This window comes from Phocaeicola oris, from assembly GCF_021295095.1.
Taxonomy (GTDB): domain Bacteria; phylum Bacteroidota; class Bacteroidia; order Bacteroidales; family Bacteroidaceae; genus Phocaeicola; species Phocaeicola oris.
Map to the genome: position 1 here is coordinate 1 of NZ_JAJLQX010000008.1, position 57,671 is coordinate 57,671.

The 57,671-nt window shown below is 39.6% G+C and carries 53 protein-coding genes, 5 tRNA genes and 1 riboswitch (1 of these 59 running past the window's edge); of the genes, 28 read left to right on the forward strand and 30 right to left on the reverse strand.

The genetic code is table 11. The annotated features are described in order from the left end of the window. Positions 1-232, reverse strand: a 232-nt coding sequence (locus tag LO761_RS05385) for a transposase (protein WP_272817303.1), incomplete at its 3' end; no start/stop codon positions are given. Between the two features lie 321 nt (positions 233-553). On the opposite strand from LO761_RS05385, the gene LO761_RS05390 reads away from it, so the two are divergent. Continuing rightward, complete coding sequence (locus LO761_RS05390) at positions 554-1,465, forward strand: alpha/beta hydrolase (protein ID WP_272817304.1); 912 nt, start codon at positions 554-556, stop codon at positions 1,463-1,465. 65 nt (positions 1,466-1,530) lie between these two features. Here the strand turns inward: LO761_RS05390 and rpmA are convergent, their stop codons facing one another. Then, a complete protein-coding gene (gene rpmA, locus LO761_RS05395; protein WP_272817305.1) occupies positions 1,531-1,830 on the reverse strand; it encodes a 50S ribosomal protein L27 in 300 nt (99 codons plus the stop codon). A gap of 19 nt (positions 1,831-1,849) precedes the next feature. Then, entirely contained in the window at positions 1,850-2,167 is a 318-nt protein-coding gene (gene rplU, locus LO761_RS05400) for a 50S ribosomal protein L21 (RefSeq protein WP_272817306.1), read from the reverse strand. Positions 2,168-2,400: 233 nt separating this feature from the next. Between rplU and coaW the strand changes: the two genes are divergently transcribed. Beyond that, positions 2,401-3,267 carry a type II pantothenate kinase gene (gene coaW / locus LO761_RS05405; RefSeq protein ID WP_272817307.1) on the forward strand — a complete coding sequence of 289 codons (867 nt, stop codon included), beginning with the start codon at positions 2,401-2,403 and terminating at the stop codon, positions 3,265-3,267. Positions 3,268-3,326: 59 nt separating this feature from the next. On the opposite strand, the gene LO761_RS05410 is transcribed toward coaW, so the two are convergent. The 3 genes from LO761_RS05410 to LO761_RS05420 all read right to left on the reverse strand — a co-directional run bounded on the left by LO761_RS05410 (position 3,327) and on the right by LO761_RS05420 (position 4,417). After that, entirely contained in the window at positions 3,327-4,130 is an 804-nt protein-coding gene (locus LO761_RS05410; protein ID WP_272817308.1) for a 3-keto-disaccharide hydrolase, read from the reverse strand. Positions 4,131-4,235: 105 nt separating this feature from the next. Further along, positions 4,236-4,309, reverse strand: a tRNA-Asp gene (locus LO761_RS05415). A 34-nt stretch (positions 4,310-4,343) separates the two neighbouring features. Continuing rightward, a tRNA-Asp gene (locus tag LO761_RS05420) sits at positions 4,344-4,417 on the reverse strand. Between the two features lie 239 nt (positions 4,418-4,656). Between LO761_RS05420 and LO761_RS05425 the strand changes: the two genes are divergently transcribed. Continuing rightward, positions 4,657-5,241: a YqgE/AlgH family protein gene (locus LO761_RS05425; protein WP_272817309.1), complete on the forward strand. Its 585-nt coding sequence runs from the start codon at positions 4,657-4,659 to the stop codon at positions 5,239-5,241. On the opposite strand, the gene LO761_RS05430 is transcribed toward LO761_RS05425, so the two are convergent. Genes LO761_RS05430 through recR form a run of 3 tightly spaced genes read right to left on the reverse strand, consistent with a single transcriptional unit; the run spans position 5,238 to position 6,858 of the window. Continuing rightward, positions 5,238-5,777: a GNAT family N-acetyltransferase gene (locus LO761_RS05430; protein WP_272817310.1), complete on the reverse strand. Its 540-nt coding sequence runs from the start codon at positions 5,775-5,777 to the stop codon at positions 5,238-5,240. The genes LO761_RS05425 and LO761_RS05430 overlap by 4 nt on opposite strands. Beyond that, a complete protein-coding gene (locus LO761_RS05435) occupies positions 5,774-6,232 on the reverse strand; it encodes a hypothetical protein (RefSeq protein ID WP_272817311.1) in 459 nt (152 codons plus the stop codon). Before LO761_RS05435 ends, LO761_RS05430 begins: the two co-directional genes overlap by 4 nt. Positions 6,233-6,243: 11 nt before the next feature. Beyond that, the gene (gene recR, locus LO761_RS05440) at positions 6,244-6,858 is read right to left on the reverse strand and encodes a recombination mediator RecR (RefSeq protein WP_272817312.1); all 615 of its coding nucleotides are present in this window, start codon (positions 6,856-6,858) and stop codon (positions 6,244-6,246) included. Between the two features lie 86 nt (positions 6,859-6,944). Here recR and LO761_RS05445 point away from each other — a divergent pair, with 86 nt between their 5' ends. The 3 genes from LO761_RS05445 to LO761_RS05455 are packed head-to-tail and all read left to right on the forward strand — an operon-like array spanning position 6,945 to position 10,226. Then, entirely contained in the window at positions 6,945-8,411 is a 1,467-nt protein-coding gene (locus tag LO761_RS05445; protein WP_272817313.1) for a sodium:solute symporter, read from the forward strand. Continuing rightward, entirely contained in the window at positions 8,392-8,991 is a 600-nt protein-coding gene (gene yihA, locus LO761_RS05450; protein ID WP_272817314.1) for a ribosome biogenesis GTP-binding protein YihA/YsxC, read from the forward strand. Before LO761_RS05445 ends, yihA begins: the two co-directional genes overlap by 20 nt. Positions 8,992-8,996: 5 nt before the next feature. Then, a complete protein-coding gene (locus tag LO761_RS05455) occupies positions 8,997-10,226 on the forward strand; it encodes a uracil-xanthine permease family protein (RefSeq protein WP_272817315.1) in 1,230 nt (409 codons plus the stop codon). Between the two features lie 151 nt (positions 10,227-10,377). Here the strand turns inward: LO761_RS05455 and LO761_RS05460 are convergent, their stop codons facing one another. The 9 genes from LO761_RS05460 to LO761_RS05500 form a co-directional block, all read right to left on the reverse strand. Further along, on the reverse strand, positions 10,378-10,995 hold the full coding sequence (locus tag LO761_RS05460) for a hypothetical protein (protein WP_272817316.1): 618 nt from the start codon (positions 10,993-10,995) through the stop codon (positions 10,378-10,380). A gap of 755 nt (positions 10,996-11,750) precedes the next feature. Continuing rightward, the gene (locus tag LO761_RS05465; protein ID WP_272817317.1) at positions 11,751-12,416 is read right to left on the reverse strand and encodes a GDSL-type esterase/lipase family protein; all 666 of its coding nucleotides are present in this window, start codon (positions 12,414-12,416) and stop codon (positions 11,751-11,753) included. Next, a complete protein-coding gene (gene murQ, locus LO761_RS05470) occupies positions 12,413-13,243 on the reverse strand; it encodes an N-acetylmuramic acid 6-phosphate etherase (protein ID WP_272817318.1) in 831 nt (276 codons plus the stop codon). Before murQ ends, LO761_RS05465 begins: the two co-directional genes overlap by 4 nt. A 10-nt stretch (positions 13,244-13,253) precedes the next feature. Then, positions 13,254-14,528: an exo-beta-N-acetylmuramidase NamZ family protein gene (locus tag LO761_RS05475; protein ID WP_272817319.1), complete on the reverse strand. Its 1,275-nt coding sequence runs from the start codon at positions 14,526-14,528 to the stop codon at positions 13,254-13,256. A gap of 8 nt (positions 14,529-14,536) precedes the next feature. Continuing rightward, entirely contained in the window at positions 14,537-15,859 is a 1,323-nt protein-coding gene (locus LO761_RS05480) for an MFS transporter (RefSeq protein WP_272817320.1), read from the reverse strand. 1 nt (position 15,860) lies between these two features. Next, complete coding sequence (locus LO761_RS05485) at positions 15,861-18,851, reverse strand: golvesin C-terminal-like domain-containing protein (protein ID WP_272817321.1); 2,991 nt, start codon at positions 18,849-18,851, stop codon at positions 15,861-15,863. 86 nt (positions 18,852-18,937) lie between these two features. After that, the gene (locus LO761_RS05490) at positions 18,938-19,783 is read right to left on the reverse strand and encodes a hypothetical protein (protein ID WP_272817322.1); all 846 of its coding nucleotides are present in this window, start codon (positions 19,781-19,783) and stop codon (positions 18,938-18,940) included. Between the two features lie 807 nt (positions 19,784-20,590). Next, positions 20,591-21,199, reverse strand: a complete 609-nt coding sequence (locus tag LO761_RS05495) for a 30S ribosomal protein S16 (protein WP_272817323.1) — start codon at positions 21,197-21,199, stop codon at positions 20,591-20,593. A 101-nt stretch (positions 21,200-21,300) separates the two neighbouring features. Continuing rightward, positions 21,301-23,295, reverse strand: a complete 1,995-nt coding sequence (locus tag LO761_RS05500) for an OPT family oligopeptide transporter (RefSeq protein WP_272817324.1) — start codon at positions 23,293-23,295, stop codon at positions 21,301-21,303. Positions 23,296-23,416: 121 nt separating this feature from the next. On the opposite strand from LO761_RS05500, the gene LO761_RS05505 reads away from it, so the two are divergent. Both LO761_RS05505 and LO761_RS05510 read left to right on the forward strand, forming a co-directional pair. After that, the gene (locus tag LO761_RS05505; RefSeq protein WP_272817325.1) at positions 23,417-25,057 is read left to right on the forward strand and encodes an AMP-binding protein; all 1,641 of its coding nucleotides are present in this window, start codon (positions 23,417-23,419) and stop codon (positions 25,055-25,057) included. A gap of 129 nt (positions 25,058-25,186) precedes the next feature. Then, on the forward strand, positions 25,187-25,873 hold the full coding sequence (locus LO761_RS05510) for a queuosine precursor transporter (protein WP_272817326.1): 687 nt from the start codon (positions 25,187-25,189) through the stop codon (positions 25,871-25,873). 2 nt (positions 25,874-25,875) lie between these two features. Here the strand turns inward: LO761_RS05510 and LO761_RS05515 are convergent, their stop codons facing one another. From LO761_RS05515 to lon, 10 genes are all read right to left on the reverse strand, one after another. Further along, positions 25,876-28,131 carry an excinuclease ABC subunit UvrA gene (locus tag LO761_RS05515; RefSeq protein ID WP_272817374.1) on the reverse strand — a complete coding sequence of 752 codons (2,256 nt, stop codon included), beginning with the start codon at positions 28,129-28,131 and terminating at the stop codon, positions 25,876-25,878. Positions 28,132-28,176: 45 nt separating this feature from the next. Next, entirely contained in the window at positions 28,177-29,202 is a 1,026-nt protein-coding gene (locus LO761_RS05520; protein ID WP_272817327.1) for a threonine aldolase family protein, read from the reverse strand. A 610-nt stretch (positions 29,203-29,812) separates the two neighbouring features. Further along, positions 29,813-31,891, reverse strand: coding sequence for a TonB-dependent receptor plug domain-containing protein (locus LO761_RS05525; protein ID WP_272817328.1), 2,079 nt, complete (start codon positions 31,889-31,891; stop codon positions 29,813-29,815). A 102-nt stretch (positions 31,892-31,993) separates the two neighbouring features. Next, positions 31,994-33,061: a sirohydrochlorin cobaltochelatase gene (locus LO761_RS05530; protein ID WP_272817329.1), complete on the reverse strand. Its 1,068-nt coding sequence runs from the start codon at positions 33,059-33,061 to the stop codon at positions 31,994-31,996. Continuing rightward, positions 33,048-35,174 (reverse strand): TonB-dependent receptor plug domain-containing protein, encoded by a 2,127-nt coding sequence (locus LO761_RS05535; protein ID WP_272817330.1) that lies wholly within the window; start codon positions 35,172-35,174, stop codon positions 33,048-33,050. The genes LO761_RS05530 and LO761_RS05535 overlap by 14 nt, the downstream gene beginning before the upstream one ends. A 109-nt stretch (positions 35,175-35,283) precedes the next feature. Continuing rightward, a riboswitch (cobalamin riboswitch) is annotated at positions 35,284-35,473 on the reverse strand. Positions 35,474-35,693: 220 nt separating this feature from the next. After that, positions 35,694-35,767: transfer RNA gene (locus LO761_RS05540), tRNA-Arg, on the reverse strand. Between the two features lie 37 nt (positions 35,768-35,804). After that, positions 35,805-35,878, reverse strand: a tRNA-Arg gene (locus LO761_RS05545). Positions 35,879-35,979: 101 nt separating this feature from the next. Further along, positions 35,980-37,143: an LptF/LptG family permease gene (locus tag LO761_RS05550; RefSeq protein ID WP_272817375.1), complete on the reverse strand. Its 1,164-nt coding sequence runs from the start codon at positions 37,141-37,143 to the stop codon at positions 35,980-35,982. A 79-nt stretch (positions 37,144-37,222) separates the two neighbouring features. Continuing rightward, on the reverse strand, positions 37,223-38,353 hold the full coding sequence (gene tgt / locus LO761_RS05555) for a tRNA guanosine(34) transglycosylase Tgt (RefSeq protein ID WP_272817331.1): 1,131 nt from the start codon (positions 38,351-38,353) through the stop codon (positions 37,223-37,225). Further along, entirely contained in the window at positions 38,350-40,854 is a 2,505-nt protein-coding gene (gene lon, locus LO761_RS05560; RefSeq protein ID WP_272817332.1) for an endopeptidase La, read from the reverse strand. The genes tgt and lon overlap by 4 nt, the downstream gene beginning before the upstream one ends. Before the next feature lie 495 nt (positions 40,855-41,349). On the opposite strand from lon, the gene LO761_RS05565 reads away from it, so the two are divergent. Beyond that, positions 41,350-42,054: a tRNA1(Val) (adenine(37)-N6)-methyltransferase gene (locus tag LO761_RS05565; protein ID WP_272817333.1), complete on the forward strand. Its 705-nt coding sequence runs from the start codon at positions 41,350-41,352 to the stop codon at positions 42,052-42,054. Here LO761_RS05565 and LO761_RS05570 read toward each other — a convergent pair. Further along, on the reverse strand, positions 42,017-43,054 hold the full coding sequence (locus tag LO761_RS05570; RefSeq protein WP_272817334.1) for a diacylglycerol/lipid kinase family protein: 1,038 nt from the start codon (positions 43,052-43,054) through the stop codon (positions 42,017-42,019). The genes LO761_RS05565 and LO761_RS05570 overlap by 38 nt on opposite strands. Positions 43,055-43,294: 240 nt before the next feature. Here LO761_RS05570 and spt point away from each other — a divergent pair, with 240 nt between their 5' ends. The 4 genes from spt (at position 43,295) to LO761_RS05590 (ending at position 46,526) form a co-directional block, all read left to right on the forward strand. After that, a complete protein-coding gene (gene spt / locus LO761_RS05575; protein WP_272817335.1) occupies positions 43,295-44,482 on the forward strand; it encodes a serine palmitoyltransferase in 1,188 nt (395 codons plus the stop codon). Between the two features lie 146 nt (positions 44,483-44,628). Then, a complete protein-coding gene (locus tag LO761_RS05580) occupies positions 44,629-45,741 on the forward strand; it encodes a hypothetical protein (protein ID WP_272817336.1) in 1,113 nt (370 codons plus the stop codon). Positions 45,742-45,826: 85 nt separating this feature from the next. Beyond that, positions 45,827-45,901, forward strand: a tRNA-Pro gene (locus LO761_RS05585). Between the two features lie 127 nt (positions 45,902-46,028). Continuing rightward, positions 46,029-46,526 (forward strand): PqqD family protein, encoded by a 498-nt coding sequence (locus LO761_RS05590; protein WP_272817337.1) that lies wholly within the window; start codon positions 46,029-46,031, stop codon positions 46,524-46,526. A 221-nt stretch (positions 46,527-46,747) separates the two neighbouring features. Here LO761_RS05590 and LO761_RS05595 read toward each other — a convergent pair whose 3' ends face one another. Continuing rightward, a complete protein-coding gene (locus LO761_RS05595) occupies positions 46,748-47,161 on the reverse strand; it encodes a hypothetical protein (protein WP_272817338.1) in 414 nt (137 codons plus the stop codon). A 254-nt stretch (positions 47,162-47,415) separates the two neighbouring features. Between LO761_RS05595 and LO761_RS05600 the strand changes: the two genes are divergently transcribed. The 15 genes from LO761_RS05600 to LO761_RS05670 all read left to right on the forward strand — a co-directional run. Further along, positions 47,416-47,907: a helix-turn-helix domain-containing protein gene (locus LO761_RS05600; protein WP_270777061.1), complete on the forward strand. Its 492-nt coding sequence runs from the start codon at positions 47,416-47,418 to the stop codon at positions 47,905-47,907. 19 nt (positions 47,908-47,926) lie between these two features. Beyond that, a complete protein-coding gene (locus LO761_RS05605; RefSeq protein WP_272817339.1) occupies positions 47,927-48,214 on the forward strand; it encodes a hypothetical protein in 288 nt (95 codons plus the stop codon). Positions 48,215-48,374: 160 nt separating this feature from the next. Beyond that, a complete protein-coding gene (locus LO761_RS05610) occupies positions 48,375-49,904 on the forward strand; it encodes a DUF7833 domain-containing protein (protein ID WP_272817340.1) in 1,530 nt (509 codons plus the stop codon). Positions 49,905-49,942: 38 nt separating this feature from the next. Next, the gene (locus LO761_RS05615) at positions 49,943-50,968 is read left to right on the forward strand and encodes a toprim domain-containing protein (protein ID WP_272817341.1); all 1,026 of its coding nucleotides are present in this window, start codon (positions 49,943-49,945) and stop codon (positions 50,966-50,968) included. 187 nt (positions 50,969-51,155) lie between these two features. After that, on the forward strand, positions 51,156-51,596 hold the full coding sequence (locus tag LO761_RS05620) for a hypothetical protein (protein ID WP_272817342.1): 441 nt from the start codon (positions 51,156-51,158) through the stop codon (positions 51,594-51,596). 169 nt (positions 51,597-51,765) lie between these two features. Next, positions 51,766-52,344, forward strand: a complete 579-nt coding sequence (locus tag LO761_RS05625; protein ID WP_021590281.1) for a hypothetical protein — start codon at positions 51,766-51,768, stop codon at positions 52,342-52,344. Positions 52,345-52,355: 11 nt separating this feature from the next. Beyond that, positions 52,356-52,868 carry a hypothetical protein gene (locus LO761_RS05630; RefSeq protein WP_004345411.1) on the forward strand — a complete coding sequence of 171 codons (513 nt, stop codon included), beginning with the start codon at positions 52,356-52,358 and terminating at the stop codon, positions 52,866-52,868. A gap of 179 nt (positions 52,869-53,047) precedes the next feature. Beyond that, positions 53,048-53,278, forward strand: coding sequence for a hypothetical protein (locus LO761_RS05635; RefSeq protein ID WP_234396551.1), 231 nt, complete (start codon positions 53,048-53,050; stop codon positions 53,276-53,278). Positions 53,279-53,300: 22 nt separating this feature from the next. Next, on the forward strand, positions 53,301-53,903 hold the full coding sequence (locus tag LO761_RS05640; protein WP_004345409.1) for a MerR family transcriptional regulator: 603 nt from the start codon (positions 53,301-53,303) through the stop codon (positions 53,901-53,903). Continuing rightward, positions 53,900-54,214, forward strand: coding sequence for a hypothetical protein (locus tag LO761_RS05645; RefSeq protein ID WP_272817343.1), 315 nt, complete (start codon positions 53,900-53,902; stop codon positions 54,212-54,214). The genes LO761_RS05640 and LO761_RS05645 overlap by 4 nt, the downstream gene beginning before the upstream one ends. Then, positions 54,204-54,740, forward strand: a complete 537-nt coding sequence (locus tag LO761_RS05650) for a class I SAM-dependent methyltransferase (RefSeq protein WP_272817344.1) — start codon at positions 54,204-54,206, stop codon at positions 54,738-54,740. The genes LO761_RS05645 and LO761_RS05650 overlap by 11 nt, the downstream gene beginning before the upstream one ends. Before the next feature lie 51 nt (positions 54,741-54,791). After that, positions 54,792-55,133: a hypothetical protein gene (locus LO761_RS05655; RefSeq protein WP_004345406.1), complete on the forward strand. Its 342-nt coding sequence runs from the start codon at positions 54,792-54,794 to the stop codon at positions 55,131-55,133. Positions 55,134-55,136: 3 nt separating this feature from the next. Then, positions 55,137-56,732 (forward strand): DNA cytosine methyltransferase, encoded by a 1,596-nt coding sequence (locus LO761_RS05660; RefSeq protein WP_270777052.1) that lies wholly within the window; start codon positions 55,137-55,139, stop codon positions 56,730-56,732. A gap of 39 nt (positions 56,733-56,771) precedes the next feature. Then, positions 56,772-57,224 carry a hypothetical protein gene (locus LO761_RS05665; RefSeq protein WP_272817345.1) on the forward strand — a complete coding sequence of 151 codons (453 nt, stop codon included), beginning with the start codon at positions 56,772-56,774 and terminating at the stop codon, positions 57,222-57,224. 390 nt (positions 57,225-57,614) lie between these two features. Next, on the forward strand, positions 57,615-57,671 hold the 5' end (the start) of the coding sequence (locus LO761_RS05670; RefSeq protein ID WP_270777050.1) for a ParA family protein. The gene runs 723 nt beyond the window's last position; 57 of the gene's 780 nt are visible here — the first part of the coding sequence; it begins with the start codon at positions 57,615-57,617; the stop codon falls past the right edge of the window.

Sequence of the window (57,671 nt, forward strand, 5' to 3'; positions counted from 1 at the left end):
CCTGACGGTAGTCGTCTTTGCTACGGTTTGCCATATCGTTCTCGGATGGTTCTGCAGGCAAAGATACCGAATTTTCTTCTGTTTCGTATTGATGAAGCCATCTCAGAAACAAACTTCTATTACTAACCCCACACCTCTGAACGAACTTATATACGCTCAGACCAGACTCCTCATACTCGCGAAGAAGCTTTAATTTTTCTTCCTCACTGTAATGTTTGTACTTTTTACGCATAAGTTATACACATTTTTATGGTTATTAAATGTGTCTACTTATATCAGTATAAGTCATGAGTTAATGAACTGATGCGGATGAGTTGACGGGATTGTCTGATGAATTGCTCGTTTTTTTTATATGACTTTTCTTTTCTATAAAGCCATATTGGTTATTTCTCCTGATCAATCATAACGGACTCTTCATTGAATAAAAAGTTGCTATTTAGCACAGTAAAGATAATACAGAATAATGAATGGTTAAAAAGGGAGAATATTAATGAAAGTATAAAGAAATTTTTATTAGATTTGCGAATAGAGATGTTAACTTAAATGGAATGATATGAAAAAGTTATTGACGCTTGTAATGTTTCTGATGGGAACAATGAGTTTGTTTGCCCAGAATACGATTGATTCAAATGTAATCAGTCAGCAACGCATAATCGACAATGGTGGTACCGGTGATTATAAATCGGTCATGTTGGAGATAAAAGGTTTTGACGCTCATACCGTGTTCTGTCCTCAGAATTTATCTATGTTTAATTCAACTCATCCGCTTCCTGTGCTTGTATGGGGTAATGGAGCTTGTTCAAATTCACCGTGGGAACACTTCCGTTTTCTGAGTGAAATAGCTTCACATGGCTATTTAGTAGTAGCTACAGGTTTCTTCCCAAAAGATGATTCCCGTTATGAAGGGGAAATGTCTACTCCGGAACAGCAAATTCAGTCGATAGATTGGGCTGTTGCCCAGAATAGTAAAAAAGATAGCCCTTTCTATCAAAAGATAGATGTAACTGCTGTTTGTGTTTCAGGTATGTCGTGTGGAGGACTTCAGACATTATTCAATTGTGCCGACCCACGTATTACGGCTTATATGATTTGCAACAGCGGACTTTTTATAGATTCTTCTATTGCCATGCCGAATATGCCTATGCCGGGTAAGGATCAGTTGAAAAAGATTCATGCTCCTGTTATTTATATATTGGGTGGCAAAGAAGATATTGCTTACGAGAATGGGATGGATGATTTTCATCGTATCACCGATGTTCCGGCTTTTGCTGCCAATTATCCGGTAGGTCATGGAGGAACATATAGTCAAGAGTTTGGTGGTGAGTTTCGGTTTCCTGCTGTAGCTTGGCTCGATTGGCAATTGAAGAAAGATAAGAAAGCGGCGAAGATGTTTCAAGGAGCAAACTGCGGATTATCTCAACGCGACGGTTGGACGATAGAGAAGAATGATAAAATAGATCGATAGTGAATATAAAAAAAGAAAAGACTCTTCATAATGAATGAGCCTTTTCTTTTTGTTTTAATGATTTGTTATGCTTCTGCAGGAGCTTCTGCTTTTGAAACTTCTTCTTTTTGAAGAGCGGGGATAACAGAAACTGTTCTTTTATCCTCACGACCTCTTTTGAAGCATACGATTCCATCTACCAACGCGAAAAGAGTGTGGTCCCTACCCATTCCGATATTATTGCCAGGGAAATATGCAGTACCTCTCTGACGAACGATGATGTTACCTGCTTTGCAAGTCTGACCACCCCATATCTTTACGCCTAATCTCTTACTTGCTGATTCACGGCCGTTCTTAGAACTACCTACACCTTTCTTATGTGCCATTTTCTTTAAATTTTAATGATTAAGCAATAACTTGTTTGATAGTTAACTCAGTGAACTGTTGACGGTGACCGTTCAAACGACGATAACCTTTACGTCTTTTCTTCTTGAATACTATAACTTTATCACCCTTAACCAAAGAAGTATTCACTTCGCAAACAACTTTTGCGCCTTCTATGGTAGGAGTACCTACAGTTACTGTTCCATCTTTGTCAACCAACAAGACTTTGTCAAATTCAACAGTTTTGCCATTCTCTGCATCAGCAATGTGATGAACAAACAGCTTCTTGCCCTCTTCGGCTTTGAACTGTTGACCGTTAATTTCTACTATTACGTACATTTTTTATTTATTAAACGGTTTTCTCCGCAAGGTGAACCAATATGTTGATCTCTTACCCGAACCTCAACGGACTAAATCGGGTGCAAAAATACGAATATTATTTTATTCTTCAAAAGAAATTCTTTTCTTTTTCTGATAAATTACATCCTTTCTATTATAAGGCAACGCATTCTTTTTATATTGTAAGATAATCCTTATCTTTGCTTCATGTTATTAACCCTTGTTTTAAAATCATGGAAATAGTAATAGGTATTGATGTTGGCGGTAGTACCACCAAGATTATAGGAGTTGATAAAGATGGAATTAAGTTTCCGATGTTGGTGACAGCAGACGATCCGGTTACGTCTTTGTTTGGCGCATTTGGTAAATATTTATATGATAATAAAATTAGTCTTTCTGAGGTTAAGAAAGTGATGTTGACGGGTGTAGGCAGTCATTATGTAAATTCCAATTTATATGGTTTGCCTACTGCCCATGCCGATGAGTTTGAATCTGATGGCTTAGGAGCTCATTATGGTTCAAAGTTAAAAAATCTGATTGTTGTAAGCATGGGTACCGGTACTTCGCTGGTAAAAGTAGAAGGAGATGTCATCAAGCATATTGGTGGTGTCGGTATCGGAGGAGGTACTATTCAAGGTCTTTCGAATATGATTTTTAAGACCGGCGATATACATCGTATTTTGGAATTGGCAAGTAAAGGAAGGGTTGAGAATGTGGATCTTCAGATACGTGACATCAGTAATACCCCTCTTCCGGGATTACCTCTTTATGCTACAGCGTCAAGTTTGGGAAAGGCATCAGCGAATACCAGTGATGAAGATATGGCGGCAGGAATACTCCACATGGTATTGCTTAGTATAGGTCAGTCTGCTATTTTTTCTGCAATGAACACGTCTATTAAGGATTTTGTCATGATAGGAAATTTGGCAAAGATTCCGCAGATGAGGTCGGTCATTCCTATTCTTCAGGAACTTTATCATGTTCGTTTTCATATTCCTCAGTATGCCGAGTACAGAACGGCGTTAGGAGCAGCCTTGGTTGGCATGAAAGAAAAGGAGAGAGCTCAAATTAAAGAAAAAACAGAGATAAAAGAAAATTAAATAAGAAGGAGGATAATTCAATGAAATGTCCTCCTTTCTTTATATATAAAGATGTAGTTTTAATCTTTCAGCAATTCAGCCGGAATCTCTTTAATAGGTTGAATTTCAACACTCTTTATAAATAGTTCTCCACCTTCAGATTGCAGTTGTAGGCATCCTTCTGTTAAAGGAACTTCTTTTCCATTTTGCAGATAACTGATGTTACTTGTTCGAAGAGTTACTTTTCCATTGATAACATGAACAGATTGTTGTCCGACACAATAAATTTCGATGGTGTTCCATTGCCCTATTTCATTTTCTGCGTTCTGCTGTCCATGAATGATTCTACCGTTGGCTTCTTTTCCAAACTTTATATTCTCGGCACCCGATTGGTAAGTATAGGCATCATTGCTTTTTACGGATTCAACATTCAATAGAATATCTTCGCCAATCATAAACGCGTCACCCATGTTACCATGTTTCAGTTGGCATTCAATAGATGATTTCCAAGTGCCGAAGCCGGCTCCAAAAGGACCATGTCCATAATATAAGAAACCACAATTCAATTCTTTAGTTATTTTATCACCCCATTTCATCACTATCTTGGCATGGAAGTTTTTAAACGATTCCTTTGTAGATAAAGAACCGAAGACTTCTCCTGAGACGCGAATGACTTTTTGGTTGTCCATGTCTACTAAAGAGAAAACATTATCGGGAGTAGCATTGGCAGCCAAATCTTCATGTCCTTCGAATGCCGGACCGATAAAAGTCTCCCAATTATCTAAGTTCTGTCCGTTAAAGACCGGAGTCCAAGTTTCACTTTTACTGCACGACATCAATGTGACGCTAAGCATGCATACGATTGTAAAAAATGTTTTTTTCATGATTCCTTTAATTAGTTCTATTGCAAAGATAGAAAATAAATAAACTAAAATAAAAAGAGAGGAGGCATATAAACAAAAAAAGGAAACAAAATGTTTCCTTTTCTGCGGTGAGTACGGGACTCGAACCCGTGACCTCCTGCGTGACAGGCAGGCATTCTAACCAGCTGAACTAACTCACCATGAGCACAAAAATTGAAAGGAGAGAAGGAGAAGCGGTGAGTACGGGACTCGAACCCGTGACCTCCTGCGTGACAGGCAGGCATTCTAACCGGCTGAACTAACTCACCATTCAACCACAACTCCTTTATTGTTGCGGATGCAAAGGTACGTATTATTTTTATTCCTGCAAGTTTTTTATATATTTTTTTTCAGAGTTCAAATACGTTCAGAACACTTATAATATATTTTTTGCTGATAATGAGTGATTTTCGTTAAAATAATTTGAAGATTTTCTTGAAAATAATTTGTTTTCTCAAAATACATGATTATATTTAGGAATTAAAAAATCGGGAAATTAAATATGGATATGCAGATGTTTCAAGTTCAATCGAATAAGATTGTTCCTATGAAAGGAAATATTCTTATTTCTTCTCCTTTCCTTCACGATTTTCAATTTGCCAGATCAGTTATATTGCTTGTCGAGCATAGTGAAGAGGGAAGTGTAGGAATTGTTATGAACCAAAATTTTCGTACACATATTTTTTTAGATGATATTCTTCCCCATATCAGATCGAGGGAACGCATTCCTATTTATAAAGGCGGACCGGTTTGTGCCGATACTTTGTTTTATCTTCATTCCTTTAAAAACTTGCGAGGTGCTATTCCTTTGGGTGATGGATTATATTTGAATGGGGACTTTGATTTCATTAAACGATATATCCAGAGCGATGAACCCTTGAATGGCGTTATTCGTTTTTTTACCGGATATGCCGGTTGGGACAAAGGACAGTTAGAACATGAGATAGAAGATAATACATGGGTAGTAAGCCCAATAGGAAAAAAGGCATTGCTGGAGCCTCAGTCCAGAAAGTTTTGGAAAGAATGCCTGAATGGTTTGGGCGGAAAATATGCGCTTTGGGCTACTTATCCACTTTATCCGGTTCTTAATTAAGTTTTATTCTCGTATGGATTAATTTTCTGTACCATCTGTACAGTTCTATACGCGCCGTCATCAGCTCGTATCCAATCTATCAATTTTGCACACGGATTAAATCCACAGGCATTAAACAAGGAGTTGCTTTCTTCGTTCTTCTCATCTATATAAGCATAAAGCTGATGGATATATAAACGATGAAAACAATATTCTGAAAGCAGATGAAGCGCATTTTTTCCAATACCTTCATTTCGGTGTGAATCATCAACAACAATGCCTATTTCAGCTCTATTATGAAAAGGATCAAAGTTGTACACATCAATAATGCCCACTGCTTCCTTATTTTTTTCAATCATCAGGCGGAGTTGGCGGTCAATGAATAAATCGTTTAGCGACTGTTCAATATACTGCTTTAAAGCAAAGTGAGAATACGGACCGGTAGCAGAACCAAACTGCCAAAGTTCTGTTTGGTTTTCAAATTTGTACATAATATCCGTATCATTCAGGTCGGGAGCACGAAGGATAATGTCTTTATCTTGCAAATACGAATTCATTTTTCTTCATTTTTAATGATATCTAACTCTTTCAACATACGTTTTCGTGTCGGTATGCAAAAAAATGTAGATAGTAAAGCCATCAATCCACAGAATAATCCGGTAGTGTTCATTGTTAGGTAATAGAACGATAGATTAAGGATTGCTGCTACGAACAGCAAACTTAATCGAATCTCACTCCAACGCCGATAGCTTATAATAGCTTTTTCGGTGGATAGCAGTTTGATTCGCTTAATCAGGCTCTGATTGAACAGACGAAGACTTAGCGGAATAAATGTAAAGACCAGTAGAATGCCTATGGTTTGCAGAATGAAATCCATCCGCGGATTATCGGCTATGATCCCTACCGGTAATATATCCGTCTCATTCAATATTACAAGAAGTATGGTAAGTATCCATACGGTAAGAAATTCTATCTTTAAACTTTTTAGTGTCTTTTCAATCAATTTGTTCATATCAGTAAAATTTAGTTTCCGGTAAAGGGAGTACGGTTCACAATGGAACGGCCTAATGTGACTTCATCGGTATATTCCAATTCATCACCAACAGAGATACCTCTGGCAATTACACTCAGTTTTATATCATAGTCGGCCAACTTACGGTAAATGTAAAAGTTGGTTGTATCGCCTTCCATGGTGGAGCTTAATGCCATGATTACTTCTTTTACATCGCCCGATTTAACTCTGTCCACTAAGCTTTCTATTTGCAAATCGGATGGACCGATACCATCCATAGGGGAAATGACTCCCCCCAGTACGTGATATAATCCGTTGTATTGCTGAGTTGCTTCTACTGCCATCACGTCTTGGATGCTTTCTACTACACATACTGTTGAGTTATCGCGTGACGGATTAGAGCAGATTTGGCAAACATCAGTATCAGAAATGTTATGGCAAATCTTACAGTATTTTACATTATGTTTCAGATTAATAATGGAATAGCCAAATGCTTCCACGTCGGATGTGTCCTGTCGTAGCAGATGCAACACCAGACGTAATGCAGTTTTTCGTCCTATACCGGGTAGTTTGGTAAACTCATCAATTGCTTTTTGTAGTAATGCAGATGGATACTCTTGATTCATGGGTTCATTTGTACTTTTCTCACTATTTATGGGGCAAAGATACGGAAACTTATGGATTTTGATTATATTTGCTCAAAATTTTAAAAATGAGTCCTATATATATATTGCTGACTATTTTTGTTTATTTCAGCATTCTTCTTTTGGTTTCTCGTCTGACGGGTAAGCGTAGTGATAATGACGCGTTCTTTCGTGGAAACCGACAATCTCCTTGGTATATCGTAGCTTTCGGTATGGTGGGCGCCTCATTATCAGGTGTCACTTTTATTTCTGTTCCTGGAATGGTTCGTACTATAGATATGACTTACATGCAGACTTGTATAGGATTCTTCTTTGGATATTTGCTTATTGCTCATGTACTTTTACCTTTATATTACAGGCTGAATCTGACATCTATTTATACATATCTTGAAGGACGTCTCGGGAAATTCTCTTATAAGACGGGTGCTTCTTTCTTTTTGTTTTCCAAGATATTAGGAGCTGCAGTCCGCTTGTATCTTGTGTGTCTTATTTTGCAGCATTTTGTATTCGACAGTATGCATGTTCCGTTTGCGGTAACAGTAGTGGTTATTGTAGTTCTTATTTGGTTGTATACAAGGAAAAGTGGTATTCGAACTATTGTTTGGACTGATAGTTTTCAAACGTTCTGTCTATTAGCTACGTTGCTTCTTATATTGATTCAGGTATCAAGGAATCTGGATTTAGATTTCAATGGCATCGTTCAAGTTGTGAAAGATAATGAGCATAGTCGTATCTTTGTGTTTGACGATTGGCACTCCAAGCAGAATTTCTTTAAACAGTTCTTTAGTGGAATTTTTATAACGATTGTGATGACTGGTCTGGATCAAGATATGATGCAGAAAAATCTTTCATGTAAGAATTTGAAAGATGCACAGAAGAATATGTATTGGTACGGCATTTCATTTGTTCCTGTAAATTTCCTTTTCTTGGTATTAGGCATCCTATTGTTGGTAATCGGACCCAAGATGGGATTAGAACTTCCGGTTGCCGGAGATGATATTCTTCCGTTCTTTGCGGCAAACGGCTATTTGGGCTATCCGGTGCTGATTTTCTTTACCATTGGAATTATAGCAGCAGCTTTTTCGAGTGCCGATTCCGCATTGACTGCCTTGACAACGAGTTTTTGTGTTGATATTCTTGGAAATAAGAATCTGCCGGAAGAAGCAGCAGAGAAACAACGTAAGAGAGTTCACATAGGAATATCTGTTGTGTTTATTATCTGCATTCTTATATTCAAGGTGTTGAATAATAGAAGTGTGATTGATGCTATTTATGTGTTGGCTTCATATACCTACGGACCGCTGTTGGGACTTTTTGCTTTCGGATTATTTACTAAAGCATTCCCGAGGGATAAGTTTGTCCCTTATGTAGCTATTGCTTCACCTATTTTATGTATTACCATCAATTATCTTGTAACAAGGTATACAAGTTATCGCTTTGGTTATGAAATGTTGATGTTAAATGGATTATTGACTTTTATCGGACTTTATTGCTTAAGTATTAAAAATAAACAATATGGAAGTGCGCGTTGCTGAATTTATAGTTAGTAATACGGATTATAAATTGTGTCCTCAAGATGGACGACCGGAATATGCGTTTATCGGACGCTCTAATGTTGGAAAATCGAGTTTAATAAACATGCTGACCAATAATGGCAAGTTGGCCATGACATCTTCTACACCGGGGAAAACATTGCTTATCAATCATTTCTTGGTTAATAAGGAGTGGTATATAGTCGACCTTCCGGGGTATGGTTATGCTAAACGTTCCCAGAAAGATATAACGAAGATTCAACAGATTATATCGAATTATATTATGGGGAGGGAGCAGATGACGAACCTTTTTGTGCTGATTGATATCCGACATGAGCCACAGAAGATTGATATGGAGTTTCTTGAGTGGTTAGGAGAGAACGGTATCCCTTTTTCCATCATCTTTACGAAAGCTGATAAACTGGGTTTGAATAGAGGAAAAGAGAATGTAAAAGTTTATCTGGATCGGTTGAAAGAGCAATGGGAAGAACTTCCGCCTTATTTTGTCTCATCTTCTACAAATAAAATGGGGCGGGAGGAAATACTTGCCTATATTGACAAAATTAATAAAAGCCTTAAATAAATATTATGGATGTAGAAAATCTATCTCCTTTAAGAAAAGGAATTGTCGGAGTACAGTTTCTTTTCGTTGCTTTTGGATCTACCGTTTTGGTACCTTTGTTAGTTGGTCTTGACCCTGCAACAGCTTTGTTCTCTGCAGGAATCGGAACATTTATCTTCCATTTGGTTACGAAAGGGAAAGTGCCTATTTTTTTAGGTAGCAGTTTCGCCTTTATTGCGCCTATTATTGAAGCCTCCAAATTGTGGGGAATGTCGGGGACGCTTGCCGGAATCATTGGGGTGTCTCTTGTTTACTTTATTATGAGCGCGCTGGTGAAATGGCAAGGTAAGAAGTTATTAGACAGAGTATTTCCACCGGTTGTCATTGGTCCGGTGATTATTCTTATCGGATTGACATTATCAACCAGCGCAGTTAATATGGCAAAGGAAAACTGGTTACTTGCTTTTATTGCTCTTATTACTGCTATCTGTGTTCTTACTTTTACTAAGGGACTCATCAAGTTGGTTCCGGTGGTTTGTGGAATCATTGTGGGCTATATTGTTGCCTGTTTTATGGGGCTTGTCGATTTTTCAGCAGTGAAGGCGGCTCCGTGGATAGGGTTACCTAATGCATTGACTGATTTTCATTTACCACAGTTTCAGTGGGCACCGTTTATCTACATGATTCCGGTTGCAATTGCTCCGGTTATTGAACATATTGGCGATGTTTATGTGGTCAGCGCGGTAGCCGATAAAGATTTTGTGAAAAATCCCGGTTTGCATCGCACGTTATTGGGGGATGGTCTTGCATGCTTGGCCGCTTCTTTCTTTGGTGGTCCTCCCGTAACTACCTATTCCGAGGTGACCGGTGCTATGTCTATTACTAAAGTGACCAACCCTCAGGTGATTCGTATTGCAGCTTTAACGGCGGTGGTATTTTCTGTTGTAGGAAAGTTAAGCGCATTGCTTCAGTCTATTCCTCAGGCTGTTTTAGGTGGAATTATGCTATTGCTCTTTGGTACTATTGCCAGTGTCGGTATTCAAAATTTAATTCAGCACCATGTTGATTTAAATAAGACACGTAATATTATTATTGTATCAGTTACGCTGACAATGGGTATTGGTGGAGCTGTTTTAGGTTGGGGCAGTTTCTCCATTTCAGGTATTGGATTGTCGGCTATAGTCGGTGTCATACTGAATCTTATTCTTCCTCAGAATATTATTGAAGAGAATCAGGATAAAAAAGAAACTAAATGAGTTAAACTTTTATATCGAAGTTAAGGCTCCCTTCAACATAGAAAGGAGCCTTAATCATATAATTTTGCCATAATTATATTGGGGAGTCGGTATCGTATTTCTATTTGATCTATTTGTAATAAGTCTTTTTCTTATGATAACCGATTTTTCATTAGGTCATTTCTGTATTAGTGATATTTACTTTTACTATTTCTTCGATGAGGTCTTTTATTTCTTTAGTTTTCTTTTTATCATTGCCGGTTTCGAGTCGGATAGTATCTCTTCCAAAGCCTTTAACTTGCACATTCACCGTGTATTCATTATTTATTTCATCATATTCTACTGTTTCGCCCAGTACGTCTCGCCATTCGTAATCAAGTCCGTCAATCAGAATATGTTTTGCTTGATTGAACACTAAAATCAAATCGACAATTCCTCCGTAACGTTTATTGTTTAATTCAATACGTTCATCTTCTTTTCCGTATTTTTCCACTATTCGACTATATGCTTTTTCGTAGTCCTCACGTATCGTTTGCTGATGTCTTTGTTCATCTTCTTCCGAGGTGTTGCCTTTTTCCAGCATAGCCTGATATTTTTTTATTTCCTTTCCGAATCCCCATGACAAATAGAGGAACAGTGCCGTAATGACAATAAGCAGTATGTTAGTTGTCTGATAATTAGTAGGTAATGCGAATGTTATAAGTATAAACAGTACCAACCATACAGGCCATGCTAACTTCATCATCCATTTGTAGCGTACAATTTTCTTTTTAATTTCTTCTGTTTTCATCGTATGGTTATTTTCAGTTATTTCTTAATTTCTTTTTAAGTTTCATTGCTTTTAGTCCGAATAGGAATGAGATGACGATACATATAAATGTACCGAAGAGTAGCCACATATTCTCCTCAAAAAGAGTATTGCCTAAGATAAGGCATATAGCTCCTATTAGAAGGAATATTTGAGCTGTAATTATGCTTCTTTTAATGTTTTTCCTTAAGATTTTATTTTCCATCATATAATAATATTTGCGTAATAATGCAAATCTACTTTTTTATTTTCTTTTAATCAATAAATTAAAAAGGAATATTAGCTCCGGTTCGAGATAAAGAGATTTAAATTCCAATCGGTCATTAAAACGCAAAAGAGTTTCTTTTCAAAAAGAATTCTATTGACCGATTTGGGCTAAATAAAGGATGTTCGATGAATTTACAGCGATACGAACCGCGTATCATTGCTTTTTCTTAAATGGATATACTGCTCTTTGAGAATATCAGAGCTATATCAGCTATTGTCCCGATGCGTATGAATGTGAAAAGTGACGCTGATGAGTTGGTCAGTTCATGCTGATGAGTTGATCGATTCATGCGGATGAGTTGATCGGTTCATGCGGATGAGTTTGGCAAGTCATACGCATGGTCTAATAAATTCTTCTGATAAATATGGAAACTCAACTGTATCACCTTTCACGTTCTCATATTTGAAGCAGTAGCAGCTTATTATTGACTTGCCTGAGAGCTGTGTATCCATGTGCAGTTTGAGTTGTTTTATTGGAGGAATTGTTTTAGCCGTTTACACCAGATGGCATATCCGTTTTCATTGAGATGTAAACCGTCGATTGAAATCTCTTTCTTTAATGAATTAGAATCCTTTTCTTTAAAGTAATTGAACAGATTAATAAATTTGATATGACGTGATTTTGCCATCGCTTTCAGCTTCTTGTTAATTAAAGGAATATAATCTGTTTTGCCTGTCAATAGTCTATATTGGTGAAATGATTCGTTGATAGGTAAAAGGCTTTGGAGATAAAGCTTGGTGGTAGGAGTATCTTGTCGGATTTTATCAACGATAAGTGTAATAAGTCCAACGATGCTGTCTGCGGAAAGATTATGTGAAACGTCATTGACACCTATGAGAAGGAACAGTTTGCGTGGCTTTCCCGGAAGAATTTGATAGAGTCTGTCATATACCCCCATAGCTTCATCACCGATGATTCCACGATTTATGATATGCGGCTTCCCAATTCGAGCAGACCAATCGCCGGCAAACTCAGTCAGGCTATTCCCAAGCATGACTATATCTTGTTGCGTTATAGGGGCTTGTTGCGCAAATTCATTTATCCGTTCATAGTAATGTTCGGAATATTTGTGTTCCTGAGCGGATAGACTTAGGGCAGGAATGAGCATAAGAGCAAAAAGAATGAGTTGTTTCATTGGTCGTCCGATTGTTCTGTTCGGTATGCGGTAATTGCTTTATCAACCGATCCGTGCATTAGTAAAAGCGTATGAGCTTTTCCATAGTCTATGCCAAGTTCTTCAACCAGCATTCGGGTGCCACGGTCTACTAATTTCTGATTGGTCAATTGCATATTCACCATTTTGTTGCCTTTCACACGTCCAAGTTTAATCATGATGGCAGTTGAAATCATGTTGAGGATCATTTTTTGGCCTGTTCCTGACTTCATTCTTGAACTACCTGTAACATATTCCGGACCGACAATCATTTCAATGGGTATATCAACCTCGGCAGCCATGGGAGAATCGGGGTTACTGGTAATACAGCCGGTAAGAATTCCATGTTCATGTGCCTGATGCAGAGCTGCGATGACATACGGAGTGGTGCCCGAAGCAGCAATCCCTATCACAGTATCCTTGGTGTTCACATTATGATTCATTAATTCCTGCCATCCTTTTATTTCATTGTCTTCCGCATTTTCCACCGGATTGCGGAGTGCTGTGTCACCTCCGGCTATCAATCCGATGATCAGGGTAGGAGGTAATCCGAAAGTAGGGGGAATTTCTGATGCGTCGAGTACTCCCAAACGACCACTTGTTCCGGCTCCCATATAAAATACCCGACCGCCTTTCTTCATGCGTGGAATGATTAGCTCTACCAGCTTTTCAATTTGCGGAATAGCTTTTTGGACTGCTAAAGCTACTTTCCGATCTTCTGTATTGATATCGGTTAGTATCTCGCGTACCGACTTTTTCTCTAAGTCGTTATAAAGAGACGGTTCTTCACTTATTTTTTTAAAAGCCATGATTTGCTGATTAAATTTCTTTGTGATGAGTATGGTATTTCCATAGCTCACCTTTATATAAATGATATTTTCTTGATAATTTTCTGAAGGCTTCAACGTCCTTGTACCAATAAGCCTTTACATCCTCCCAGCGATAACGTGCCTGAAATCGACTTCGGATTTGTTTGGATCCACATACCATGTCAAACGTTCTGAAGGTTTGAGATGGCGCGAATTTGAATACAGCTTTATCCGGATACAAACGTGCGATTTCTTGCATAATAAGAAATTGGATATCGGTTAATGGCGCTTTATTGTAATTCATGATATGAACTTGTACCCCTTGCAATTGCTCTCCACTGCCGAAAGCGTAGAAAGGTTTGAAACAGATGGGGCGGAAAACAATGCCCGGTATGTTTAATTCGTTCATCGCTTTTGTCAGTTCATCAGCCTTGACCCATGAGGCGGCAAAAACTTGGAACGGAATGGTATAGCCAACGCCGATATTCATATAGTTTAACTCACCAAGTATGCCACTTATCGGATAGAAGAACGAAGTGATGGCCTGTGGAACATGAGGAGAGGGGGCTACCCATTGAAGCCCCGTATCTTCATAATTCATCTCACGCTTCCAATATTTCATCTTGACCACATGTAATTTACACGATTCCCCATCTTTTAGCATGTGTTCACCGTTCAGCATCATTGCCAGTTCACCGCAAGTCAGTCCATATATATAAGGTATCTTGAATTCGCTCACGAAAGATTTGCAGTCGTCCTCCACTATACAGCCTTCTATCTTTCTTCCTCCCAGCGGATTAGGACGGTCGAGTACTATGAATTCTTTGTTATTTTCCGCACAGGCTTCCATAGCCAGTCCCATGGTACTGATAAATGTGAATGATCTGCATCCATTATCTTGAATATCATATACTAAGACATCTATATCTTTCAACATGTCAGCCGTAGGCTTACGGTTTTTCCCGTAAAGCGAATAGATGGGAAGTCCGGTTTCCTTATCTTTTGAATCGGAAATCTTATCGCCGGCGTACATATTCCCACGGACGCCATGTTCTGGACCATAAAGCGCAACTAAATTTACATTCGGAGCCTCATGGAGAATATCAATGGTCGATTTCATAAAGTTGTCCACGCCGGTTGGATTAGTAATCAATCCTACGCGCTTACCTTCCAGAATCTCAAAATGATTCTCTTTCAAAACTTCAATGCCGGTTTTGATTCTTATACGTTGAGCCTCGATGTTATAGCTCATCAGAAGAAGTAAGATGGAGATGATTATTCTCATGTCATATTCTATTTCAATCCGTAATCGGTAGCAACTTTTCGTTTTACAAGGAAAGTGACGATAACCGTAGCTATACAGCAGGCGATGACCATCCAGAAGAAAGCCTTATATCCCAAATATTCCTGCAGATAACCGGCAAACATTCCCGGAATCATCATGCTAAGAGCCATGAATGCCGTACAGATGGCGTAATGTGCTGTTTTAAACTCGCCTTCGGAAAAATACATCATGTAGAGCATATAAGCAGTAAATCCGAATCCATAGCCAAACTGTTCAATGGCCACACAACCGGAGATGATAATCACGTTCGAAGGAATTGATGTGCTGAGATATACAAATGTCAGGCACGGGAGTGTCATGCATGCAGCCATCGGCCAAAGCGATTTCTTCAATCCCCAACGAGATGCGGCGATGCCTCCGAGAATTCCTCCAATTGTGAGTGAGATTACACCAATTGTTCCATAGATAATGCCTACTTCCGATGTCGACAGGTTTAATCCGCCGCTTTCAATCGATCCAAGCAGGAACGGATTTACCATCTTTAATAGGAAAGCTTCCGGTAATCGATAGAGCAGCATAAAGATGATGGCCAACCAAACACCCGGTTTCTTAAAATAAGTAGCAAATGTCCGGCCAAATTCTTGGATAATCTTTTTTGCCTTGTCACTTGTCTCTGAATTCAGGCGAGGAGCATCTTCGACAGGTTTGGGGATAAAGAACAGGTGATAGCATGTGATGATGGCAAACATAACAGCACAAACTGCCAGCGTGATTTGCCAAGCCATAGGAATATTATTCAGTCTTGTTTCCATTAATCCTGCGATGAATACCAGTACGCCTTGTCCGAATATAGACGAAAGACGATAGAATGTGCTGCGAATACCGACAAAGAACGATTGTTTCTGTTGATTGAGAGCTAACATGTAGAAACCATCGGCAGCTATATCGTGAGTAGCTGACGCAAAGGCGGTAATGATAAAAAGTATCAATGTAAAAGTAAACAGACTTATCGGCGTTTGAATAGATTGTATAATGTCTGTATCGGGATGTGGGATGGAAAAGGTGAGTAAAACGAATGCGATAGTCATTAAAGCTTGCATTGTGATAATCCACCAGCGCTTTGTCTTAATAATATCGACAAACGGACTCCACAATGGTTTAATAGTCCACGGCAGATACAATAAGCTGGTGAATAGAGCCATCTCCCCATTGGGAACTCCCATCTTGGTAAACATAGTTACCGATATGTTATTAACAATGAAATAAGGGATGCCTTCAGCAAAGTAAAGCGTAGGTATCCAGAACCATGGCGATATGTTTTTCTTTTTCATTTTAATTTGCACTAAAGAAATTTAATATATTGTGCATTAGTATATTACGATTTTCAATTTCACGTATCGATTCAAATGGAATTCCCCAAACAACAGTTTTATATGTTCCTTGATATGCGATACCGGCTCCAAGATTATTCTCACTGTAACGGAGAACGACTTTTGAATTCTTATCGGTAGGAGTTATGGCATCCGGAGCTTCTACAATATACGATTGATTGTTTAGCGTATTATAATAAGTAAAGGTTCCATTAAATAGGTTATAACCTGATTTCTCCGCTTTCACTTGTCCGTTATGAGCTGCATTACTCTTCTCTAATTTATATTTCAATACATTCTGAGTGAACTGCATATCAGTCATAGAGGGTTGAATGTTGCGGTTGTTCCATAAGTCGCTGGCAACAAATGCTCCGGAGACGAAGATATTTCCACCTTGTGCGACATAGTTGGTAACAGCAGCCTGAAGTCCTTTATCGAAAGTAGCGAATTCTATGGGATAGACATTACCCCGTCCCATTTTTGTACGATATTGTTTACCGAGAATTAAATCAACTATTTTATAATTGTTTAGAGATACATGCTTATTGCTGACAGCTTCATTACTACAAGAAATAAAAGAGTAACCGGCTTTCAGTATGGAGGATCCGTGCAGAGCAGGGTAGTCGAACGTATTGCCGGCAATTACTTTTGTTTCATAATCGCTTTCACTGTTTCCGAAGCCGGTATTATCATTCGAGATAAATTCTGAAGTACGGTCGAAGTCATTCATCTTTCCTGTATAACTGATATCTTTTAAATAAGGAACTCCATGATCTTCATGATCAAGGAATCCGGCATGATTGGGATCGTTGGGATCAACAAAGTCGGCCGGTGCACTGATACGATCGAATCCGTTAACAATCAGTACGGTGCCTTTGCTGTTTGCTGCTTTTCCTACAGAAAGAACCTCTGATGGGAAACTTTCGCCTCCTTTATTTACCGCAGTTACTTTAAAACTGCAGATCATATTTTTTGGAATGGAAATCTTATAGGTATTAGTTCCAACGAGCGTGCCATTATCGAATGCTCCGTTACTCAATCGTTTATAAACGATGTATTGTTCCGGTTTGGCTGTCGGTTCCAACGGATCATTTACCGGTTGCCAGCGCAGTTCGACTTCCGTTTCACCCGACATAAAGATTTCAAAGTTGTCCACAGGGAGAGGTTGAACTACATATTTTTGATGATATTGCCAGCAAAGGAACTGAAGCATACCTTTATATATAGCGCGACTGACGGTAAAGCGGAAACGCGGATCCAATCCGTAGCGCATGTCTGCGAAGTTTTGATGCGAAAGTAATTCAAATAACATGGTTGGAACGTATGGGAATCGGGCTTCATGATATGTTTTGTTCCACATCTCGCGTCGGCTCCATAACGGTTCATAAGTCTTTCGGATATCGTTTACCACTTGTGTTTGAATAATATCTACTAAGTCATGTCCCAGATAGCGGTCTGCGCCATTCTCATACTTACCTCCCCATGACGAGGTTTGATAGATTCCAAGTGAGCCAATGATAGAATCATTATCGGTCAGTCCGGCATCGGAATGCAAAGCGAAAGCCATATTAATAGGAATATGCAATCCGTCTTGTTTATGTAGAACAGAGGATCCTCCGGCCAGATAGTTTACCCAATGTCCGCGCGACTTGAAGTCGTCGGAGTAGTCATTATCTCCTTGCGATTCGGAGTAAATGCTGTCGGGAGCACCAGCCCACTGTAACCAGTATCGGGATCCTTCGCAAAAGCGGGGGTAACCACTTGTGATGTAGTCGGCAGTTTTTTTACTTTTAGATCGACGGGCTATGTTTCCTACACCACCGCCTATCTTAACAGCATCGGCGGTTACAACAGTTCCGGGCGTGGAAGATATATTTGAAAGGATAATCTTTGTCCTATCGCTTTTCCCCTGATCAAAGTGGAACGTGCCAAGGTAAATCCATGTACCTCCACCCATTTGCTGGTTTACCTTAAATTGTGTTATGCCACCTTTGTGGTATATAGAATATAAAGCATCTTTCGAACTGTTTGGTACTGTTTTATATGCTACATATACGGCATATTCACCTTCTTTGGGTATGTGTGGTGTCCATATAGCTTTACTTTCTTTTCCTCCTGAGACCGTTTGAACCTGACGATAGGTTCCTTCATGGAACGGATTTTCGAACTCTATATATAGATCTCGTTTATGAGCGAACCCATCCTCTGCGCCTGTTTTCCATTTCTCTGTTCCGGATGTTTCGGTATAAGTGGAATTTTTATCTACACCCTCGTCGTTATCTATAATTACTTCAACAGTATTCACATCACGTTCCCGGGGAAGTAGTACGTTGGCTCCCGCGTTCTCCAGCATCGGAATAAGGAATGGAAGAACATAGCTCTGTGTGTATAAGTCCTCTACTGTTTCAAAGAGTCGTCCTCGTTGCCATTCCCAACATTGTTTTCGTTGATTGAAGTAGCGTCCGTGACTTTGCCAAATAGCTAAATGACGGTTGCGAAGTCCTAAGGTTGGTTGGTATGCTTTTGAAATATTTGTGACAAGCGGAGTAGTGGGAGCAGGGGCGAAGAGTTTGTTCTCTGCTATTTTCTTTGTTCGGAAAGGGATAGGGATCAGACTCTCTATCGTACGTTTGTTTGTTATGATAGTAACATTATATCCGGCATATTTTGTGGGAAGCAGTTCTTTCACCCCATGATAAATTTCGGCTACATTCTTTTCACGAAAAGGAATATACGCGCAGTTGTCATCGGCCGTAATGATAACTTTTTTACCGATTACTCTGGCTGATTTTATTTTTATCGGATGTTTTAAAGCAATTTCCCGTGTACCAATCTTGGTGAGATAGTCGCTTATATTTAATTGTACTGCTTTTGATATTTGTTGTGCCTCAGCCTGATGTGGCAGGCAAAAGAATATAAAGAGAAAAGAGAAAATATATATATTTAACTTCATAAATATTCCTTTATATATTTAATTGTTCAGATGAACAAAAATACATATTATTTTTATGTATGCCAAGTCTTTTTCTTCCTTTGTTTTTACTTTTCAGGATGATTTTGATGATATTTCACGAGTCCCTCATCGGGAGATTCTGTAATGCTGTCGATGGTATATCCTTCTTCTTTGGCAACTTCTTGTATTTGTTTGGCATATATCATGGCTTCTTTTCCTGTTATTCGGATAGGGACAGAGAGGTTTTTATATTGAATGATATCACGGCGGAAGAAATTACGTATATTATTCTTTATTAAATTAATAACATATTCATTATCCATGTGGTCATTCAGAAACGCAGCTATAGATATCATTGAATAAGTTGGATTCGGGCGGGAATAAATTTCTTGGAAAATGTCTTTATAAGTGATACCGAATTTTTCAATGAACTCTGTTGTCAAGTCTTTGGGAGCCCAACCTTTTATCAGGTCGGAGATAAACATGCGTCCCAATACGACACTACTTCCGTCATCACCTAAAATAAATCCGCCGTGAAGAACGTATTTATCTATTATTTTTCCATCATAATAGCCGGAAAAGGACGTAGTGTCAATAATACAGATAATGCCTTTTTTATCTTGGAAAAGGCCGCGTGCAGCACCCAGTAAATTACTTTCTACATGAATCGGAGTTTTGAAATGGGCTACAAGCGCGTCTCCTAAAAGTTTTTTACATTCTCTTTCATGGCAATCCTCTCCATAAAAATAAACATGTTTGAACTTTTTTTCAAAAAAGATTTTAGGCAGTTTGAGCCTAATACTTCTACTTATTTCCCTTCGTGTTTGTACGAAAGGATTTATTCCGTCTGTGTTTGCATGATAAAGTGTAGCTGTATCATCTACTGCAGACCAACTTGTCTTTGCGACGCCACCATCAGCTATTAGTATCATATTTAAGTTTAATTTAAGTAATATTTTTAGTGTTAATTCTCAAATATATATAAAAATTTTACATTAACCTAATCTTTTTCTTAAAATTTTTAATAAAAATGTTGTTTCTTCAAGATATACTAAGAAATTGATATGTAATATATTATTGTTTTATTGCTTTTACGGGATATGATAAAGTGAAAATATATACTCGGATAATATTTTCTTTCATGTGAACTGACACCATAGAGAGATCTTGAATTTTTATATCATTTATTCCTAAAAGTTACACTTATTTGTATTCCATTCTTTCAACCGTTATTGTTGAAATTCCCATTGATTATATCCATTTCTTTTTATTTTTTCTTCATCATTTGGAATTTTTATGAGGATAAATTTACGAAAATATGTGAAAATTTAAGTGCATCACGTGCGTGATTCACATGTCTCACGCATGTGATGCATCTGTCTCACGCACGTGATGCATATACACCACGAGCGTGAACCACTTGAATTGTCAATAAAATCAGATAATCTATTATGTGGAAATTCTTATAGTTTCAGCAAGATTTAGTTTATTTGTCCTATCATTTGAAGTAATGATTGTTCGCGGATTTATTGTTTCCCGTGTTAATTGCTATGATTTCACAATTCTGTAACTGTTATCTCTGATGTATTCGTTAGTTAAGTCAAGTGTTTTATACTCATGGATTATTTGGATGATTCAATCATGCGTTGCATTCATTAGCCTGATGATGCTTTACTTTTACGGACATAAAAAAATCCCCCGCAGGACGGAGGATTTCTTTTAGTTTTGTAACGCTTGTATTAAGCCTCAGCCTTTGGAGCTTCCTCAGCAGGGGCAGCTTCTTCTGCTTTTGCTTCTTCAACGGGAGCAGCTTTTGCGGCTTCCTCGGCAGCTTTAGCACCTTCTTCTGCGGCCTTAGCAGCTTCAGCCTCTGCTTTTGCTTTCTCTTCAGCAGCCTTTTTCTCAGCAACCTTTTCGGCAATAGTCTCGTTTACTTTCTTTTCTGCTTCTAAGCGTGCTTTTGCAACAGCATTCTTTTCAGCATTAACTTTGTTCTTCAAAGTTTGCAGATTATTTTGCTTGTTGTTTTTCCAAGCTTCGAAACGAGCGTTAGCTGTAGCCTCATCGAATGCACCTTTAGCAACACCTCCGAGTAAGTGTTTTTTCATATAAACACCTTCTCTTGAAAGGATGTTACGAACAGTGTCTGAAGGCTGTGCGCCAACCATTACCCAATAAAGGGCACGTTCGAAATTCAAATCTACTGTGGCAGGATTGGTATTTGGATTATAAGTACCAATTTTCTCAGTAAATCGACCATCACGTGGAGTTCTTACGTCTGTAATAACAATAGAGTAGAATGCATATTTTTTGCGTCCACCTCTTTGTAATCTAATTCTTGTTGCCATTTAAATAAATGTTTTAATAATTAAAAGAATGATTTGAATTTTATGCTGATAACTCGTATTAGCGGGCACAAAGTTACTGCTTTTATTTGATTACCCAAAGATTAACGGTTATTTTTTATTTTCATACTGCTTCTAATCAGCCATGTTATCAGAAGAATGTAGGCGATGAACGAGATTACTTCACTCCATGAGTTGCTCTGCCATTCTGCGTGATAGAAGTCGATGCCGGCGAACTTCAATCCGGCACTGACTACACCAAGCAAAGCTCCGCCTGCAATGAATCCGCTGGCGAGGAGTGTTCCTTTCTCATTCCGGGTTTTATTCACTTCTTGATCTTTATCGCGACTTGATACATACCACTGAACAGCTCCGCCAACCAGCAGCGGAAGGTTGAGATTCAACGGAATGAACATGCCCAATGCGAATGGCAGTGCAGGTACTTTCAACAGTGTAAGAACAACAGCCATAACAGCACCTATGCCATATAATAACCAAGGAGCGCCCACACCGTTCATCAGTGGATCGATGACAGCAGCCATGGCATTTGCCTGTGGAGCAACTAATGCACCCGATGTGAATCCGTATGTTTTGTCAAGAATCATGATGACTCCGCCTACTGTAGCTGCGGAAACCAGTGTTCCCAAGAACTTCCAAGTCTCTTGTTTGGCAGGGGTTGTACCAATCCAGTAGCCTATTTTCAAATCGGTAATGAATCCACCGGCCATTGATAGCGCAGTGCAAACAACACCTCCCATGACTAAAGCGGCAATCATTCCCGATGTGCCTTTTAATCCCACAGCAACCATAATTACAGATGCAAGAATCAAAGTCATCAGCGTCATACCTGATACAGGGTTTGTTCCAACAATGGCAATGGCATTTGCGGCAACTGTGGTGAAAAGGAATGAGATAACAGCTACCAGCAAAATGGCTACAATAGTATGAAGAATATTTCTGTGCATCACATCGAAGTAGAAGAACAGAAGAACAAGTAATAGCGTAAAGATGGCTCCGAATGCGATAATTGTCATTGGCAGGTCTTTCTGTGTGCGTGGCACAATTTTTTCTGCCTTCTTTCCTCCCATCTCTTTGGCTGCCAGCTTTACTGCTCCCTTAATAATTTTCCACGACTTCACGATACCAATGATTCCTGCCATGGCAATACCTCCGATGCCGATACTCTTGGCATACTCAGCGAATATTTGTTCCGGGCTCATTTCACTGATTGTTTGTGTGATAGCCGGATTCCACATATTTAGTACCTGATCACCAAAAAACAGATTCATTCCGGGAACTATAATTAGCCATACCAACAGAGATCCGGCACAGATGATAGCTGCATATTTCAGTCCGATGATATACCCCAAACCAAGTACGGCTGCGCCGGTATTTATCTTTAATACAACTTTTGCTTTATCAGCTAACATAACACCCCAATCGCATACACGGGTGGTAAAGTTTTCGTTCCACCATCCGAAAGCTGCCACGATAAAGTCGTACAAACCACCAATTAGTCCGGCAATGAGCAGAGGTTTGGCTTGTCCGCCTTTCTTTTCTCCGGAGACCAATACCTGTGTACTGGCTGTTGCTTCAGGGAAAGGATATTTTCCATGATTATCTTTCACAAAGTATTTACGGAATGGTATAAGAAACAGAATACCTAATATACCGCCAAGGAGTGAGCTGATGAACATTTCCATAAAGCTGACGGTCATTTCCGGATACTTAGCTTTTAGGATGTATAGAGCAGGGAGCGTAAAGATAGCTCCGGCTACAATTACTCCTGAACAGGCACCGATACTTTGGATAATAACATTCTCGCCCAGTGCATTTTTGCGTTTTGTGGCACTTGATAGTCCGATAGCTATAATGGTAATAGGAATAGCAGCTTCGAAAACCTGACCGACTTTTAGTCCGAGATATGCGGCGGCGGCCGAAAACAAGACAGCCATTAGTACTCCCCAAGTTACCGACCAAGTGTTCACTTCCGGATATATCTTGTCGGGCTTAAGTATCGGTTCATACTCTTCGCCCTGCTTTAATGGGCGGAACGCATTCTCAGGTAGTCCGACCTGCTTTTCTTGATATTCTTTCATTTTATATCGATTTAATAGTTATGTTTTTTATCAAACTTCCAAAAGTACAGAAAATAATTAGTTTGTCTGACGTTTTTATGGAAAATTATGCGTATAATTACATCGAAATAAATATTTAGGTATGGGAAAGAGTTTTTTGGCATTAATAGAACAGAGTATTAAGCAGAATTGGGATGTTGATGCACTGAGCGATATTGAAGGAAGCACGTTGAAGTATAAAGATGTAGCCAAAGGTATAGCAGAACTGCACATCTTTTTCGATAAGGCAGGAGTGAAAGCCGGCGATAAGATAGCTCTTTGTGGTAAAAACAGTTCCAATTGGGGTGTTATCTTTCTGGCTACACTGACGTATGGTGCTGTCTGTGTTCCTATTTTGAGCGATTTTAAGGCTGATAATATACATAATATCGTTAATCATTCCGACTCTATCGTTTTGTTCGTGGATGAAAGTATTTGGGAGAATTTAGACGAAGGATCCATGCAGAAGCTGAAAGCAGTGCTTCAGATTAGCGATTATGCAGTATTGGTTGACCGTCTTTCTACGCTTCATACTCTTAGAAATAATATGGAAGATTTGTTTATCCGGAAGTTTGTTGAGTTTAATCCTGATGTCATTTCCTATCATGTTGACGCCCCTGATGAATTAGCATACATCAGTTATACTTCAGGGACAACGAGTTTTTCAAAAGGAGTGATGATTCCATATCGGAGTTTGTGGTCGAATATCCGCTTTGCCCAAGATAATATGCCCATCAAGCAAGGAGATAATCATGTTTGTATGTTGCCTATGGCTCATGCTTTCGGCTTATTGTTTTCTTTTCTATTTGAGTTTGCAAATGGGTGTCATACTTATTTCCTTTCCCGTCCGAATCCGAAGATCATATTCAAGGCATATAAAGAATTGCGCCCTACACTCATTATTACTGTCCCATTGGTAATCGAAAAGATTGTGAGAAAGAATATATTTCCTGTTTTTTCCGGAGCAAAGATGACGTTGCTTATGCTTATTCCTGCCTTGCGTCGTTTTGCTTATCAGAAGATACGTGAGAAGCTCTTTCAACTTTTTGGTGGTAATTTTATTGAATTGGTGATAGGTGGTGCTGCTTTGTCTCCTGATGTGGAGGATTTTCTGAAGAAAATAAACTTCCCCTTTACTGTTGGGTATGGTATGACAGAATGCGGCCCGCTTATTAGCTATGCATCTTCTACGACTTTCAAGGCTCATTCGTGTGGACATCCGGTTGATAGATTGAAAGTGAAGATTGTTTCAGATGATGTGGAGCATGCTCCGGGGGAAGTGTTAGTGAAGGGAGATAATGTTACGTTAGGCTACTATAAAGGTGATATGGATAACGCGAAGTCTTTTGATGCTGACGGTTGGTTTCACACAGGTGATATAGCAATTATGGATAAAGAGGAGAATATATACCTGAAAGGACGTTGCAAAACTATGTTGCTCGGATCAAATGGACAGAATATTTATCCTGAGGAAATAGAGGATCAGTTGAATCACTTGCCGTATGTTGTAGAAAGCTTGGTTGTTCAACGTGATGGAAAACTGGTGGCATTGGTTCACCCCAATTATAATGAAGGGGTGGTGAACGGTCTTTCAATAGAGCAGGTGAATAAATTAGTTGAAGATAGCAGAGTGGTGTTGAATAAGAAACTTCCTCATTACAGTCAGATTGCTAATTTTCAAATCTACCCTGAAGAGTTTGATAAAACCCCGAAGCGTTCCATTAAACGGTTTTTATATAATTGATTCATAATAGATATTGGTATAAAGTAACCAAAATAATAGATTCCTGAATATAAATTTCTGAAATTTATTGTATCTTTGCGGTCGCTAACAATAGGAGTGCTTGGTAACCTCCTTTAATAAAACAAGAAAATGAATTACTTAAAGCAACGTGTGAGTGTGCTATTTTTGCTTTTTAGCATTCTCTTTTGTGTTTGTCTTATTACAGCAAACGTTCTTGAAACAAAGCAAATTGCATTCGGTCCGCTTAATTTCACAGGTGGCTTATTGGTTTTCCCGGTTAGTTATATTATTAACGATTGTGTATGTGAGGTTTGGGGGTATCGTCGTGCCCGTTTGCTTATATGGGTCGGATTTCTGATGAACTTTCTATTTGTTCTCTTCGGGGCTGTTGTCGATGTCATTCCGGGAGCGCCTTATTGGAATAATGAACAAGGCTTTCATGCTGTCTTCGGATTGGCTCCGCGTATTGCTGCTGCTTCGTTTATCGCTTTCATTGTAGGTTCATTTGTCAATGCTTATGTTATGAGTAAGATGAAGATTTCATCAAAGGGAAAGAATTTTTCTGCACGAGCCATACTTAGTACCGTGTATGGCGAGTCATGCGACTCTATTATATTCTTTCCATTAGCGTTTATTGGAGTGATTCCAATAGGACAGTTGCCTTCGATGATTATATCTCAAGTGATTTTAAAGACATTGTACGAGATTATAGTGCTGCCTATTACTATCCGTATAGTGCATGCTACCAAACGCATAGAGGGTGATGATGTTTACGACGAAGGTATCAGCTATAATATCTTTAAGTTGAACAATTGATTTTAAGTCAACTCTGCTTGCAGATAGGGACGTGTCATGGACTGTTGGCAATTCAGCAGTCCTTTTACTTCACCTGAATAGAGTAGTTCTCCACCCATTCTGCCTCCGGCAGGACCAATTTCTATTACGTAGTCTGAAGCTTTCAGTACTTCTAAGCTATGTTCAATGAGGAAGATACTATTACCATTGTCTACCATTGAATCGAACAGCTCAATAATATGATTGATATCCTTCACGTGTAGACCATCAGTAGGCTCATCGAGTATATAGATACTTTTTTTCGTATCAAGGAATGACGCAAGTTTTACTCGTTGAAGCTCTCCACCTGACAGAGTAGACAAAGCTTGGTTCAAATGCAGATAACCTACGCCAACTTTCTGCAAGGGGAGCAGTTTCTTGGCTATGGAGGTATCTTTAAAGTAATCAATGGCTTTATTGACTGACAGATCCATTACCTGAGCAATATTTAGCCCGTTTACTTCATAGCTAAGTGCTTCATCATTATACCGTAATCCTCCACAAGCCTCACAAACTGTTTCTATCGGGTCCATAAATGCCATGTTTGATACGATGATTCCTTTGCCACCGCAAACAGGACAACCGCCTTTACCATTGAAAGTAAACATTGAGAACTCGGCTCCTGTTTCTTTTGCGAACAATTTACGAATATCATTGGCAGCTTCTGTGTAGGTACCCGGAGTAGAACGTAAGCTGATTCCTATATTCCGTTGGCTGATATATACTACTTCTCCCGGATATTGATTTCTGAAGCATTGCATCAGGGATGTCTTTCCCGATCCTGCGACACCGACGATACTTGTCATCACTCCTAAAGGGACTTTTACCGTCAGATTCTTCAGGTTGTGCAAGTTTGCGTTCTTAATGATGAACCAGTCTTTCGGAGTTCTTGGACGTAACTTTAAATTGCGTTTTTGAGATAGTAGCAGACCTGTTTGTGTACCACTTTTCATCAGTCCGGCATAGCTACCTTCGTATATGATTTTACCGCCTTCAGCACCTGATCCCGGTCCCATATCCACGATATGATCTGCAATACTTATCATATCTTTATGGTGCTCTACCAGCAGAACGGTATTACCGTTATCACGTAACTTGCGTACAGAGTTTATTAGTAGTCGGATATCATGATTGTGGAGTCCTACACTTGGTTCATCAAGCACGTAAAGTACATCAGACAGTGATGAGTTGATGTATTTGGCTATCTTGCATCGTTGGGCTTCTCCTCCGGATAATGAATCCATTTCCCGACCAAGTGTTAAGTATCCGAGACCAATCTCCTGCATAGCCATCAGCCTTCTGCATAGTGCCTCTTTCATATCTACTGCTTTTGGGTCATCTATTGTTTTCAACCATTCAAGCATTTCCGGAATATCCATTTTTGTCACATCATCAATGCTCTTTCCATTAATCTTGCACGATAGTACCAACGGGTTCAGTCGTGCTCCAAGACAATCAGGGCAGACTTTTGTAGTGATGAGCGGATCGACAGCTTTCTTATGAAGTTTTCCTTCTTCCGAATTAATAATACTTCGGTACATGCGTGGAATCAATCCTTCATATTTAGCTGTTTTAGGCCAGTTGGATGGTGGGTTCTTTAGTTTTATGACCGGAGAGTAGAGGAACAGCTCTAATTCTTCCGGCGAATAATCTTTTATCTTTTTATTCAAATCGAACAGTCCACTGTGTGCATATCGTATCCAACGCCATTCATGCGGTTGAAAGGTCAGGTAGTGAATGACATCCGAATCGTTTAAACATTTATCAAAGTCCACCAGTTTATGAATATCCAGTTCGCGGATTTCTCCTAATCCGTCGCAACGTGTGCAACGTCCATTTGGATGGTTGAAAGAGAAGATCTCGGAATAGCCTGCAAAAGGTTTCCCGACGCGCGAGAACAGGAGTCGAAGCAATGAATAAATGTCTGTATATGTCCCCACTGTGGAACGAGAATTCTGAACGGGTTTTTTCTGGTCGATAACAATACTGACAGGGAGATTTTCAATGCGTTCTACATGCGGACGCCCGTATTTCGGAAGGTAATGTTGAATAAAACTGGGAAAGGTTTCGTTCAGCTCACGCCGTGAGCATGCGGTAATGGTATCTACTACCAGTGATGACTTGCCGGAACCTGACACTCCGGTAAATACGGTAATCTTTTTCTTAGGAATATCTAAGGATATGTTCTTCAGATTATTTTCCTTAGCTCCAACTATATGAATGAAATCCTGATCTGACACCATATTGAATGAATGATGAAGAATAAAGAATTGATAATAAAACTGTTAAAGAAGTTGTTCCAATTGGTTTATATCTTCCTCGGTGGTAGCCCAACTGGTAACAAATCGGCAGACAAGCTGCTCTGCGTTAATACGTTCCCATATTTCGAACGCGACATTCTGTCTCAACTTATCGTATTGAGTCTGATTTAGAAGAACAAATTGCTGATTCGTGGGTGAGTCGACAGCCATCTTATAACCTCTTTTAATGAAGAGCTTTTTTAGTTGATTCGCCATCTCTATTGCGTGGCGCGATATGTTGAAATATAGGTTGTCTGTGAACAAAGTATCAAACTGAATGCCGAGTAGACGTCCTTTGGCCATCAGTGCTCCATGCTGCTTTACAGTAGTGAAAAAATGTTTAGGAGCGCACATGTTAGTGAATACCACTGCTTCTCCACAAAATGCCCCTACTTTTGTTCCACCTATGTAAAATACGTCACAATGTGTAGCCAGATAGTGAATGCTTACATCATTGCTGTCGGACATTAATCCATAGCCCAAGCGAGCTCCATCGACAAAAAGCGGAAGCTCATACTTCATACATACTTGATAGATTTTATCCAATTCTTGCTTGGTGTAAAGGGTTCCCAACTCGGTTGGAAAAGTAATATATACCATTCCCGGCTGTACACAGTGCGGATTAGTTTCATCGGCAAAGAAACGTTTCATATATGCATCAATGGAGGCTGCGTCTAACTTACCTTCTTTACCTTTTAAAGGGAGTACTTTATGTCCTGAAGCTTCTATGGCACCCGACTCATGAATGGTGATATGTCCGGAGTCAACAGAGATAACCCCCTCGTAATTACGAAGTAACGAATCAATCACCGTAGCATTGGTTTGCGTACCACCAATAAGGAAGTAGATATCCGCTTCCGGTATCCCGATAGCTTTCTTTATTTTCTCTTTTGCCGATTCTGTAAAGGGATCGAACCCGTAACCTGATGTACGAGTATTATTCGTTTCCATCAAACTTTTCAAAATCAATGGATGAGCTCCATTATTATAGTCGCATTCAAATGATATCATGGGCATATTTGCATTTTATAACGGTGCAAATATACAGAAATTTATTTATATCTATTTTTGTTCGAGCGTGGTTCGATGAAATATTAACGGCTACCAATTTTATGATTAACTCAAGTTATTTTACCTTGCATTTTTGTATTGTGGTTTACTTTATGTGACTTTTTAGACTAATTGCGTTTTGTACACCATCGACAGAATGAATTTGTTAAGCCTGACTCTTAGATGAAAAGGGTCGTATAACATGTTTAAAAGGTGTTTTTGTTTTTTCGTCGGATGTATTAAATATTTCATAAAGAGATTTAGAAAAGTGATGCGTATGATTTATTCGTTTCACTTCTGTGAGGCGATTGTTTCACTTCTGTGAGGCGATTGTTTCACTTCTGTGAGGCGATTGTTTCACTTCTGTGAGGCGATTGTTTCACTTCTGTGAGGCGATTGTTTCACTTCTGTGAAACGATAAATTCTTCTGATGAATATGGCAATTTATATAGTTCACTTTTCCTACTCTTATATATCGGAATAATAGATGTTATGATTCTTTTCTAAAAAGTTATGTATTCATCTTGCGTTACTTAGGTTATTGCCTGTTGTTAAACGAGTATAAATCTGCTTAGTGAAAACGTAATCTTAAACCTATTGTTAACATTCTTCCCGGAGAAAAAAGAGCATAGCGGCGAGTACTGCTGCCTATGCGGTGATCGGTCTTGTCGAAAATATTATCAATGCCGATACTTGGTTCCACAGACATCCAACTCAGATAATTGAAAGTATGGGTAGTGTTCAGATTCATAATACCATAGCCGGGAGCATCCTCATATAACGGATAATAAGTTTTACTCTGGAACCTTCCGTTTAAATTAATATTTAGCGTGTACTTATTCCATAAATGATTATAATTAGCAGCCAATGTCAAGGCATTTTTGATTGAACGGTCGAGTACAGTCCAACTATCTCCACTCTTTGTTTTTCCATTGGTATATGAATAGTTGGCATTGAAGTAGATTCCATCGAACACATTGGCAGAGAAATTGACTTGCAAGCCTTTCACCAGTCCCTTGTCACTGTTCATATACGAAGTATAGCGTGTTAGCTTCTTGGCATCTGATTCTGTCATTTCCGGAAATTCTGCTACTAAAGATTTACGTGTAGCGTCGTCACTGATGCTTGTTGCTTCTTTCACAACCATGTCGTCGATGGTATTTATGAATCCCGTTACAGAAAGGGTAAATACATCGGTGTGATATTCTGCGTTTATTGAATAGTAATTGCTTTTCTCCGGTTTCAGGTTCTTGTTTCCGAAGATGATTTGAGGATTTCCTCTGTAAGTGCTGAAGTAATGGTAATAAAGTTCGTCCATTCCCGGAGCGCGGAATCCGGTAGACCAAGTGGCACGCAGATTAAAATGCTTTGGAGAATACATTAACGCGACCTTTGGAGTGAATCGGTTGCCAAATATCTCATGATGATTATAACGTGCTCCCAATGTAGCTTTCAAGTTCTTTATGATAACCAATTCGTGTTGCGCGTATCCGGCTAAAGTATAAATATGATTGTTTACAGAACCGGAAGAAGAATTTAAGAAGTCGTTACTCCAATAAGCCCCCAAAATAGTGGTACTGTTTTTCGTAAATCCAAATATGCCTTTCAATTCATTTTCATAATGCTGTTGTTTTTTCGATTGGATATAATCTCCAATCTGATAGGTTTTTGTTATTACATCGTATTCTTTTCCATAGCGGTAGTTATCGCTGGTAAAGTCATATTGCAATGAGTTTCGTTTATTAAATTTATAGATTCCTCCAACATTGAATCGAAGTGATTTATGCCGCATTTCGTAATCTGAGCCTCCGCTTATTTCCGTACTTGTTTCCGGTCGGTCGGTTAGTCGCTTTGATATTTCCATTTCTCCATGCCATGCCCACTGATTCGTCGGTGAGTAAGAAAAACGCTGACTGAATATGTTTGAATGATAACCGGTAAATAGTGGAGCTATTGTTTTTTGTGTTTCCGTAGTAGAATCTTTTATATATTCTAAATCATTATTAGAATAGCTGTGAGCTTCATCGTGTGTAAATGAGGTGTATGATCCAAATCCGTGTTTTATAATATCTGCGTTTACAGACTGCGTGAACTTTCCTTTTCCTGAAATATGAGTATCTGATGTTGCCGCAATCATTTCTTCTGTAGGCTGATCGGTGATAATGTTGATTACACCTCCTATTGCGTCCGATCCATAGAGAGAGGAAGCAGCTCCGTCGAGAACTTCAATTCTTCGTATACGGGCTATGTTAATGCGGTTGATATCTATGTTATTTGATATATCTCCAATCAGTTTCTTTCCATTGATTAGTATTAAGATATATTTATTTCCTAATCCGTTTAATCGTAGGAAAGATCCCATGGAGTTAGGAGACATGGATACTTGTGGCATCATCTTTGTAATAGCGTCGGAGAAGTTGGAAATTCCTTGTTCATTCATTTCTTGTTTAGATAGAACATGTACAGGTGTAGCAGTCGACTTTAGTCTTTGATGGTGACCGCTTCCGGTTACCACAATCGGACTCAAATCAAAGATGCGGTTTGTTATGTCAAAAGTATCTTTTTTAGACACATGTACTTGGGCAAATATATTTCCTTGAAGTATGGTTAAACAGCAAATTGTCAATATTGCTTTCCTTCTTTTTTTCATGCACAAATTAATAATAGAAAAAGCTTTCCGCCTAATAGCGGAAAGCTACCTGATAAATAGTATGTTATGAAAGTATTCAATAATGTATCCTTTCGGATTTGATTATTCCGGATTCTTAGAATGATAGAAATCAAGAGGTTCACCGTTGATGGCATTTGTTGTATGCTGCATCCAAAGAGCGCGTACATCTTCAACTTCCAATAAACCTTTGACTATACAAGTATTATTGTCACAAGTATAACCTGCGGTATTAAAGAAAGACTTCCAACTTACTTCTTCATCGTTTTCATTTAAGTTTTTGGGAGCGTCGGAATCTCCGGCCATATCATTGTGAGCATGGTCTCCGGCGATAGACATTAACGGATGCAAATAAACAGTTCCATTGGTAACTCCGTTAGCTTTCATTCTTGCATATACGTCATTCTTATAATTGTCCGGCATGTCTACAGTTCCGACATAGTAATTAGAATTGATTTTTTGCAGTGCTTCTTCCAATTGAGAATAACGTATGTTAGCTTTATAAGTATCATACGTATCAGGGTTTCCATGTCCCATAAGTGCTACAGTGCCTTTAGACGCGTATGAACTGAGATTTTTATCAAGAGCATTAGCAAGATTATTTACGTCTGTCTCAGCGTCTTGCATTAAAGGAGTTCCAAGATAAAGCTTTACATGCGACAGATAAGTATCATCCAAGTCTGCGCTGTTATTGTTAGCGAAATCTTTGATATAGTTGATTACACGTGTGTATTCCTCACCAGGGATTACCTGTAATGATTGAACGACAATGGTGTTATATTGAACACGCCCAAAACCTTCTAACCAGTAATTAGGAGAGTAGAAGTTACGTGACGCAACGTGTTCACCGGCTGCTGCTCGATTAATGCAGATAGCCGAGGAGAACGACAAGAAAACGTCATATTCTGGGAATTTAGCTTTATAAGCTTCCACAGTTGAGTCGAACGCGTCGAAAGCCTGCTGCCAAGTACTGCCGAATGCAACCAAAAGTAAAGCCTTATCATGCTTCTTTTCTGATTTAATAGTATTGTCTACTGCAGATTGGTAACGATTGTAGTTTGAATCGGTATCATCATTACTACATGACGTAAAAGAGATTGTTGTTGTTACCATGGCAATAAATGCCAATAAAATAAATTTAATTTTCTTCATTGTAATTATTGTTTAAATTTGGTTTATAGTTATTTGATATTTTTTTCCCTTGTGAGAATTTGATTGTAAAAGCCGCGTATATGGTTGTGCCGGGCGTCGTCGTTCCTAAGTGCAAACCATGATAAGTTTTATCTATATAGTTAAAGATATTGTCGATACCGGCTTCAAGACGGTAAGTCATTTTTTTACTTCGACCGAAATCGTGGGTAGTTGAGAGTCTCCAAATCTGATATCCTTTTCCATTTCCGTTTATTTGATAATATCGTTTTGAAGACATCTTTCCGTACATGCCGATTCCTATGTGATAATAAGGTTTGAGCTGATGTCCCCAAGTAATATAACAATTGGCTTTGTGATGTGCCATACCATCAATGACCACATTTTGCAGTATATCTTTGGTTGTATTATAGACTTGTGCTTTTGTGTCAAGATAGCTATAACCGCCTCCAATTGTTAATTCTTTAGTTATATTATAATTGAGATTCACGTCTACGCCAAAAGTTTTGGCACTTTCCAAATTTTTGTATTGACGTACTTTAACAGGATCATATTCTATAAGATATTCTGCCGGAGCTTCACCCTTTGGAATGGTTACTAAAGCAATCATGTTATCAACATTATTATAATAAGATGTTACCGATATGGATAACTGATTTATTCTATATTCTCCACTAAGTGAGTAATAGGTTGATGTTTGCGGTTTTAGATTTTTATTTCCTAAATATAAATAGGTACCCGACATTTCTCGTATATAACGATAATATAGTTCCTTTGGAGTAGGGGTTTTGAAGCCTTCACTCCATGTTGTTCTGATTCTGAAATCTCCTAAACTCAACATGGCTGATATCTTTGGAGTAGCTTTGAATCCAAATGCTTCGTTATTGTTCAACCTTAATCCTGCTGTGATATTCAATGGTTGAAACCAGTTAAATTCATCCTGAAAGTAAAGTGCTTCGGTGGTATCGTGAGCTTTACCTTTGATAACGCGCATAGGGGCGTGCAGCCAATCATACCTCCACTCGAATCCGGCAATTAATCTGTTCATGTATGGCAGATTGAATACTCCTTTTAATTCTACCATGGTACGTTCTTGGTTGCTCTGCAAATTCTTTTGTCCGGAAAAATAAGGATAATAATGATCTAAAACGCCCTTAACGTATCTATCTTCTAATGTAGTATCCGTATAATTGTAGAAGTATGCATGTTTGTCCCAACTGGTGTTGAGTGTGACATAATCTATCTTATTCAGTTTCCATTTACCTCCGGCACTGACCGATCCGTTATGATATTCTAAATCGTATGTCTTAACATCGGTGGCCGCATACTTTCCACTCGGTCGATAGATGCGTTTCCAATAGGTACTTCCTTCGGTATAGATTTCTATATTCTTGTTGATCTCATAACCTATGCGTTCGGATATTTGCCAGTTGGTATGTCGGTTCACGGTTTTGTTTTTGGAATCTGTGATAAGGAATTCTGTTTGTTTTGGGTCTTCTATGGAAGTGTTTTGCCAACCATCGGAATGTTGTAATTGAAAGTTTGTATATAAGCTCCATTTCCCAGAACGGAAACCTATTCCATTGTGTTGACGAATATCTCCATAGCTTCCTGTACGTGTGGTATTTTCGAGTAACAAACCTTCTTCATGTTTTTTGGTAATAATATTAATGACTCCGGCAATAGCATCACTTCCATAGAGGGCAGAAGAGGCACCTTTGACTATTTCTATTTGCTCAATGTTTTGTGGGTCAATCAAGTCTAAATCGTTCTGTCCACCTACATCTCCATGTATTCGTTTTCCATTGATAAGAATTAAGATGTAGTTATTGCCTAATCCATTCATCTGTATCTGACTACCCATGTCATCTTTATTAAAATCAATGGAGGATGTTAAACCTGATAACACATCTGAGATGCTTTTCCCTGCATAGTTTTTTAATATCTTATGGCTGATAACCTCTGTTTGTACAGGGACGTCTTTTAATAGATGCTGTGTTCCGGTTCCTGTAATAACGATTTCCGGAATGGAATCTGTTAGGTCTGCATTGACTTGCGCTGAAACTGAACAGAAAACAAACAAAGACAATGCACAAAATAATAACTTATGCTTCATACTTTTAATATTCCAAATAAAAAAGTGCTGAAGTTATTATGTTGGCACATAAATATATAAATGGGTTGTAATTCCATTTTTTATAGCCGTCACTTCAACTCCTGGAAGCACTATATTGTGAATCTTAGTAGGTTTTCTGGCTTTTCTCGATTTGCTTCGTCTTCCCAAGCGTTGCTCAGTGACTGTAGTAAGCGAATCTTTTCAGAGAATTACAGCTGCAGGAACAGCTCCGGTTTTTCACCGGATTCCCTTACATCAAAACGGATAAATGTTTGATTCCTAAAATTCTTTGCAAAGTTACAATAAATATTTAAGTATAATATGCTTTGATAGAATTATTTTTTACCATTCTTTTTTCAATCTCAATAAAATAGATGAAAAATAGAAGAATCTGCTTGGGTTAAAGAAAGCATTGATCGGATTCGGGATAATGGAAGTCTTATCATCAGCCGAAGTAAAGATACAGGATGTTACATAGTAATAATAAAGCCAACTGAGATAACTCAATTGGCTTTCGTGTGATTCTGTAGGGATTCAAACCCTAAACCTTCTGATCCGTAGTCAGATGCTCTATTCAATTGAGCTACAGAACCGTACCATAATTAAAATTATTCAAAAGCATTCAAAAAGTGATTCTGTAGGGATTCAAACCCTAAACCTTCTGATCCGTAGTCAGATGCTCTATTCAATTGAGCTACAGAACCAATATACTTGCTTTCTTATTTAACGGGTGCAAAGATACCTTCCTTTTTTTGACTTTCCAAATCTTTTTGGATGATTTTTTTGATCAAAATGGCGCAGGTGATTATTTGGGTGCTTTTTTATAGCAATAAATGGCAATGAATGTGTATAATGCATTTGGAATCCAAACGGCCAGAATAGGAGGTAGGTTGCCATTGATAGCAAACGTGGAGGAAATGGTTTGGAACAGAATATATGAGAAACTCAGTGCTAATCCGATGCCTAAATAAAGTCCCATGCCACCTTTTACTTTTCGTGAAGAAAGAGACACTCCGATAGTAGTTAAAATGAATGCCGCAAACGACATAGCAATGCGTTGGTGATATTCAATCTCAAATTCTTTGATATTGGCAAAACCTCGTTCTTTTTGTTTCCGAATGTATTCATGCAACTGCGGACTCGTCAGGGTTTGTTGCTGATTATTCTTAATCAGGAAGTCGGAAGGCTCCATTGGAACAATGGTATCCATTTTTTGTCCTGTGGTAATCTTTTCGCGCATACCTTCCATTTCGCGAATCATATAATCCTTTATTGTCCATTTATGAACGGCTGTTGTGTCGTAAGTAATGCTTCGGGCAGTAAGATGTGATACCAGTTTTTTATCCTTAAACTTATCGAGTGAGAAACGATATCCTGTCTTATTGAAGTCTTCGTAACGCTCCATATAAGCAATCACTCCACCGGCTACTTCCAGTTGAACATTCCGTACGTAATCTACTTTCTTTCTCTTATTCTTGTATTGCACTTCAAAGTCCAGTCGCTTAACATTACCTTTAGGAATGATATAGGCACCTAATCCGTAGGTTAATAATGCAATTAATGCTGATGAAATCATATACGGTCGGAGCATACGTTTGAAACTCATTCCGGTAGAGAACATCGCAATAATCTCGGAATTCTCTGCTAACTTGGATGTAAAGAAAATGACTGCAATAAAAACAAACAGCGGACTGAACAGGTTGGAGAAGTAAGGGATAAAGTTGATATAATAATCAAAAATAATTGCTTTAATAGGTGCTTGGTTGTTGATGAATCTGTCGATATTCTCGTTAATGTCGAATACGACGGCAATAGAGATAATTAAAGCGATAGCAAAGAAATAAGTGCCAAGAAACTTCTTTATAATGTATATATCAAGACGTCTCAACCAATGGCTTGGGCGAAGCCAGGAACGGGTCGGCTTGAAATCTTCCTTATGCACCTTAATCCAGACAGGTAATCTTTTCATTCTGTCGATAGCAGCCTTTGCCTCTTCGACAGTTGAAGTCCAAGCATTTGTTATTTTTTTCAATACCTCCATCGTATCTTTACAATCTGGTAGAAAGCCGTTTAACCATGCTTGGTTTCCATGCGGCATAATCTCCTTCTATAATATGTTTTCTTGCTTCGCGCACTAACCAAAGATAGAATGCCAAGTTATGTATCGAAGCAATTTGCATTGCCAACAATTCCTGAGCGTGGAACAGGTGACGCAAATAAGCTTTCGTGTATGCTGTATCCACATAAGAATCTCCTTCTTCATCAATAGGAGAAAAGTCATCAGCCCATTTCAGGTTCTTCATATTCATAATGCCGTTTTTAGTAAAGAGCATCCCGTTTCGTCCGTTGCGAGTAGGCATCACACAGTCGAACATATCCACTCCTCTTTCTATTCCTTCCAGAATATTCACCGGCGTTCCCACTCCCATTAAATAACGTGGCTTGTTTTTCGGAAGAATCGCATTGGTCAGTTCAATCATCTCGTACATCTTTTCTACAGGTTCACCAACGGCTAAACCGCCGATAGCATTGCCATCAGCATTTTTCGAGGCGATATATTCCGCCGACAAACGGCGTAAGTCGGGATATACACATCCTTGGACAATGGGGAAGAGTGCTTGTTTATATCCGTATTTCGGTTCTGTCGCGTTAAAGCGAGCAATGCAACGATCGAGCCAACGATGCGTGCGCTCAACCGATTCCTTCGCGTACTTATATTCGGCTGTACCCGGACAGCATTCATCGAAGGCCATAATGATATCGGCTCCGATGGTACGTTCTATATCCATTACTCTTTCCGGAGTAAACATGTGCCGGGAACCATCTATGTGCGACTGGAATTCAACGCCTTCTTCTTTCATCTTTCGAATTCCGGTGAGCGAAAAAACTTGAAAACCACCGCTGTCTGTCAGCATAGGACGGTCGAATCCGTTGAACTTATGCAGGCCTCCTGCTTTCTCCAGAATATTTAATCCCGGACGCAGATAAAGATGATAGGTATTACCTAAAATAATCTGGGCCTTGATATCGTCTTTAAGTTCTCGCAGATGTATCGCTTTTACCGATCCGGCTGTTCCAACAGGCATAAAGATAGGTGTTTCTATCTGTCCATGGTCGGTAGTAATCAGTCCTGCCCGGGCATTCGACTTTGGGTCTGTATATTGCAGTTCAAAAGTCATTTCTTTGTTTCTTCTTTTTCTTTCGCTTTGTCGTCATCCATAATTTTTTGGAAGTCGACGGCATCATTTACTTTCTCATCTGAGAGAGCGAGTTTCCAAACCTCTTTTATATCGGTTACATAGTGGAAAGTCAATCCTTCAAGATACATTGGATTGATTTCCAAGATATCCTTTCGATTGTTCTCGCACAATATAATTTCTTTGATACCGGCACGTTTAGCTGCCAGAATCTTCTCTTTAATTCCTCCAACAGGCAGTACCTTACCTCTTAAAGTAATTTCTCCGGTCATAGCTAAATTCGGCTTAACTTTCCGTTGAGTCAGGGCAGAGGCCAATGATGTTGCCATGGTTATACCTGCCGACGGACCGTCTTTTGGAATAGCTCCTTCGGGGACATGGATATGAATGTTGAAATTTTCAAATATACCGTCCGGAAGATTAAGTAGTTGGGCATGAGCTTTTATGTATTCCAGAGCTAACATGGCCGACTCTTTCATTACATCTCCTAAGTTACCTGTCAATGTCAGGCGACTGCCTTTGCCTTTGCTGACGCTGGTTTCAATAAACAGTATTTCACCTCCCACTGATGTCCAAGCTAATCCCGTAACTACACCGGCATAATCATTGCCTTGGTATTTGTCTCGGCTGTATTCCGAAAGACCAAGTAAGTTCTTTACATCGTCAGGCTTGATGGTTCGTATTTCAGAAGAACCGTTTCGAGCAATACTTAATGCAATCTTACGAATTATTTTATTGATTTTCTTTTCCAGTTCGCGTACGCCACTCTCACGAGTATAGTTCTCTATGATATATTCCAATGCAGGCTTAGTGAACTTCACATCTTGTTTCTTCATGCCATTAGCTTCCAACTCTTTAGGAATCAAATGGCGACGTGCTATCTCTATCTTTTCCTCTGTAATGTAACCACTTACTTCAATTAATTCCATACGGTCGAGCAGTGGGGGAGGTATTGTACTCAGCGTGTTTGCTGTAGCTATGAAGAGAACATGTGAAAGATCATAATCCAAATCGATATAGTTATCGTGGAATGTATTATTCTGTTCAGGGTCAAGCACTTCGAGTAAAGCGGAGCTTGGGTCTCCATGTGCGTCACTGCTCAGTTTGTCAATCTCGTCGAGAATGATAACCGGATTCGAAGACCCGGCTTTTGTCAAACTTTTGATGATTCGTCCCGGCATGGCACCGATATAAGTCTTTCGGTGTCCGCGAATTTCGGCTTCATCGTGCACACCTCCCAATGACATACGAATATATTTACGCTTTAAGGCAGAAGCAATGGATTTGCCTAATGAGGTTTTTCCTACACCGGGAGGGCCGTAAAGACAGATAATGGGTGATTTCATATCACCTTTCAGTTGCAATACTGCCAAATGTTCAAGGATACGTTCCTTTACTTTTTCCAGCCCGTAATGATCCTTGTTCAGAATTCGTTCTGCATTGTTGATATTTAGATTGTCAGTGGTGTATTGGTTCCAAGGCAAATCGAGCAGTGTCTGCAGATAAGTTAGCTGGACATTATAATCAGGCGATTGTTGGTTAATACGTTCCAACTTAGAGACTTCTTTATTGAATACGTCGGCAACCGCTTCATTCCACTTTTTCTTTTTGGCTTTATCACGCAGTTCGTTTACCTCGTCTTCCGATCCGTTGCCCAACTCATTTTGTATGTTCTTTATTTGCTGTTGCAAGAAATACTCTTTCTGTTGACGGTCGATATCCTCGCGGGTACGCATTTGAATATTTTGCTTGATATCGGCCAATTTGATTTCCCTGTTCAGAATTTGAACCAGTCGGTACATACGTTCTTTTAGGGAGTTCAGCCTTAGCAATTGTATTTTCTCTTTGACTTCGAATGGGAAGTTTGAACAAACAAAGTTGACTAATATCTCGGCTTCGTTTAAATTTTTAATGGCAAAGACGGTATCCGGGCTTAACTTTTCCGATTTTTCTATGAATTTCGTTGTCAGTTCGCGACAAGTATCTGTCAATGCTTGGAACTCGTCCGAATTATTGCCATTCGAATTGTTTTCGGGAACAGATGAAACTCTGCCCATCAGATAAGGAAATTCGGAGGTGATTTTATCCAGACTCACTTTCGGACCATTCGACTGAAGAATAACGGTGTTGTTTCCACCGGGCATCTCGAAGATTCTCAGGATTTTAGCCATGACTCCAATATTATACAAGTCATTGAATCCCGGTTCTTCTGTATCTGCGTGTAGCTGACAAACAACTGCGATAGGCTGTTTGTTTTTATATGCTGCGTTAATTAACTTCTGTGTGGTCGGACGACCAACGGTAATGGGCATAACGACTGATGGGAACATAACCATATTACGCAATGGCATGACAGGAATATCTTTTTCCAATTCCAACACTGAAATCATTTCCGGGTCGGTTTGAATTTCAGTCAACATGGAAATATCATCATCATTTTCGTCCCTCAACATAAAGTTGTTTGCTTTTTTTCTTGTGCTCATAAAAATCTGATTCCTCAATTACATTTGACTCTTTAGTCCAAAATGGGCTACAAAGTTAATCAAATCAATTGGTATTTTCTTGATTGTTCTGATAAATAATTCCTATAACTCCAAATAAATCCTAATCGTAGCCGATTGATAGAATTATAATGGCATAGAATGCTTATCCGTAAAGCCTGTTTATTGATAAAACAGATGTGTTATTTGAAAAGTATGTCTGTTGGTCAGAATAAAACAATAAACCCAATAAGATGACGTTGTATCTTGATGCTTATCAATGTGTGAAGTGATCCGCATGAACCGTCCAACTCATGCGCATGAACTGATCAACTCATCCGCATGAGTTTAGCAAATGATCCGCATGAACTGAGCAACTCATCCGCATCACTTTTCCCAGTCATAAGATCATTAAATGTTTTAATGGGTAAGGCATACTGATATTTTGCGTTATCGGGAGAATAATGTATTTTTGGGACGTAAAAATAACGTGGTTGAATGTCGAATTCTTATTTTGCTTTTAAACAGTTTGTGGTACATCATGATCGTTGTGCCATGAAAGTAGGAACAGACGGGGTGTTGCTTGGCGCATGGACCGATGTGGAAAAAGCAACTCGTGTGTTGGATATAGGAACGGGGACCGGACTGATAGCCCTGATGTTGGCTCAACGGAGTAAGGCAAAGGTGACTGCAGTTGAGATAGATAAGGATGCTTGTGCACAAGCTATGGACAACGTGCGACTTTCTCCATGGAAAGAGCGGATTGAAGTGATACAAACCGATGTTCGGACTTATCGACCGGAGAGATTGTTCGATTGCATTGTCGCGAATCCTCCTTATTTTGTGAATTCGTTAAAGAGCCCGGATGAGCAACGCTCAGTGGCTCGGCATACCGGCACATTGAGTTTCCGGGAATTATTGCAAAGTGTTGCGAATTTGATAACTAATGACGGCATGTTTTCTGTTGTCCTTCCTTTTGAAGCGTTGAATGAGTTCTGGTCAACAGCCATGGAATTTCGTTTATGTCCATCTCGCCAGACGACGGTCTTTTCAAAACCGAATACGTCTGCAAAGAGAGTTCTTTTGGAACTCAAACCTCAAATTTGTTCTTGTAAAGTGAATCGGTTGGTTATTGAAGAGGAGCCGCATGTTTTCAGTGATGACTTTAAGAATTTGACTCGCGATTTTTATCAAAAGGTGTAGGGAACTTTCCTTTTAATTCTTTTAAAGATGTTTCAGTGAAATTCATCAGTGGTTGGAGTCCTTTGAAGAAGTTGTGTATTTCTGTCAACGGGTTAATCGACAATGGCGTAGTTTCTTTATCGGGAGTAATAATGTTTAAACCTTTGGGTATAATCTCAATGGTCAGCTCTTTATCCCCTTCTATCGGATCTCCGTCTACATGGAATACGCCCGGGGTTGCTCTGTGGATAGTAACTTTCTTTGTTCGGAAAGTTTTGATGCGCGAATCTTGATCAATGGTCTTGTTGAATAAGCGAAAAGTAAGGGGCCCGATATCTAAAACGGTAAATGGTTCCAGAATAGTGACATCGAGTAGTCCGTCGTTCATTGAAGCCTGTGGAGCTATATAGGCATTATTTCCATATTGGTCGGCATTTGCGCAAGTAATGAGGAAAGCTTTATGCCGAATGGTACCATCTTCTGTGGTGACTTCGTATGTCTCAGGTTTATAACTTAAATATTGCTTCAGTATATTCTGTACATAGGTCATCGGGCCGCGTTTGCCGGCAGTGGCAAACTTCATACTTATGAAAGCATCAAATCCCACTCCACAAGTACAGAAGAAAGGAATCTCATTAATCTTTCCATAGTCGATACAAAGTTGTTTTCCTTTATTTAATATATGTATAGCTGCTTTTGGTTCACGTGAGATATGAAGTGCTCTGGCCAGTCCGTTGCCCGATCCGCAAGGAATAATTCCCAATGCAGTGTTTGAGTGAACGATTCCACGAGCTACTTCATTTACCGTTCCATCGCCACCGATGGCTACGGCTATGTCAATGTTTTGTTTAGCAGCGTTGGTTGCCAGTTCAGTCCCGTGTCCGGCGTACTCTGTCTTTACTATCTCATAGTCATACTTCTCTTTATCCAACAATTCGTCTATCATTTTCAAGATGGCGTCTTTACTTTGGATTCCGGAAATAGGATTTACGATGAAAGCAATTTTCTTCTTTTCAGCCATAACACATATTTCAAATGGAATGCAAAGTTAATTCTTTTTTCCTTATCTGTTCGTTCATAATCCTGAAAGAAATCGAAAGAGATATTTTTTTTGAAAAAAAGCGTAGCAATAATTAAAAATTAGTATCTTTGCAGCCTGATTTGACGGCAGGGGATATCTCTGGCTACCATATCAGAGCGATAAGTTATTAATAAATAGTAAGTTTCTGCGTAAGGAGGCTTACACCGTATAATTAAAGATATGGGATTATTACAAGAGAAATTAAGCAAATATCGTTTACCGCAAAAGTATCAGGCTGAAGGTGTTTATCCTTATTTCCGCGAAATAGATAGTCATCAGGATACCGAAGTCTTAATGGACGGAAAGAAAGTTCTGATGTTCGGATCTAACTCATACATGGGTCTGACGTACGATCAGCGTATAATCAATGCTGCTATCGAGGCTACTAAGAAATATGGAACGGGGTGTGCGGGATCACGTTTCTTGAATGGTACACTTGATATCCACGTACAGTTAGAAAAGGAGTTGGCAGAGTATGTCGGGAAAGACGATGCTCTGGTATATTCTACAGGATTCAGTGTCAACGAAGGAGTTGTTTCGTGCCTTACCGATCGAAATGATTACATTATTTGCGATGACCGTGATCACGCTTCTATCGTTGATGGTCGGCGCCTTTCTTTTTCTACACAGCTGAAGTTTAAACACAATGATATGGAAGCGTTGGAGAAGGAATTAAAGCGTTGCAATCCTGATGCTGTGAAGTTGATTGTTGTTGATGGCGTGTTCTCCATGGAAGGTGACTTGGCAAACTTGCCGGAAATTGTTCGTTTGAAGGAGAAATATAATGCTTCAATCATGGTTGACGAGGCTCATGGTCTGGGCGTATTTGGTCATCAAGGCAAGGGTGTATGCGATTACTTCGGTCTGACCGATGAGGTAGATGTCATAATGGGAACATTCTCTAAGTCATTGGCTTCTATTGGCGGATTTGTTGCTGCCGATCATGATACTATCAATTGGTTACGTCATAATTCGCGTACATATATATTCTCTGCCAGTCTTACTCCGGCTTCTACAGCTGCGGCTATCGAGGCTTTACATATTATTAAGGAAGATGAACAGCGCAGAAAGAATTTGTGGAATATTACAAATTATGCTTTAGACCGTTTCCGTAACGCCGGTTTCGAGATTGGGAATACTTCAAGTCCTATTATTCCGCTGTATGTTCGTGATGTAGACAAAACATTTGCTGTTACTAAGTTGGCTTTCGATGAGGGAATTTTCATCAATCCGGTTATTCCTCCGGCATGTGCTCCGCAGGATACGTTGGTTCGTGTTGCTTTGATGGCTACCCATACGAAAGAACAAATAGATTACGCTGTGGAGCATCTGGTTAAATGCTTTAAACAGTTGGATATTCTGAAATAAAATTTACAGGTCACTTCAACAGAGGTGACCTGCTTTTTTTATGTAACAGGGAGTTCCAAAGGCATAACATAGAAAACATACTTCTGCTTATGGAGCAGATGATGAATATACAATTATGAAAAACAGTTTGTTTCGCATGGGGGGGTATGGCTGTGTTGTTGTTTGTTGCCAGTCTTACTTTTGCCCAATCGCTTCCTCACACCATTCAGTGCGGTCCGTTCAGAGAAGGACATATTCAAGGATTCACTGTGGATACGCGGCATCAGTACGTTTACTATTCATTTACAACTATGTTGGTCAAGACCGATATGCAGGGAAATGTTATCGGTACAGTGACCGGTTTGTTGGGACATCTGGGATGTCCGGATTTTAATGATACCGATGGGAGGGTATATGGCTCTTTGGAGTATAAAAACGATGAGATAGGTAAAGGTATCATGAAGATGAAAAGGGATAGTCGTCAATTGTCGAACGCATTTTATGTGGCTGTCTTTGATGTGGATAAGATTAACCGCGTGAATATGGACGCGGAAAAGGATAAGGTAATGACGACCGTATATCTTCCGACCGTTTTAAACGATTATTTAGCTGAAGTTCATACCAACGAGGGAGCGAAGCTTCACCGTTTGGGCTGCAGTGGAATAGATGGATTGGCTTTCGGACCGAAGTTTGGAAAAGCGGATGGAAAGCAGTACTTGACGGTTTGTTATGGTATTTATGGGGATGAGGAGCGTTCGGATAATGATTATCAGGTATTGCTTCAGTATGATATACGCAAATGGAAAAGATATGAGACAACACTTTCGCAAGATAATATGCATCGCAATGGGCCGAAACAGCCGGACGGACAGTATTTTGTTTATACGGGAAATACTACTTATGGGGTTCAGAATTTGGAATATGACGCTAATAGACATTCTTGGTTCATGGCTGTGTATGTGGGAAAGAAGCTGCGGTTTCCTAATTATCCGATGTTTGAAATAGATGGGTTGGTGAAACCAAAAAAGCAAAAGCTGAGAGGGGTACCTTATATTAAGAAAGGGAAGGTGCTTACACTGAAAGAGACAGGGAGTAAGGACAAGGCAATCGGAATTTACGGTTGGAACTTTCCTTATGGCAGTACGGGGATGCATGCTTTCGGTAATGGCTTGTTTTATTTCTCCGAGAATTTTAGTAGTGATGCCGGTCAAGGTTCTGTTTTGCGTTTATATCAATTTATTGGTAATGAGGAATATCCTTTTAAATCGGTAAAAAAATAAAAGAAAAACTTGAAAAAAGTAGCTTTTATATTTGTATATATGAAATAAGTCTGTATCTTTGCATCGCTTTTAAAAAGAAAGCTTTCGGGGTGTAGCGCAGTCCGGTTAGCGCACCTGCTTTGGGAGCAGGGGGTCCCAGGTTCGAATCCTGGTACCCCGACGAAAAGAGAACTACTGATTATCGAAAGATGGTCAGTAGTTTTTTTATGTTATCGATAAAAATTATTCCATTGAAAGTTTTATATCTAAGAAATATTAACTAATATTGCAGTTGTATATAACTTATTTTGGCTAAGACTTTTATGGGAAATATGAAGATACCTGATGATATGGAAAAAATGAGCAATATGGGGGAAAGAAAAGAAAAAAAGAAATACCCTTTGTCTATTATTCATATATATACTACATACCCTGAAAAGCCAGCCAAATTACCGGCTGATATGACTGATGATGAATTATGCGCTTATCTGAATCAGTGTAAACAAGCAGAGAATAAACGAGTGTACCGGACAAATCCTGACTTGATAGAACGTCGGATAGGAGATGAATGGGTACTTGTTCCTGTAGGTGAGTATGCCCAGAAGTATAATGGGATGATTACGCTGAATGTGTTCAGTCATTTCATTTGGGAACAGTTTAAGCAACCGAACAGTCTGGATAAGGTTCTTCATGAAGCGGAAGATCAATTTGATGATCCGGAACATGTTATGGAATTGCAAATCCGCCAATTTATGGATAAAGCTATCATAAGTCAAATGCTTCTTGAGATACGACAAGATGTTTAATAAATATGAATATACTTTTTTGCCGGATTCTAATTAAGGGCAATATAAGTCTGCCAGAAAAAATGTACATATCATGATTATTCTGACAGATAGTAATCAAACTCTCTGTTAATAAATGATATGTATCACCCCTTTGCGATATTTTCGCAATCTTTTCAATAATGCGCCTTTCGAGAAGACGTAAGATTTAAATACCTAACTTCGGACCAATAAGTATGCTTTTAAGATACATTTTTAGGAATATCTTCCGAGCCTAACTTTTCCATACAGTGTACATTGTCATTTGCCGGACCTCTCCATATAAATACGGAAATATGTTCATCTATTCCATAAGTATAATCATTATCCATGTATCCGGTTAGAAATACTGTAGCAGGGTCTGTTCCTTTCGGTACCACTACAGAGTGCGTAGCTCCGCACGGACCATAATGAATACTCCCCGGGGTTAAGTTCATTCCGGTACTGGTTTTAACTTTCCATACGTATACACTTCCATTATGAGTAACACCGGTACCTGCAGTACATTTAAAATTATATCTTACCGATCCATCAGGATTAGTACATGTCGCGCAATATGCATTTGGATCAAATTCTTGGAATTCAATTGTTAGAGCTTCCCATTGTTTTCTTTTCATATATTTTTATTTTAGTGTTTGTAATGTATTTATACATTTATGTGGACAAAAGTAAAAAATAATCCGACCGATGTTCAAGTTAGAAGTACAATTTGTTAAAAGTGTTAATTGCGCGTTTGGACAATAGACTTTAAAACATTGATAATCAGTAGGTATTGAAGTCCTGAAACTTCAAGAAAAACACAACTGTTGATGCACAAAAAATAAAGGGAAAGAAGAGATTCTGACCCGTTTAACACTTTTGCATCAACAATATGGGAAAGCAATTAAATTCAAAACAGCGGCAAGAAATTGCCAAGCTCCTTCAAGAGGGGAAGAATTTCAGGGAAATTGCTGAAGTTCTAAAGGTTGACCGTACCACGATATTGCGAGAGATTAACCGCAATGTCGGAGACAACGGCGTGTATGATCCTGAATTAGCCGAAACCAAGAGACGAAGGCGTAAAAAACTCCAATCCGTATCTCCCGGTGCCGTCGCGCAACTTCCTCCCAATGTCAGGGAAGAAGTTGAGAAGGTATTGGCTTTTGAGACTCCGCCTGTTAAGCGAAGGCAATTAATCGTGGATAAGTACATAAACGAATATGGCCCGGTAATAGAGAAAAAACTTATTTCTCCAATGGCAGCCATGCGTGTGCTTGCAAACGAGTTTTACATGAGTGTAAGTACAGTGTACTATCTTTTGAAAAGAGAGGGTATCTACCGAGATAGAACCAACCCTGTCTGTATGCCTTCTCCTAAAGGATAACCTTTAAAAGCGGATTTTCATGTATTACATCGTAAAAGAAGTCCATGTGCGCAAGAAACCACTATGGTTGGTTGACTTGCTCTTTCAGATAACCCCATCCTTGTATCGGGAGAAGGGGTCAAAGGAAACGGTTGTTGGTAAGTTCAACACCATTCTCTCTCTCATCTTAGATGCCCGGGTAAGGTGGCATCATGGTAAATCCTTGTTAGCATCTATTCAAACCATCACCCACGATGAGACATGTATTTGGATCAAAGGAAACCGAGGCTCAAAGTTTCTTTCCTTTCGAATAGAATCAAACAATTGACTTTTAAAAGAACAGCAGTATGGAAATAGATAACAGTAGAAAGACAATTACAACATTTGTCCTCGTAGATCCAACCGGTAAGATCTTTGACGATTTCGAGAACATCAATGAGAATACAGAAGTAAGGGCGATAGCCATTGAACCCCAAAATAGCTGACCTATGGGAGATTACAAATGGATTTGTCTTATCAGAAAGTTCTATAATTGTTCTTTCTATAATGACAGCAACGCCGTGCAAATGTTCCTGCACATTTTTTTGAATGCTCAAAGGGAGGATAAGCCTTACTTTGACAAAATTACGATGAGGGGGCAGTTTCGCACCTCAATTAAAGACATCATGGGTTTTTTGGAGATAAGCCGTAAATCCGCCCGACGTTCTTTAGATAAGCTGAAGGCGGCAGGCATTATCCATGTTGCCTCTCTAAGACGTAACGGTGTTCTCATTACCGTTCGTGAATTTTCAAAGTTCCTGGCTTTGGAAAATGTGAGAGGTGGCTGGGTGAAGCTGTATTACGACCTTGACTTCCAAGATTTCTTTGTGAACGCACAGGTTCTTCATATTTATCTCCATTTACTTCTTCATACTTACTCGGAGAGTGAAAACTATGAGGATCCGCTATGGTTTGACATGAAGAAGATCAGTGCTTCAACCGGCATTCCTGTAGAAGGCATTAAAGAGGCCCTCCAGAAGCTACGCAAGCTGGGAATCCTGAATATTGGTTATAACGGTCAGAAGAAACTTTCTTCCGTTCGTTTGATAGAGTTCCCCGATTATGTCAAGGACACCTGTCCGGTAACATCAATAGGTCCCTCTGCCAGTCATGTCACATCAGTCGAAAGTTTCTCTGATTTGGAAAACACTTCATCTAATGGAGCTGCCATTATAAGTTTCGAAGACGGGGGGATAAAAACTGAACAAAAGGAGCCAAAAGAAGGGCCAAAAGATGCCCAACAAAATTCTGTACGAAACAGTTACGAAATGTCTACCAAGTCTTTTGTAAATGACGGAAATACAGCTACTTACAAACACAAAGGTCAAAAAGAGGGCCAAAAGAGGGAACAAAACCGTCCAAAAGTTGAAGCCACCAAAATGCTACCAAACAGTCATGGGGGCGGCTACGCGCGTGATCCTATTATAAAAGAGAATAGAGATAAGAGAATAGAGAATCTTCATTATTATAATTATTCGTCCGCGCGAAAATTTTCGTCAATTGAAGAATTGGTCTGTGATGACGAATGGGTGCGCTCGATGCAGCTGCTTTATGGCTTCCCGGATAAGGAAACGCTCTATAATGCCCTGACTTTGTTCTTGGCGAACTTGAAGTGTCGCAAAGAAGAAGTTCCAAAAGGACTGGAGGGGTTCCTTGACTATTTCTGCAACTGGTATAAACGAAATGAAAAGAAGCTGCTGCATAAACTGAAGGCGCAAACACCGTCTAAAGACTATGCAAAAGTTCTTTGGGACAAGTGTATGTCTGCCTTTGCCAAGATTGTAAGCGAACGTGCTTTTGCATCGGTTTTCCAACAAGTCTCTTTTGAGTCCTTCGACAATGTGGCCAAGACGCTGACACTTGTTCTTCCGAATAAGCGAATATTTGAGATATTGGAAGCTGATTACCTTGATACTGTTAGAACGGTGTTACACAAGTTTTTCGGTGCAGGGTTACGGCTTCAATACCGCATTGCATAGGGTCAGAACTACAAACCATTTAAGATTGAATTACGCTTATGAATGAAGCTCAAAGAATATTGCAGATGACCGATGGGGGCTTGGCAGTGTTCATTCACTACCTTGGTGAAAAGTGCCTTGCCCGGACTTTCCGTAACCCTTTCAGGGAGGACAGCCGCCCTTCATGCCATCTGTATGCCAACAGAGGCGGATATGGCAACGGCCAATACTACCTCCAAGACTTCGGCGACAGCAGCTTCTGTGGCAACTGCTTTACGATAGTGGGAAGGCTGTGTAATATCAACCCAAAAACCAACTTTCGCGAAGTGCTTCAAGTGATAGACAGAGACCTTGGACTTGGCATTTTTGATGAACAACGAAGCGAGCACCATGTGTTGATGAAAAGAAAAGCCACACCCTCACAGAAGTACAAATGTTCTTCCATAGCGAGTTTTGAGGTCGTGACGCAGCCTTTCATGCCATGGGAGGAAGAGTATTGGGGGCAATATGGCATTGGACTTTCAACGCTGGAACGTTACAACGTAAAGAGCATCAGCAGTTGTACATTCAAGAAATCGTCCGGTGGAAACTTTGCCGTTTACGGTTCAAAGGCTATTCCGACCTACGGATATTTCTTCGATGACGGACGTAGGCTGAAGATTTACAGGCCTAAGGCAAAGACACGTTTCATGTATGCCGGTCACTTCCCAAAGCCCTATATCTTCGGGCGTGAGCAACTGCCTGAAGAAGGAGCACTCGTTTTCGTCACAGGTGGCGAAAAGGATGTCATGTCGCTGTCGGCGCATGGATTTCCGGCCTTGACATTTAACAGCGAGACGGCCAACATTCCTGAAGATGTAATGGATGAACTTTCCCAACGATTCCGTCGAATCATTTTTCTCTATGATACGGATGAAACCGGCCAAAGGGAATCTGCTTTGCGGATACAACAGTACGGCGAGAAATACAACGTTCAGAAACTTGACCTACCGCTGTCCGGAGAGAAATCGGAAAAGGACATCAGTGATTTCTTTCGTCTGGGACACACCGCAGAAGAACTGCAAGCAATGATAGAAAAGCTATAATTATTGAAAAATGAAATTAGAAAAAATAAGTAAACCTATATTCAGGCACGCAGGAGGAAGCTCCGATAATATTCGGATCAGAACCTTGACAGATGCTGCCACGCCAAGTATAATGGGCATTAATGTTAAGGAGTTTCCGGAGGTTCATTCGGTCTCCTACCGTTTTCTCTCCAAGACCTATCACGGGGTGGGTGTCATAAACCAGAACAACGGGATAGAATTTGTTGGCCAAGACCTGACGGACTCCCCCATGACGTTGAATAGTTCCGGCGTGACTTTTCTTCCCATGGAGAAAGAGCACAGGAGCGACAAGTTGTGTATGTTCGCAGACATGATGGATTATTTGGCCTACCAGACCTTGCAGAAGAATGGCTTTGTCAGGGTGCCTTCAGACTGTGATTTCATGATTATGTCGGATGTAAGGAACTTCATCCATATCTCGGTCGAAGGAGATGACTATGATATGGTTTATCTCTACTTTCCCAATGATGTCATGGGCTGCACCATAACCAAGACGTTAAAGGATCGGTATGGCAAGCATGCCATTGAGTGTAATCCCCTGTACAAAGGTTATAACAACCTGTTGCAGTTCGTAAAAGCCATTGAGATCACCACAAACAGCAAATAGAGCCGTATGGTATATGTCATAATCATCCTTGTCTTGCTGATAGCTTTGGGGGCAGCTTTCTATTATGAAATCACCCATAGCTACGACGACGACAAGTTCAGGAAATGAAAGATAAAGGGATTGATGTAAGTGCATCCTTTCCAAGTATAAAACGCTAACAAGTAAAAGTATGATTAATTATGTTTTAAGTATTGAAACCGGAGTTACGGATCTCATCCGTACCCCCGAGTACTATCAGACAGCCACTTTTGTGCAAAAGAAAGAAGAGCTCTTGGCTCTGATTTATCAAAAGAAGAAACTCAAGCCTTTTGCCAGCATGAAGCTCATAAGGAGTATCAGTTTCTTTATCAAGCGCTCCATCAGCCTTTGGCAGTTACAAGGTCTTGCAAACAAGATAGAAACGATGTTCGGCCCATCTTGTTTCCAAATCTCCATCGACAGAGAGAACAATACCGTACACATGCTCTGTGGCTGGATAGACAAAGAGACTGGTGAGTGCATCGTGCTGAACCGTACAGAACAGAAGAGACTTTCCGTCCTGATCCTGGATTATTTGGACTTGCCACGCCCCCGGTGTGCCGACATGTGGTTGAGATACTTTCTGCTGAACAAATTTGACAATGACAATTCTGTCTTCAGCAGACAGATAGAGTTTCTTGAAAGGTCTGAATATGAGAGTTTAAGTTATCCGGTATTACGGGATAGTCTCAAATACGTGGAGATGGTATGTAAAGGATTGCTGAAATAAAAAATACACTTATGAGATTTTTAAAGATTTATTTAGCCAGCAGCTGGCGGAACAAGCATTTCGAGAATTTATTGAACGCCCTACGGATTCAGGGTTACTATACCTATGACTTCAAGCATCCCGAGGACAATGAACTAAGCGGATTCAGTTGGGAGAAAGTCGATAAGGACTTCGAGAAGTGGACTTGTAGGGATTTCAAGGAAGGGCTTCACCATCCCGAGGCTGTCAAAGCATTTGAAAAAGACTTTCACGCCATGCAGGAAGCGGACTATTGTGTCCTCCTCTTACCGTGTGGCCGCTCTGCCCATTCTGAAGCCGGTTGGATGAAAGGGCAAGGCAAGAAAGTGTTTGTCCTTGATATGTCCGAGAAACCAACGCCCGAGCTGATGTACCAGATGTTTGATGCGTATGTGACGAGACCGATTGATTTGGTAGAACACATTGAAGCAGCATTCCATAAGGACAATATGCTACTTAAAGAAAATTTCAGCACACATGGACAGAGTGACAAAGAGACGGACTAACCTCTTGTATAATTTAAGAAAGAAAGGAATCAGATGTTTGACCAAGGAGCGTATGATTTTCTTTCCCTATGGAGAGGACCCCAATGAAGTCAGGCAAATTGTCTGTTTATGCAACGAGTATCATTTCCATGTACAATTGGAACTTCAATAGCACATTTAATATTAAAAGTATACACAGAATGAAAAAGATAAAGGATTTAACCGTAACAGTAACCTATACTGTTGGTTTGCATGACGTAGAAGTCAGCGAAAAGGTTTATGATGATCTAAACGCCTTGGCAGATAAAGGGCGTGTAAACTGTGATCTTATGAATTTGGACGAGCAAGTATGTACTGGTTTCGAGTGGCTTTCTGATCATATTCACGAAAGTGACGCTTGTGATTGGAATTATGAAGTTGATATGGAATAATCTTAAATGTGGCCAATAGAAAATGAAACATATATATCTTTTTATAGGTGCTGCCATTATTACCTACCTCTTAATATCGCTGGCAACATTGGATTTGATGTGGTGTGTGCACAACACTCCTTGGATATGGATAGCGGTAATACCACTCTTTCTATTCTTATATTTCTTCGTATTCATGTGCTTTCATGAAGAAATGGGATTTAGGGAAGATCGCGCAATGCAGCAGACTCTCGCGGTAGCCAAAGCCAACAAGCTGATAGAAAAGTTGCAAGAGCAACTTCCAAATATGTTCCAAGGATTGGTTGATATGTCAATGGCAGAGATTAGAGACAGTCTTAGAGCGGTGAATGAAGAGCAAGCTCGCAAAGTTGCTACCCTTTCAACTGATATTTACAACGTGCTGGAACGACGTCAAAAACTTCTCGACCTGGAACGTAAGGTCAAGCAACATAAAGGACAGCCTATGCTCTTGACAAAAAGAGAAACAGCGTCCTTGTTACTTGTTGATTATTCTACCCTTAGAAAATGGGCAAGAAAAGGATTTCTTGTCCCCACAAGGATTACTCCCCACCGTGAGTTATATCGTTATAGTGATGTTCTAAAAATATTGGAGGGCAAGGTATGAAACATTTGCTTTATTTCATACTCGCTGTACTCATTGTATATTTGATAGGTTTACTGCTAATGGCAGATTTCTTGTGGATATTACATACTGGTTTCTTAGGATGGATAGGTGCCATTTTTATTATTCTGTGGTTTTTCCTGCAAATTGAGAAAGAGTATGGTGGATGGAATATAGAAGAGGAAGAAGTAGATTCATGGAATGAAGAAGATGAAAGCGATGACCAATACATTTCCAAGAAAGAAGCCCGGAAAATAGCAGAGGATGTCTGTAAAGAAATATTTAACATAAAAGAAAACAAATATGATAAATAGCCCAATCCTTGATACCTGTTGCGGAGGTAAGATGTTTTACTTCGATAAGCATGATGACAGGGTTCTGTTTCAGGACATAAGGAAGATGGAGACAACATTATGTGACGGAAGGCACTTCGAGGTCAACCCCGATGTTCAGGCCGACTTCACAAACATGCCATACCCAGACAATAGCTTCCGCATGGTTGTGTTTGACCCTCCGCATCTTCTTCGTAATGTAGGAAAATCAAAGTTTGCAGATATATACGGCTCGTTAAATCCAAAAGCTCGCCCTGCAGGTTATCAGCACATCAAATATGGAGCGTTGGGCAATCTTGACTGGAGAGAAATGCTAAGTAAAGGATTTGCAGAGTGTTTTCGTGTCCTTAGAAAAGGTGGCTTTTTAATATTCAAATGGAATGAGACGGACATAAAGGTTTCCGAAATATTGAAACTGACACAGGAGAAACCTGTATTTGGCCATATTTCCGGAAAACGTGCCAATACTCATTGGATTTGTTTCATGAAAGAAGATTGCAATAAATAAAAATAGCCACACAACGGCATCGACTTATGCTAATCAAATAGCATTTAAATTATGAAAGCAAAACTTAGAAAGACAGGTGAGGTGGTAGAGTTAAGGCAATACTACTGTGATGGTACGGCAATGGATATTAATGGGAAGTTGTATCATCAAGGTGATATATCTGAATTGTTTGAAGACACCAATTCTAAAGGATTAGAATACGAGTTTGAGCAATTAGGTAGGACAAAGAAATGCAAGTTCATATCGCAGCATGTAGATTTGGCTTCTCCTGAAGCTATTGCCAAGTATGTAAAAGGGTATCTTTTTGACGTACTTAAAGATGTTGGTGATGATGAGTATATCGCCACATATCTTCGGAATAAAGGTTACAAGGTAGAGGGTAATATAGAATAGCAAATGGAAAACATCAAATTACTCTATATAGACTTGTTCTGCGGAGCCGGTGGAACTTCCACCGGTGTTGAACATGCAAAGTTAGATGGAACAAAGTGTGCGAGGGTTGTCGCCTGTGTCAACCATGATGCGAATGCAATCGCATCGCATCAGGCAAACCACCCCGACACATTACACTTCACCGAGGATATTCGCACACTTGACCTTACTGCCCTTACAGCTCACTTGAACCGAATGAGGATGAAATACCCGTCGGCTTTAGTTGTCCTATGGGCTTCACTTGAATGCACCAACTTCAGTAAGGCCAAAGGTGGTCAACCACGCGATGCAGACAGCCGGACGCTTGCAGAGCACCTTTTCCGTTATATCGAGCAGCTGGATCCTGACTATATACAGATTGAGAATGTGGAAGAGTTCATGAGCTGGGGTGATATGGACGATAAAGGACACCCTATCTCAAAGTTAAAGGGATGCAGCTATGTTCGTTGGACAAATAAAGTTATCTCTTACGGCTATCATTATGATTGGCGTTTGCTGAATGCCGCCGATTTCGGCGCATATACCTCACGCAAGAGGTTTTTCGGTCAATTCGCGAAGAAAGGTCTCCCCATAGCTTTTCCTGTTCCAACATTCTCGAAGAATGGTGACAGTGGCATGTTTCATGCCTACAAGAAATGGAAGCCTGTTCGTGAAGTGCTTGACATGGATGATACCGGCCAAAGCATCTTTGACAGGAAGAAGCCACTATGCGAGAAAACCTTGAAGCGAATTTACGCAGGCCTAATCAAATTCGTCGCAGGTGGAAGGGAAACGTTTCTTGTTAAGTATAATTCAATGAACCAGACAGGAAAATACACAGCTCCTGGAATTGACGATCCTTGCCCAACTGTCGCTTGCCAAAACCGTCTGGGGATTGCCAATGTCAGCTTCATGTCCAAGGCGTTCAGTGGAGATCCATATTCCAAGAACCAATCGATAGACATTCCTGCCGGAACTGTCACCACTAAGGATCACCATTTCTTTGTTACTGCTTACTATGGTAATGGAGGGAACCATTCTGTTGAATCGTCATGTCCTACGCTTACCACAAAAGACAGGCTGGGATTGGTTTCAAGTCGTTTTTTGGCAAATGAATACTCCTCTGGTGGTCAACTTTCCAGCATTGATGCACCTTGCCCTGCAGTATTGACAACACCGAAGCAAAAAGTAGTTGACTGCTTCTTGATGAACCCACAGTTCAACTCTGCAGGTGGAGATATCAATAAGCCGTGCTTCACTTTGATTGCTCGGATGGATAAGATGCCCCCTTACCTTATCTCCACAGAAAAAGGTATCGGTATAAGGATTTTTGAAACGGACAGTGAAATGACTTGCAAGATAAAGGAGTTCATGGCCATGTACGGAATCATAGACATCAAGATGCGCATGTTGAATATAAATGAGCTGAAACGCATCATGGGTTTCCCTGACAATTATATCCTTGTAGGGACACAGGCCGAACAGAAGAAGTATATCGGCAATGCCGTTGAAGTTAACATGAGCAGGGTACTCTGCGAGTCGCTTTGCGCAGCTCTTATTTCCAAGGCAATAGCAATATAGAACTAACATTCGAAAGATAAGACAACCAAAAGAATAGATATGAAAAGAACTATTTTCACACATCACTTAAAAAAATATGCAAAAACCATTCAGGGAAAATCCGACAACCAATTAAGAGGATACATGGATGGTTATATCAAAGCTTTGGAAGTTGTCGAAGGCAAGCTTCTTGAGCTTGCCCCCCAGACAGTTGACCAAGATTTTCAATCCAAGGCCTACAAGTATTTTTTTGAAGAAATACAACATATGGTTAATCTGGAGGCTTGTGTCGTAAAGGATGTAGAGAAGTTTGTTAAAACTTACAAAGCCCCTACCGTAGGTGTCAAAGAATTGTCCACAAGGGAATGCTTGGATATTCTCTACGAAGTTGAAGATTACTTTTGGGGAGACCGTAGTGGTTTTGATAAGATAATGCACGCTCAAATGGTATTCGCAAAGGAACTCCGTAAGAGAATAGCAGCACTACAACCAAATATTAAAACTCAAAAATAGATCGTTTATGAATCCGGAATGTAAACTTTCCTCTTCAGGAGTCAACCAATCGCAATCAAGTAAAATTTTTTATTATGTTGCCACATGCCTATTGCTCTTGCTGATGGTCAATAAGCCATACAAAACCTCTGCAAAGGGTTTTCGTCTATATCTACGAAAGTGCAGGAGAGTCAGCAAGCTGCTCCTTGCTCAAATACTTTGTGGAATCTTCAAGTTAATAGATAAATATATAAAATCCCGTGATAATAAATAATTTGGCGTAAAAATTTTGCGAAATAAAATATATTATGTATCTTTGCAGGCGTATAGCTGTATATACGGCTATACGTATATAAATCAATAAAGGAATACGACAATACGTATATACATAAAAAATATAAATCAAACGGTATGGAACAGCAAGCAAAAATTATCTCATTTGCCAACCACAAAGGAGGGGTTGGCAAG

What these genes read in the sequence shown, in the direction of transcription:
- LO761_RS05390 (WP_272817304.1), top strand. Translation starts at nt 554, where the DNA reads ATGAAAAAGTTATTGACGCTTGTAATGTTTCTGATGGGAACAATGAGT.
- rpmA (WP_272817305.1), bottom strand. Translation starts at nt 1,830, where the DNA reads ATGGCACATAAGAAAGGTGTAGGTAGTTCTAAGAACGGCCGTGAATCA.
- rplU (WP_272817306.1), bottom strand. Translation starts at nt 2,167, where the DNA reads ATGTACGTAATAGTAGAAATTAACGGTCAACAGTTCAAAGCCGAAGAG.
- coaW (WP_272817307.1), top strand. Translation starts at nt 2,401, where the DNA reads ATGGAAATAGTAATAGGTATTGATGTTGGCGGTAGTACCACCAAGATT.
- LO761_RS05410 (WP_272817308.1), bottom strand. Translation starts at nt 4,130, where the DNA reads ATGAAAAAAACATTTTTTACAATCGTATGCATGCTTAGCGTCACATTG.
- LO761_RS05425 (WP_272817309.1), top strand. Translation starts at nt 4,657, where the DNA reads ATGCAGATGTTTCAAGTTCAATCGAATAAGATTGTTCCTATGAAAGGA.
- LO761_RS05430 (WP_272817310.1), bottom strand. Translation starts at nt 5,777, where the DNA reads ATGAATTCGTATTTGCAAGATAAAGACATTATCCTTCGTGCTCCCGAC.
- LO761_RS05435 (WP_272817311.1), bottom strand. Translation starts at nt 6,232, where the DNA reads ATGAACAAATTGATTGAAAAGACACTAAAAAGTTTAAAGATAGAATTT.
- recR (WP_272817312.1), bottom strand. Translation starts at nt 6,858, where the DNA reads ATGAATCAAGAGTATCCATCTGCATTACTACAAAAAGCAATTGATGAG.
- LO761_RS05445 (WP_272817313.1), top strand. Translation starts at nt 6,945, where the DNA reads ATGAGTCCTATATATATATTGCTGACTATTTTTGTTTATTTCAGCATT.
- yihA (WP_272817314.1), top strand. Translation starts at nt 8,392, where the DNA reads ATGGAAGTGCGCGTTGCTGAATTTATAGTTAGTAATACGGATTATAAA.
- LO761_RS05455 (WP_272817315.1), top strand. Translation starts at nt 8,997, where the DNA reads ATGGATGTAGAAAATCTATCTCCTTTAAGAAAAGGAATTGTCGGAGTA.
- LO761_RS05460 (WP_272817316.1), bottom strand. Translation starts at nt 10,995, where the DNA reads ATGAAAACAGAAGAAATTAAAAAGAAAATTGTACGCTACAAATGGATG.
- LO761_RS05465 (WP_272817317.1), bottom strand. Translation starts at nt 12,416, where the DNA reads ATGAAACAACTCATTCTTTTTGCTCTTATGCTCATTCCTGCCCTAAGT.
- murQ (WP_272817318.1), bottom strand. Translation starts at nt 13,243, where the DNA reads ATGGCTTTTAAAAAAATAAGTGAAGAACCGTCTCTTTATAACGACTTA.
- LO761_RS05475 (WP_272817319.1), bottom strand. Translation starts at nt 14,528, where the DNA reads ATGAGAATAATCATCTCCATCTTACTTCTTCTGATGAGCTATAACATC.
- LO761_RS05480 (WP_272817320.1), bottom strand. Translation starts at nt 15,859, where the DNA reads ATGAAAAAGAAAAACATATCGCCATGGTTCTGGATACCTACGCTTTAC.
- LO761_RS05485 (WP_272817321.1), bottom strand. Translation starts at nt 18,851, where the DNA reads ATGAAGTTAAATATATATATTTTCTCTTTTCTCTTTATATTCTTTTGC.
- LO761_RS05490 (WP_272817322.1), bottom strand. Translation starts at nt 19,783, where the DNA reads ATGATACTAATAGCTGATGGTGGCGTCGCAAAGACAAGTTGGTCTGCA.
- LO761_RS05495 (WP_272817323.1), bottom strand. Translation starts at nt 21,199, where the DNA reads ATGGCAACAAGAATTAGATTACAAAGAGGTGGACGCAAAAAATATGCA.
- LO761_RS05500 (WP_272817324.1), bottom strand. Translation starts at nt 23,295, where the DNA reads ATGAAAGAATATCAAGAAAAGCAGGTCGGACTACCTGAGAATGCGTTC.
- LO761_RS05505 (WP_272817325.1), top strand. Translation starts at nt 23,417, where the DNA reads ATGGGAAAGAGTTTTTTGGCATTAATAGAACAGAGTATTAAGCAGAAT.
- LO761_RS05510 (WP_272817326.1), top strand. Translation starts at nt 25,187, where the DNA reads ATGAATTACTTAAAGCAACGTGTGAGTGTGCTATTTTTGCTTTTTAGC.
- LO761_RS05520 (WP_272817327.1), bottom strand. Translation starts at nt 29,202, where the DNA reads ATGATATCATTTGAATGCGACTATAATAATGGAGCTCATCCATTGATT.
- LO761_RS05525 (WP_272817328.1), bottom strand. Translation starts at nt 31,891, where the DNA reads ATGAAAAAAAGAAGGAAAGCAATATTGACAATTTGCTGTTTAACCATA.
- LO761_RS05530 (WP_272817329.1), bottom strand. Translation starts at nt 33,061, where the DNA reads ATGAAGAAAATTAAATTTATTTTATTGGCATTTATTGCCATGGTAACA.
- LO761_RS05535 (WP_272817330.1), bottom strand. Translation starts at nt 35,174, where the DNA reads ATGAAGCATAAGTTATTATTTTGTGCATTGTCTTTGTTTGTTTTCTGT.
- LO761_RS05550 (WP_272817375.1), bottom strand. Translation starts at nt 37,143, where the DNA reads ATGAAAAGATTACCTGTCTGGATTAAGGTGCATAAGGAAGATTTCAAG.
- tgt (WP_272817331.1), bottom strand. Translation starts at nt 38,353, where the DNA reads ATGACTTTTGAACTGCAATATACAGACCCAAAGTCGAATGCCCGGGCA.
- lon (WP_272817332.1), bottom strand. Translation starts at nt 40,854, where the DNA reads ATGAGCACAAGAAAAAAAGCAAACAACTTTATGTTGAGGGACGAAAAT.
- LO761_RS05565 (WP_272817333.1), top strand. Translation starts at nt 41,350, where the DNA reads ATGTCGAATTCTTATTTTGCTTTTAAACAGTTTGTGGTACATCATGAT.
- LO761_RS05570 (WP_272817334.1), bottom strand. Translation starts at nt 43,054, where the DNA reads ATGGCTGAAAAGAAGAAAATTGCTTTCATCGTAAATCCTATTTCCGGA.
- spt (WP_272817335.1), top strand. Translation starts at nt 43,295, where the DNA reads ATGGGATTATTACAAGAGAAATTAAGCAAATATCGTTTACCGCAAAAG.
- LO761_RS05580 (WP_272817336.1), top strand. Translation starts at nt 44,629, where the DNA reads ATGGCTGTGTTGTTGTTTGTTGCCAGTCTTACTTTTGCCCAATCGCTT.
- LO761_RS05595 (WP_272817338.1), bottom strand. Translation starts at nt 47,161, where the DNA reads ATGAAAAGAAAACAATGGGAAGCTCTAACAATTGAATTCCAAGAATTT.
- LO761_RS05600 (WP_270777061.1), top strand. Translation starts at nt 47,416, where the DNA reads ATGGGAAAGCAATTAAATTCAAAACAGCGGCAAGAAATTGCCAAGCTC.
- LO761_RS05605 (WP_272817339.1), top strand. Translation starts at nt 47,927, where the DNA reads ATGTATTACATCGTAAAAGAAGTCCATGTGCGCAAGAAACCACTATGG.
- LO761_RS05610 (WP_272817340.1), top strand. Translation starts at nt 48,375, where the DNA reads ATGGGAGATTACAAATGGATTTGTCTTATCAGAAAGTTCTATAATTGT.
- LO761_RS05615 (WP_272817341.1), top strand. Translation starts at nt 49,943, where the DNA reads ATGAATGAAGCTCAAAGAATATTGCAGATGACCGATGGGGGCTTGGCA.
- LO761_RS05625 (WP_021590281.1), top strand. Translation starts at nt 51,766, where the DNA reads ATGATTAATTATGTTTTAAGTATTGAAACCGGAGTTACGGATCTCATC.
- LO761_RS05630 (WP_004345411.1), top strand. Translation starts at nt 52,356, where the DNA reads ATGAGATTTTTAAAGATTTATTTAGCCAGCAGCTGGCGGAACAAGCAT.
- LO761_RS05635 (WP_234396551.1), top strand. Translation starts at nt 53,048, where the DNA reads ATGAAAAAGATAAAGGATTTAACCGTAACAGTAACCTATACTGTTGGT.
- LO761_RS05640 (WP_004345409.1), top strand. Translation starts at nt 53,301, where the DNA reads ATGAAACATATATATCTTTTTATAGGTGCTGCCATTATTACCTACCTC.
- LO761_RS05645 (WP_272817343.1), top strand. Translation starts at nt 53,900, where the DNA reads ATGAAACATTTGCTTTATTTCATACTCGCTGTACTCATTGTATATTTG.
- LO761_RS05650 (WP_272817344.1), top strand. Translation starts at nt 54,204, where the DNA reads ATGATAAATAGCCCAATCCTTGATACCTGTTGCGGAGGTAAGATGTTT.
- LO761_RS05655 (WP_004345406.1), top strand. Translation starts at nt 54,792, where the DNA reads ATGAAAGCAAAACTTAGAAAGACAGGTGAGGTGGTAGAGTTAAGGCAA.
- LO761_RS05660 (WP_270777052.1), top strand. Translation starts at nt 55,137, where the DNA reads ATGGAAAACATCAAATTACTCTATATAGACTTGTTCTGCGGAGCCGGT.
- LO761_RS05665 (WP_272817345.1), top strand. Translation starts at nt 56,772, where the DNA reads ATGAAAAGAACTATTTTCACACATCACTTAAAAAAATATGCAAAAACC.